The organism is Micromonospora sp. NPDC049645 (genome assembly GCF_040675155.1).
In the GTDB taxonomy this organism is placed as follows: domain Bacteria; phylum Actinomycetota; class Actinomycetes; order Mycobacteriales; family Micromonosporaceae; genus Micromonospora.
In genome coordinates this window covers 56,668-112,650 of sequence record NZ_JBFAOI010000011.1, presented here as the reverse complement: position 1 = coordinate 112,650, position 55,983 = coordinate 56,668, and the positions used below count along the sequence as shown (strand labels likewise).

Genomic DNA, 55,983 nt, shown 5'->3' with positions numbered 1-55,983 from the left:
GCGCGTTCGGCGGCTCGCCGCTGGTACTCCCACTCGACATCCCCGTGCAGGGTCACCCAGCCAGCCGAGACGGTGACCTGGAGTTTCTCGATGGGCACGAACGCGTCCCACTCCAGCGCGCGGCTTGCCGCCGCGGCCAGGTCGGTGTCGGCGCGCTCGGTCTCGTTGGTGAGCTGCACGGCCATGTCGTTGGCGACCGCCCGGACCGAGGCGACCCGGTGGGCGGCCCGTTCGGCGGCCCACTTCTTGGCGTAGCTGTCCACGCGGCCGGTCAGGGTGACGACGCCCTCGGCGACGGTCACGCCGATCTCGTGCGGCTGTACCCGCGGTTCCCAGGTCAGCTCGTCGAGAACGGCGGACTGGATGTCCTGGTCGGTGCTGCTGATCTCCGCGATGGCCATCTGTCCTCCTCCGCTGATCCGTTGGCGGACCGGGTGGTGGCTGTGGCCCGGGGTCCGCCGTGCTGCGATCCTGCCGCCGCTGCGGGTGAGCCGCCCTCGCCCGGACCGGGTGACGGCACGGCCGAACCTGGGCGGCTCGGGTGGAAGGTGTGAACGAACATCTATGGGAGCGCTTCCAAAGCGAGCTGCTTTCGGTTACGGTAATCGCGTTCCTCGATCGCGGGAGCCGTCGCGTCGGGTCGTGGGAGCCAGGGGCAGCTCCGTCCGTTCCCGTCGTCGTGCTCGTCCCCCGGGCCACGACGGCACCAGGCGATCGACCCCGTCCCCCGGGGCTGCATGCCGAGAGGAACCGCAGATGCGGAGACGCAGGCCGGCGTCCTCCACCAGTGCCGACGTTTACTTCGGCCGGCTCGTCGACCGACAGCTTCCGGCCACCGCGCCGGCGGCCACTCCGCTCTGGCCGCCAGCACCGGCGCGAGCCGCTGAGCTGGTGATCCGGGCGGGACCCCGGATCACCACCCAAACACCGGTCCGCCGGGTCGCCTGAGGGGTCCGGCACCCGGCGGACCGGCCCCCACCCACCCAACCCCCAACCCGACCCACCCCCCCCACCGCAAGCACCCCCCACCGCAAGCACCCCCCACCGCAAGCACCCCCCACCGCAAGCACCCCCCACCGCACGCACGCACCCCACCCCCGCACGCACGCGTCGATCATGGAGTTGTGGTGGGGGAAATAGTCGCGCCTGCCCCATTCCTCCACCACCACAACTCCATGATCGACCTAATGGAGCCTGACGGGCGGGGGCCTTGGGTGGGTGGGGTGACGGTTGGGCCCCGCTTGACCTGGGTCGAGCGGGGCCCGTAAGGGTGCTGGTGCTGTCGTTCAGACGGCGGGGGAGTTGGGCCGGTCGACGTCGACGAACTCCACGTCGTCGACGGCACGGTCGTCCCGGCTGCCGGCGGCCCGCGCGGCGGAACCGACGGCCCAGCCGACCGCCGCGCCGACGAGCGCGGCGCCGATCAGGAGCGTCCAGGGCAGTGCCGGCTGGCGTCCGGCGAGCGCGTCGAAGGCCAGCGAGGCGCGGCGTCGCGCCTCCTCGGCGGCGGATCCCACCAGGTCACCCGCCTCGTCGGCGAGGTCATTGCTGTTGCGACGGGCCGAGCGGGCGGTGTCCCGCACACTGTCTCCGGCGTAGTTGACCGCCGAGAGCAGGTGCTCCCAGGCCTGGTCCGCGATCCGCTCCGGCTTGCTGCGGCGGTCCAGCAGGTTGGTTCCGAACATCGTGGTTACCTCCTCGGGTGCCGAAGCCGCCGGCCACTTCGGACTTCGGCGTCTTTCCAGCGCGTCACGGTTTCGCCTATCCCGCAGTGCCCCACGGCGGTCGGGCGCAAACCCGACCGCCGCGGAGCACCCGGCACGTCGACGCGCCGCCGACTCGACGCGCCGCCGACTCAGCGCGCCACTGACGTCGACGCGCCGCGTCCCAGCGTGCCGCCGGTTCAGCGCGCCACGACTCAGCGCACCGCTGACACGGCGACGCCACGGGCGAAGTCGTCATCGTCGTCATCGTCGTCTCCGCCACCGAAACCGCAGGCCAGGACGAGGGCGAGCAGAACGCCGACGCCGGCCAGTCCGGCAAGTCGCTTGATCATCGAAGATCCTCTCCGTCACGGTGGGTGTCTCGGCCGATGCTAGGGCGCGCCGGCAACCGTGGGCGCGGATCGGGCCGGGCGGCTGCGGGCGACACGCCGGTGGCACACGGGGCAGGCGTAGGTGGCGGGCCGGTTGTCGGGTGCGCCGGGTGCGGACCGCTACCCTGGTTCGGCGGCGCGTCGGTCACGACCGATCGCCGACGGGTCAAATAACAAAAAGTCTTGAGTAATCAGATACTGAAAAGTGCGGATATGGGCGGCTTTGTGGGTCCGGATCCGCGAATTGCTCATCCCGAGGGGTGGCGACCGAGGCCGTCGGAGGAATACTCTCGGTCGCGGCCCGCGTACTGATGAGGCGCCCGGGGGACGGGCGGGTGGAGGTGCTCGCGTGAGCCTGTCGATCGTGAAGTCGGTTCTGTCCGGTGGTGTCGTGGAGATCGCCCCGCGGGGCGAGATCGACGTCGACACAGCGTACGAGGTGCGCGAAGCGATCGCAGAGGTGCTGGCCAAGGGCCGCCCGCTGCGCATCGAGCTCAACATGAGGCTGGTCACCTTCATCGACTCGGTCGGCATCAGCGCCATGGTTGCCGGCTTCCAGACCGCCGAGGTCAGCGACGTCAAGCTGGTGGTCACCGAGCCGAGCCGGTTCGTGCACCGGCAGCTCTGGGTGACCGGCCTGCTCGGCCTGTTCGGTGCCCCCGAGCCCTACTTCGCCGGCGCCGCCACCCCCGAGGTGCTGCCCGGCGCCTGACCGGGCCAGGCAATCCCGGTCAGGGCCGCTCGTCCAGCCCGGTCAGGTCGATGTCGGTCGCCTCGGTGACCGCTCGGATGGCCGTCACCGATGCGTACCCGGCGGCCAGCAGCGCCACGTCCGTGCCGGGCTGCGCGGCCTGCCCCGGCTCCTCGAGCGAGGTGCGGACGAAGCCGTGGCCGGACTCGGCCACCGTCATCTGCACCTGACCGAAGCTGGCCAGAGTGCCCCGACGCACCCCGCGCAGCTGCCCGTGTGGCAGGTCCGGGGCGTTCACGTTGAGCACGCTCTCTGGCGGCGCGGAGGTCAGCCGGGGGAGCAGGTCCAGGGCGACCCGCGCCGCGGTGCCCCAGTGCCGCTCGGCGTCGCGTACCCGGGCGGCGGCATCCACCGCCGCGCCACCGCTCGCGGCCGTGGCCTCGCCGGCCGAGAGCACGTCGAGTGAGACCGCCATCGCCCGGCAGCCGTTCGTGGCGGCGGTGAACGCGGCGCCCACCGTCCCGGAGTGCAGCACCGCCCGGCCGGCGTTGGCACCCCGGTTGACACCGGAGAGCACCACCGACGGCGGCGGGCCGAACGCCCCGTGCAGGGCGATCAGCGTGATGAAGCCGGGGGAACCGGCGACCGCGTACGCCGGCACGCCGGCCAGGTCCGGCAGCGGGTGGTCGTTCACCACGACTCGCCCGTCGCGCTCCACGGCACTCATCGCGGCGCTGGTGCCGCTAGCCTCCTCCATCGGCGCGGCGACCACCACGTCCAGGCCCCGCCGCGCGGCAGCCGAGGCCAGCGCCTGGATGCCCGGTGCGGCGATCCCGTCGTCGTTGGTGATCAGCACCCGGAGGGTCATCGCTCGACCACCCGGTCGGCCAACTCGTCCGGGGTGGTCCGCTCCTGTTGTCGGGTGTCCGCCGGGACCAACCGGACCCGGTCGACCAGCCCGGTGATCGAGTCCAGTCGTCCGGTGCCCAGGCCGTGCCGGGTCACGTTCAGCGCACCAGCGGCGGCGCCGGTGCGGATGGCGGTTCGGATGTCTCCGCCCCTGGCCACGACGGCGGCCACCCCGGCGGTCATCGAGTCGCCCGCGCCGCGCGGGTCGGCGGCCTCCAGCCGGGGCATCTCGACCTCGAACAACTCCCCGTCGATGAGCGCCAACGCCGGCTGGTCGGCGCGGCTCACCACCACCGTCTCGGCGCCACACTCGTGCAGCTCGTACATGGCCCGGGTCAGCTCCAGGCTGTCGTCGCTGCGGGCGCGGCCGTCGCGAATCAACTCCTCGTGACTCACCTTGAGGAAGAACACCCCGCTCTCCAGCACCGAACCGAGGTGGTCGCCGGAGAGGTCGACCACCACCCGGCCGCCGTTCGCGCCGAGGTCGGCGGCGAAGCGGCGGTACAGGTCGGCCGGGACGAGCCACGGCTCGTTCGGCCCACTGAGGATGCTCACCGGGGCCCGCAGTCCCTCGCCGAGGGCGAGGTTGTACAGCTCGTCGATCTCATGCCGGCTCAGCGGTTGCCCAGGCACGTCGACGATCTCCTGCCGGGAGCCCTCCCGGCGATCGTGCACGTACCCGCCGCTGCCGGAGTCGCGGACCACCACCTTGAGATCCACCCCCTCGCTGACCAGCAGCGGCTCCAGCACCTGGCCGATCTCACCGCCGAGGGCGGCGCAGAGCACCACGTCGACCCCGAGGGACAGCACCATCCGGGCCTGCCAGACGCCCTGCCCGCCAGGGTGCAGGTGCAGCTCAGGTTGGTCGTTCGGCTGATCGACGGTCACCGTCAGCTGTGGAGTGGGCGCGAAGACCATCACGTGCCCGCTCACCGATCGTCGCCGCTCATGCTGTCCGCCTCCGCCACCGTTGGGTGAATTGCTCCCAATCGACCCTAATCGGACAGGCGGTGGCAGGGTCTCCTATCGGCCCGGCCCGTCGCGATGTCGCGGGCCGTCGGGCGTTGCCAGCCAGACACCGGTACGGGACGATCGTGCGACCAGCGACGGCGGGAGACGGTGTGCTCAGCAGCGATACCTTCAGCTACACCGTCCAGGCCCGGTGCGCACCCACCGACGCGGCAGCGCTGCTCAGCGACCTGACCCGACAGGGCGAGCTGCACCCACTGATCGTCCGGGTTCGTCGGGTGCCGCCCCGGGCCGGCGCTCAGGCCAGCTACACGATCAACGATCGGCTGGCCGCCGGCCCGCTGCGCTTCCGGACTACCTATTGCGCGGACGTGCTGGTCAGCGAGGCCGACGAGATCGTCATGGTGGCTCGCCAGTGGCCAGCCACCACGGTGCGCAACCACACCCGACTGCGGGCCGAGCCGGACGGGCTGGTTCGCATCGACGTCGAGATCACCCTGACCGCGCCGAGCCCGCTGTTCCGGTACGCGTTCCGCCAGGCCCGGGCCGCCCACCTCGCACTCGCCACCCGGCTCGGCGCGGCCCTCGACAACCCCCAACCCCCGGGCTGACCCACCCCACTCCGCCGATCTTGCAGTTTCGGTTGTCGGTATCAGGGGGATAGCCCGTTATGCCGGGACAGTAAGTGCAAGATCGCGGGGCAGTGGGGCGTGTCCTGGGCATCAGGGAGCTGTCGCGGTGGGGCGGGAGGGGCGGGTGGTGGGGCGGGTGGTGGGGCGTCGGCCCCACGGCTTGTAGGTCGACAGCACCGTCGCGACGATCATCAGGCTGGTCGACACCGCCGGCGCGATCACCAGATCGGCGCGGTCCCGAACGGGCAGGGCGGCACCCATCGCCGCGGCGTGGCGCAGGTTCGGGGTGAGCAGGAACAGCACCAGCCCGACCATCACCGTGGTGAGGACGAGCTTGACCAGCACCCAGCGGTGGCGCAGCAGGCCCCACGGGGTGAGCAGCGAGCTGGCCACACCGATCAGCCAGACCAGGACGCTCAGCGGCGCGAACAGCACCGTGCCGACCAGCGCGGTGACCGGGTAGACCACCGCCGGGTCGGCTCCGCGCTGCACGGCGATGCCGAGGGTGAGCAGCACCAGGTCGGTGCCGAGCCAGCCGAGCGAGGTGACCAGGTGCAGGGTGAGCAGCGCCTTGCGGGCGGTGGGTCGTATCCGAGGCATACCGCGATGCTGCCCGCCGACCCCGGCCGGGTCGTCCGACCGCCGACGACATCCGGGGTACGTCCGGCGACGTAGCCGGGTCGACTGCGCATGATCGAGACGACATCGCTGCCGTCGGGGTGTCCCGTCGCGCGGACACCCCGACAGCGGCGACGGCGGTTCTAGTAGACCGACAGGTGCACGTGGTTGGTGTGGTCGGTGGACGGGGTGCCGTTGGCCCCGCTGTACGACTTCCACCCGCTGCTGGGCAGCCAGATCTGCTTGAACCAGATCACGTAGAGCACGGCCAGCCGGTCCGCGTTGCGGATGAAGTACGCGGCCAGGTTGTTGCCGTACGTCTTGTCACCGCCGGTGGCGACGCCGCCGAAGCCGCCCTTCTGTGCGGCGAAGTCGCAGGCCCGGCCCTTCGGGTGTTCACCGGAGCCGCTGGGGCGGTGGCAGGAGACGTACCGGGTGAAGCCGGCGGCCTTGGCCTGGTTGAGCGCGTGCAGGGTGCGCGGGGTGATGCAGCCGCTGGCCGGTGTGGGGTCGTCGACGCTGCACGACTCCGACGGCCAGGAGCCGTCGGAGTTACGCGGCGCCGCCGTGGCGTTGGCGCTGGAGGTGCCCCGGTTGGAGCCGGTGTCGGCGGCGGTCTGCGGCTTGGGCGCGGTGGCCACGGTCAGGGCCCGTTCGGCCTGCTCCTTGCGCTTGGCCATCACCGCCACCTGCTTGCGCTGTTCGTTGATCTCGCCGTTCAGGGCGACCCGGGTGCGGTTGGCCTGGTCCTTGCTGCTCAGGAGGTCGCGCAGCACCCGGTCCTCGTTGGCGGCGACCGCGTCCAGCGCGGCGGCCCGGTCCATGAAGCCTTCCGGGGTGTTGCTGTTGAGCAGCGCCGACATCGTGCCGAGTCGACCGGTGCGGTACGCCACTTCGGCGATCTCGCCGACCTTGCCGTTGCGCTGGTCGAGCTCGACCTCAATGGCCTTGAGTCGGGTGGTGAGCTGCTGCTGCCGTTGTACGGAGGTGTCCAGGGCGCGTTTCGCGTCCAGGTAGCCCTTGCTGGCCGCCTCGAGTTGGGCGCGCAACGACGGGGTGCCGCCCTCTTCGTCGGAGTCGGGTGCGGCGGCCCGCAGGCCGGTCGGGGGAGCGGCGGAGGCGGTGCCTGCCGGGAGCGCGACGCCGAGGGTGAACATCGCGACGATCAGGGCCGCCAGTCGGGCGGCGGGTGGTCGTGCTGGTGCCACTGCGCATGTCCTTCCGTCAGCCGCCGACCGGGTTAGCTGACGGGTTCGGGACGGAAGATCCCTACCGCTGACGCGGATGCACCCCAGGAACGTGGTTCCCCGGTTCGCCCATTCGAACGATTAGGCGGCGGCCGCCACCGGCGCCGGGAGGGCGCCGCCTGGTGGTGGCCGGGACCGAGCCTACCGGTGCCACTGGGGTGGCTGCAGCCAATGTGACGGACGGTGCGTGCGGCACCACGGAAAACTACCGCGCCGTCACCACTCGATCGAGCCGCAGGCCCCGGAGGCGGCACCGGGCTCGATCTGCAACGTCGCGTGCTCGATGCGGAAGTCGTCGTGCAGGGCCGTACGCGCCGCGGTGAGCACCGCGCCGACCTCCGCGCCGGGCGCCATGGTCAGGTGGGCGGAGGCCACCTCCATGCCCGAGGTGAGCGTCCAGACGTGCAGGTCGTGCACCTCGACAACACCGGGCACCGCGGCCAGCCGGTCGTGCACGGCGGTCACCTGGAGGTGCTCCGGGGCGGCCTGCACCAGGATGCGGAGGGCGGCGCGGGCCAGCCGCCAGGTGCGCGGCAGGATGAACACACCGATGGCGACCGCGACCAGGGGGTCGGCCCACCACCAGTCGGTGACGGCGATGAGCAGCGCCGCGCCGATGACGCCGAGTGAGCCGAGCAGGTCGCCGAGCACCTCCAGGTAGGCGCCCTGGAGGTTGATGCTCTCCCGGGCCCCGGCGCGCAGCAGGGCGAAGGCGGCGATGTTCGCGAGCAGGCCGAGCACGGCCACCACGAGCACCGGGCCGGCGATGACCTGGTGCGGGTCGCCGAAACGGCGGATCGCCTCGATCACCACGTAGATCGCGACGCCGGAGAGCAGGACGGCGTTGGCAAGCGCGGCGAGCACCTCGAGTCGGTAGAGCCCGAAGGTGCGCTGCGGGTCGCCGGTGGCCCGCCGGGTCGCCGTGATCGCGGCGAGCGCCATCCCGATGCCGAGCACGTCGGTGAACATGTGCCCGGCGTCGGAGAGCAGGGCCAGCGAGCCGGTGTGCAGGGCGACCACCGCCTCGACCACCATGAGGGTGGCGAGCAGCCCGAACGCCGCCCAGAGTCGACCCTTGTGCTGCTGTGCGGCATTGGCGACGGACCCATGGTGGTGGTCATGACCTGCGCCCACGAGAACCACCTTCCGCCGCTGGTCGGGACCCGGTCAAATGTATGCTCACATCGCTATGTGTGCAAGTGTACGGGCCGACGCCGCTGGTCGGCGGCAGCTCGCAGACATCAGCCGGTCGGGTCGATGGTGGTGAGTCGCTGGGTGGCCCGGGAGAGCGCCACGTACAGCGTGCGTACCCCGGCACCCGGATCCGCCCGGATCTCGCTCGGGGCGACCAGCACCACACCGTCGTACTCCATGCCCTTGGCCTCCAGGCTGGTCACCACCTGCAACCTCGGCGCGCCGAGCGCGCCGAGCCAGCCGGCGACCTCGTCGCGGCGGGGGACCGGCGTGATCACCCCGACCGTGCCCTCCACCTCGGCCAGCAGCCCGGCGGCCGCCTCCACGGTCGCGGTCTCCAACCCGGTCGGGGGCACCACCAGCTCGACCGGCTCGACCCCGGTGGAGCGGACGGCGGTCGGCAGCGGCAGGTCGGGGTAGAGCCGCCGGATCTCCGCCGCCGCCACCGCGAAGATCTCCGCCGAGTTGCGGTAGTTGGTGGTGAGCGTGAAATCGTGGCGCTTGCGCCGGCCCAGCGCGTGGTCGCGGGCCCGGGTCAGCTCCTCCGGGTCGCCGGTCCACGCGGTCTGCGCGGGGTCGCCCACCACGGTCCAGGAGGCCAGCCGACCACGTCGACCGATCATCCGCCACTGCATCGGCGAGACGTCCTGCGCCTCGTCCACCACCACGTGCGCGTACTCCCGGTAGTCCTCCGGGCGCTCCCGGGCCGCCGCGCGGGCGGCCCGCTGGCGGTCGCCGAGGGTGCTCAGCTCACGGACGCCGCCCGCGAGCTGGAACGGGTCGCGTCGCGCGCGGGCCGGCTGCACGGGCTTACCGAGCAGCGCGTCCAACTCGTCGAGCAGCGCCACGTCGGCGATGGTCAGCCCGGCCGAGTCCAGGTTGCGGTACGCGGCGTTGAGCAGCCGGATCTCCGCCGAGGAGAGGATTCCTCCGGCGTACCGGCGCAGCCGGTCCGGCTGGGCCAACCAGCCGAGCACGTGCCGGGGGTGCAGCCGAGGCCACCACGCCTTGAGGAACTCCCGGAACTCCGACCGCTCGGCGATCTCCGCCTCGAAGGCCGGCTGCTCCGGCAGTCGACCGGGGGCCACCTCGCGGGCCTGCGCCCACAGCGCGGCGAACACCCCGTCGAAACCGGCCCGCCGGACCTCGTTGCGCCGCGCGCCGCGGTGCAGCGCGCGGTCGCGGATGCGGTCCAGCGCGGCCCGATCCAGCCGCAGCAACGTGCCCCGGTAGAGCAGCCGCAGCTCACCCGGACCGCCCGGCACCGCGTCGCGGGCCGCCCGCTCCAGCACCCGACGCATCCGCAGCGAGCCCTTCACCGCCGCCACCTCCGGCGGGTCGGTGCGGGTGGCGGTCATCCCCGGAAAGAGCGTGCCCAGCGAGTGCAGGGTCGCGGTGTCCTCGCCGAGCGACGGCAGCACCGAACCGATGTACTCCACGAAGACCGCCGACGGGCCGACCACCAGGATGCCGCCGCCCGCGTAGCGGCTGCGGTCGGAGTAGAGCAGGAAGGCGGCCCGGTGCAGGGCGACCGCGGTCTTGCCGGTGCCGGGCCCGCCCGCGACGATCGTCACCCCGGAGCCGGGCGAGCGGATCGCCTCGTCCTGCTCCCGTTGGATGGTCGCCACGATGTCCCGCATGCCCCGGCCGGTGGCCTTGGACAGGGTGGCCAGCAACGCGCCGTCGCCGACGACCGTCATCCCCTCCGGGGCGGCGGCCGGGTCCAGCAGGTCGTCCTCGATCCGGGTGACCCGCTCGGCGCGGGACTGGATCGTGCGGCGCCGCACCACGTCCAGCGGCTGCGCCGGGGTGGCCTGGTAGAAGGCGGCGGCGGCCGGCGCGCGCCAGTCGACGACCAGCGTGCTGGCGTCCTCGTCGCGGATCCCGAGCCGGCCCACGTGCAGCACCTGACGGTCGCGCAGATCGAGCCGCCCGAAGACCAGCCCCTCGTGCTCGGCGTCCAGGGTGTGCCGTCGTTGCGCCGCGTGGAAGACCATCGCGTCACGCTCGACCAGCGCACCGAAGGTGCCCACCCGGGCCATCCGGTAGCCGTCACGCTCGGCGCGGACGGCCGACCGTCGCAGTTCGGCCAGTCGGGCGTACACCCGGTCGAGGTGTCGTTGCTCGACGGCGATCTCCTGCTCCAGGCCGGTCTGGTCGGTCAACGCACGCTCCTTCGAGGGTCGCCGGCAGGCGGCGGGAACCGCGCGGGCCAACCGCAGAAGGGTACGGCCCCGGGCCCGACCCGCCGCGCCCGAGGTGCGGGAACGTGCTCAGGCACTCGTCCCGGCCGGGGCGGCGCCCCGCTGCGCCGGCGGTGATTCGGCGAGCACCCGCCGCAGTACGCCGGTGAGCGCGGCGTTGACCTCCTCCGGGCGCTCCATCATCAACATGTGCCCGGCACCCGGGCAGACGGTCAGCTCGGTGGCCGGCAGGGCCGCCGCGATCGACTCGGCGCACGGCGGTGGGGTCAGCCGGTCCCGGTCGCCGACCAGTGCGGCGGCCGGCAGGTGGGCCAACGCGGCCAGGGTGTCCAGTCGGTGCTGGGTGCCGATGGAGGCGCGGAACCCGCCGATCGAGCGCAGCGAGGCACGCGCCACCGCGGACGTCACCAGTCGGATGTCCGCCGGATCGCAACGGTCACCGAAGAGCATCCACCGGATGCTGGGTCGCAGCGCGGTCAGCAGCGCGCGGGGAGCCCGCCACGAGCCGCACCGGGCCAGCACGCCCGCTCCGGTCGTCTCGGCCAGCCGGATCAACCGGGCGATCCGCGGCGAGAGCCCGTAGACGGTGTGCGTGTGCCCCTCGGCGGTGGTCGAGACGAAGACCAGTCCGGCGGTACGAGCGGCGAAATGGGTGGGGTGGCGGTGGGCGTACTCCATGATCGTCATGCCGCCCATCGAGTGCCCGACCAGCACCACCGGGCCGGTCGGCGCGACGGCGTCGAGCACCGCGGCCAGGTCGTCGCCCAGCTGGGCCAGGGTGGCCGTGGGCAACGCCATGCAACTGGACCGGCCGTGGCCACGCGCGTCGTAGGCGACCACCCGCACCGCCCCGCCGAACGTCGCGGTGAGCCCGTCGACCTGGCGGTGCCAGGCGCGCCGATCCAGTGTCCAGCCGTGCAGCAGGATGGCGGTGACCTGGGCGTCCGTCGGACCCGTCATCTCGACGTCGAGCCGTACGCCGTCCGGCAGACTCACCTCGAACCGCTCCGGCATCGCCACCTCCCCAGGGCCGCTCCGCACCACCAGCACCGGGATACCCGGCGGTAACACCGGCTACCCGCCATGACACCACGCCAATCGCCCCGTGGCGAACATTCCCGACCGCGCCCGTGCGCATCGGCGGCGGGCCAAGCTGAACGACATGGGGTCGTCGGGATTGCCCATGGGCGGGACGTCGGGGCAGGGACGCCAGGCCGGCGGTACGCCCCGCGCCGCGCTCGCCGATCTGCTCGCCGGCAATCGGCGGTTCGTCAGCGGCCAGCCGATCCACGGGCACGACGTCACGGCCGCCGCGGCGGCGGCCTCCGGGGACCAGCAGCCGTACGCCGTGGTGCTCGGCTGCATCGACTCCCGGGTGCCGTTGGAGGCGATCTTCGACCAGACCTTCGGTGCGATCTGCGTGATCCGTACCGGGGGGCACGTGCTCGATCGCGCGGTCTGCGGCTCGATCGAGTACGTGGTCGGTCAGCTCGGCGTACCCCTGGTGATGGTCCTCGGCCACGAGCGGTGCGGCGCGGTCGGCGCCACGGTGGACGCGCTGCGCGCCGGGGAGCGCCCCGGGGGGTCGCTGGCGCACCTGGTCGACGAGATCGCCCCGGCGGTGATCGAGGCGGGGCTCGACGATCCGGCGGTGCAAGCGCTGGCGATCCGGCGGCACGTCCGGCGTACGGTGCGCATCCTGCGCGAGGACGACCTGCTGGCCGGGCCGGTGGCCACCGGCCGGGTGGGCGTGGTCGGCGGCCTCTACGACCTGGCCACCGGCGAGGTCGCCCTGCTCGATCCGGGGTGAAGCCCTGTTCGATCCGGGGTGAAGCCCTGTTCGATCCGGGGTGAACCAGCCGTGGACGCGCGAAACCGCCCGTCGGGAAGTCCCGGCGGGCGGTTTCGGCTGATGCGGTGGGGGAGAGCTCAGCCCTCGAAGACGCCGGCCGCGACCAGGCGCTTCTCGGTGGCCTCCCAGCCGTCGCCCGGGTGGCTGGCGGCCAGGTTGTTGATCTCCGCCCGGATCTTGGCGGCGTGGCCGGCGGCGGCCAGCACGCGGATCTCCTCGACGAAGGCGTCGGAGTCCGTGCGCAGGTGCGCGGTCTTGCCGTTGGTCAGGTTCCGCACGTAGGCGTGCTTGCCGCCGTTGAGCGGGATGAGGTACTTGAACTCGCCCAGCACGCTGAGGGCGCCACCCTGGCCAGCCTGGCCGGCCCGGACGGACGCGCGCGCGGTCTTAGAGGTGTTGCTCGCCACGGAGGTACTCCTTGCAAGACGTACGGGAGGACTGGACGTCCGGGGGCTGTGTGCGGGTCGTACGTGACTCGGCCCGCGAAGGTGTAACGCGGCAGAAGCCGCCGGTGGAACTGTACAGGACCACGACATCATGCTGGTCGTCGCGGTGTCCTGAGAGGCAACGGCGACCACCCGTCCGGCTATTCCACCCGGCGTTTTTTCCGATTCCCTGGCGCACCACGCGTCACAGGAGTCATCATGTGTTGCAGCAACCACCTGGGTGGACGAGGTCGTAGGGGAAGACGCACCTCGCTCTCCGGGAGGTCACCGTGCCAACGCGTGGCGTCGTATACGTCCACTCGACCCCGCTCGCCGTGTGCTCGCACGTCGAGTGGGCGATCGCGCGCGTCCTAGCCGCGCCGGTCAACCTGCAGTGGACGGCTCAGCCCGTCGACCCCGGCGCACGTCGGGCCGAGTGCGGGTGGACCGGTCGTCCGGGGACGGGCGCCGAGCTGGCTGCTGCCCTACGGCAGTGGCCCATGATCCGTTTCGAGGTCACCGAGGAGCCGAGTTCCGGTGCCGACGGTGAGCGCTTCATGTACGTGCCGGCCCGTGGCCTGTTCCGGGCCACCGTCGGCGTGGCCGGCGACATCCAGCTCGGCGAGGACCGGCTACGGGCACTGATGGCGGCCTCGCGGGCCCCGGAGGCGCTGGCGCACGCCCTCGACAAGGCGCTCGGCACGGCGTGGGACGCTGATCTCGAGCCGTACCGCTACGCCGGCGACGGTGCTCCGGTGACCTTGCTCACCCGGGTCGGCTGACCCGACCGCCGGCGAGGCGGGCGACGTGCACGCGCGCCGCCGGTGGAGCGTGCGGGCGGTAAGGTCAAGTTGCCCCGATAAGGTGGAACTGGTGGGATAGGCGGCGTGTCGAATCGCCCGTGGCGCGCCCGTGTCGCTGTCGCCGCCCTGACCGCCCTGCTCGTCTCCGGCTGCTCGGGCGGCTCGCCCCGTCCCGCCCCGACGCCCAGCGCGACCGCCCCGTCCGCCGACCCGAGCGTCCCCGCCGCGCCGCCGGCCGGCGACCCCGCCGGCCGTGCCGCCGCGCTGGTGGCCACGCTGTCCGACGAGGACCTGGTGGGCCAGGTGCTGATGCCGTACGCCTACGGCGACTCGGCGACCAAGGTCTCCGCCGGCTCGGCGGCCGGTAACCAGGCCCTCGCCGGGGTCGACACCCCGGCCGAGATGATCGCCAAGTACCGGCTGGGCGGCCTGATCCTGGTCGGCTTCAGCGCCGACGACCCGACCAAGGGCAACCAGGAGACCACGAACGTCGACAACCCCGAGCAGGTGCACGAGCTCACCACCGGGCTGCGTACCGCCGCCGGCCGGCTCGCCGCCGGTCCCGCGCCGTTGCTGATCGGCACCGACCAGGAGTACGGGGTCGTCACCCGCGTGACCGACGGGGTCACCGTGCTGCCCAGCGCCCTCGCGGCGGGCGCGGCCGGTGACCCGAAGCTCACCGAGGCCGCCTGGCGGGCCGCCGGCACCGAGCTGGCCGCGATGGGGATCAACATCGACTTCGCCCCGGTGGCCGACGTGCTGGCCACCCGCAGCACCGTGATCGGCTCCCGGTCCTACGGCGCCGACCCGAAGCAGGCCGCCGCGCAGGTGGGTGGGGCCGTCCGTGGCCTCCAGGCGGTCGGCGTCGCGGCCACCCTGAAGCACTTCCCCGGGCACGGCCACAGCGCCGACGACTCGCACCAGGACCTGCCGGTGCTCACCCAGTCCGTCGCGGCGTTGCAGAGCGGCGCGTGGCCGCCGTTCACCGCCGGGATGGAGGCCGGCGCGATGGCGGTGATGTCCGGTCACCTGGACGCGCGCGCGATCGACCCGGGGACCCCGGCGACGTTCTCGCACAAGCTGCTCACCGACGTGCTGCGCGGCCAGCTCGGCTTCAAGGGCGTGGTGATCACCGACGGGATGAACATGCCGCCCGCGAAGCGCTGGGCTCCCGGCGAGGCGGCCGTCCGGGCGCTCAACGCCGGTAACGACCTCATCCTGATGACCCCGAACGTCGGTCAGGCGTACGACGGGCTGCTCGCCGCGCTGCGCGGCGGGTCGCTGCCCCGAACCCGGCTGGTCGAGGCGGTCACCCGGGTGCTGACCATGAAGTTCCGGCTCGCCGAACTGCCGGCGGCGCAGATGTCCACGCTCGACACCCCGGCGCACCGGGCTGCGGCCGACGCGCTGGCCGCCGCCGCCGTCACCGTGCTGCGGGGCACCTGCGGGGCAGCGGTACGGACGCCGGTGACCGTCACCTCGTCCGGCGGTCGGGACGGCACCCGGGCCGCGCTCACCGCCGCGTTGACCGCCGCCGGGGTGCCGGTCAAGCCCAGCGGCGGCACGATCGTGCACCTGGTGGGCTACGGCGACGGCGCCAAGGACCTGCGCCCCGACGCGGCGGTCACGGTCGCCATGGACACCCCGTACGTGCTGGCCGACGCCAAGTCACCGACGCTGCTGGCCACGTACTCCTCCAGCCGGGCGTCGATGACCGCCCTGGCCGCCGTGCTCGCCGGGAAGGCCCGGCCGGACGGCCGGTCCCCGGTGGCGGTGCCCGGCCTGCCGGCGACGACCTGTCCCCGCAGCTGACCGCGCCCGGGGCTCGCCGGCCTCCCCGACCCGGCACGCGCGCCCCGGAAATCCGGTCGCCCGCACCCGGCCGGTCTGCCAACCTCGCCCCATGGGAGTGGCAGAAGGATTCCGGCACGTGCGGCGGGCGGACGGCACGGTGGTGATCACCCACCACGGGCGGGTGGCCGGCACGCTGCGCGGCGCTCGGGCCGCCGAGTTCCTCGCCGAGGTCGACGACGACCCGCAGCTGGTGATGGCCCGCTGGACCGGCAACTACCGGCACGGCAACGAACGCACCGCGAAGCAGCACCCGCGCAACCGGGCCTGAAACGAGCAGGGCCCTCCTCGATGAGGAGGGCCCTGCTGGCGTCAAGCGGGATCGTGCGGGTCTTCGCCCACCCTCACGGCCGGGTGAAGACGAGAGCCACGTTGTGACCGCCGAAGCCGAACGCGTTGTTCAACGCGGCCGGGATCTCCATGTGGCGGGCCTTGTGCGCGGCGACATCCAGGGTGAGGCCGGGCTCCGGGTCGTCGAGGTTGATCGTCGGAGGGACGACACTGTCGCGGATCGCCAGGATGGTGGCGATCGACTCCAGCGCGCCGGCCGCACCGAGCAGGTGACCCGTCATCGACTTCGTCGCGGACAGCACCGGGTGGTCGCCGAGGGCCTTGTGCAGCCCGCCGATCTCCAGCATGTCCCCGACCGGGGTCGAGGTGGCGTGCGCGTTGACGTGCACGATGTCCTGCTTGGCCACGTCCGCGTCGGCGATCGCCTTGGCGATGGCCCGGATGGCGCCCTCGCCCTCGGCGTGCGGCTGCACGATGTCGTACGCGTCGGAGGTGATGCCGGCGCCGGCGAGGCGCGCGTACACCCGGGCGCCCCGGGCTGCGGCGTGCTCGGCCCGCTCCAGCACCAGGATGCCGGCGCCCTCACCGAGGACGAACCCGTCCCGGGCCCGGTCCCACGGGCGGGAGGCCCGCTCCGGGTCGTCGTTGCGGGTCGACATGGCCCGCATCGAGCTGAAACCGGCGATCGGCAGCGCGTGGATGACCGCCTCGGTGCCACCGGCAACGACCACGTCGGCCCGGCCGGAACGGATGATGTCCAGACCGAGGGCGATCGCCTCGGCACCGGTGGCGCAGGCGCTGGCCACCGAGTGCACGCCGGCCTTCGCGCCCACCTCCAGCCCCACCCAGGCGGCGGGACCGTTCGGCATCAGCATCGGAATGGTGTGCGGGGACACCCGCCGCGGCCCCGACGCCTCCAGGATGTCGTCCTGGGCGAGCAGGGTGGTGGCACCGCCGATGCCGGAGCCGACGCTGACGGCCAACCGCTCCCCGTCGAGGTCGGAGCCGGCGAGGCCGGCGTCCGCCCAGGCCTGCTGCGCCGCGATGAGCGCGATCGCCTCGGAGCGGTCCAGGCGGCGCAGGCGGACCCGGTCCAGCACCTCGGACGGCTCCACGGCCAGCTGGGCCGCGATCCGGACCGGCAGTTGCTCGGCCCACTCCTGGGTGAGGGCACTCACCCCGGAGCGGCCGGCGAGCATGGCGTCCCAGGTCGACGCGACGTCCCCGCCAAGCGGGGTCGTCGCGCCGAGCCCGGTGACGACGACGTCGGGACGACTCATGATCAGGACTGCGCCGCGATGTAGCTGACAGCGTCACCGACGGTCTTGAGGTTCTGCACCTCGTTGTCCGGGATCTTGACGCCGAACTTCTCCTCGGCGGCCACCACGACCTCGACCATGGAGAGCGAGTCGACGTCGAGGTCGTCGGTGAAGGACTTCCCCTCGGCCACGTCGTCCGGGTTCACCCCGGCAACCTCTTCGAGGATCTCGGCGAGGCCGGTGGTGATCTCGTCACGGGTCATTGCGGTTGGTTCCTTTCATCGGGGTTCTCCGGCGGACGGCGTCGCCGACCGCCACTCCTCGACGCGTACGCGCCCGAGGGGGTCATCAGGGGCAGCGGACGACCTGACCGGCGTAGGTCAGGCCACCGCCGAAGCCGAACAGCAGCACCGGCGCGCCCGAGGGCACCTCCCGGCGCTCGACCAGCTTGGACAGGGCCAGCGGCACGCTCGCCGCGGAGGTGTTGCCGGACTCGACGATGTCCTTCGCGATGATCGCGTCGGGGATGTTGAGCCGCTTGGCGATGCCGTCGATGATCCGGGCGTTGGCCTGGTGCGGCACGAACGCCGCCAGCTCCGACGGGTCGACCCCGGCCCGCTCGCAGGCCTGTAGCGCGAGCGGCGCCAGCGCGGTGGTGGCCCAGCGGAACACCGCCTGCCCCTCCTGCTGGATGTACGGGCGCCAGCCCTCGATGCGGACCGCGTCGCTCTTGTCCGGCACCGAACCCCAGACCACCGGGCCGATCCCGGCCGGCTCGTCGTCGGCGGTGGCGGAGACCACTGCGGCGCCCGCCCCGTCGGCGAAGATGATGCAGGTCGAGCGGTCGGTCCAGTCGGTGAAGTCGGACAGCTTCTCCGCGCCGATGACGATCGCGTTGCGCGACGCCCCGGCCCGAATGGCGTGGTCGACGGTGCCCAGCGCGTACGCGAAGCCCGAGCAGGCGGTGTTGAGGTCGTACGCGCCGGGAGCGGTGATGCCCAGCTTGGCGGCGACCCGGCAGGCCACGTTGGGGCTGCGGTCGATGGAGGAGCAGGTGGCGACCACGACCAGGTCGATGTCGGCGGCGGTCAGGCCCGAGTTGGCAAGCGCCTTGTCGGCGGCGGCGGCGGCCATGTCGGCCACCGTCTCGCTGTCGGCGATCCGCCGGCTGACGATGCCGACCCGGTCGCGGATCCACTCGTCGTTGGTGTCGACGAGCTGGGCGATGTCGTCGTTGGTCACCACCCGGGAGGGCTGGTAGTGCCCCATCGAGACGATGCGACTGCCAGTCATGAACGACCTCCGATGCGGGCGATCAGGTCCCGTGCGGCCGGCAGGTCGTCCGGGGTGTTCAGGGTGACGATCTCCGGGGCGCCGTCGCCCTTGAGCTCTCGCTTGATAAGCCCGGCGAGGGAGCCGGCCGGCGGCAGCTCGATCACGCCGGTGACCCCGAGGTCGGCCAGCGTGCGCATGCACAGGTCCCAGCGCACCGGGGCGGTGACCTGACGGACGAGGCGCTGCACCATGGCCGGGCCGTTGTCGACGGCGGTGCCGTCCAGGTTCGACAGTAGGGTTCGGGCCGGGTCGGCGGGGGTGATCTGCGCGGCCGCCGCGGCGAGCGCGGTCTCGGCCGGAGCCATGTACGGGGTGTGGAACGCGCCGGCCACCTTCAGTCGGACGACCCGGGCCCGGGTGGGCGGCGCGGCGGCGAGCTTGTCGAGGCCGGGCAGGGCGCCCGCGGCGACGATCTGCCCGGCGCCGTTGCGGTTGGCCGCGTACAGGTCGTTGGCCTCGATCGCGGCGATCACCTCGTCGGGGTCACCGCCGAGCACCGCGGCCATTCCGGTCGGCTCCAGCGCGCACGCCGCGGCCATCTCCCGGCCGCGTACGCCGGCCAGGGTGATCGCGGCGTCGGCCGACAGCACACCGGCCACGGCGGCGGCACCCAGCTCGCCCACGCTGTGCCCGACCGCGAGCGCGACGCCGTCCAGGGGCAGCTGCTCGGCCGCGAGCAACGCCGCGGCGACCAGCAACGGCTGGGTGCGGGCGGTGTCCTTGATCTCGTCGGCATCGGCGTCGGTGCCCAGGTGCAGCAGGTCGACCCCGGCCAGCGCCGACCACTCGCGCAGTCGCGCCGCAGTGCCGGTCAGGTCGAGCCAGGGGGTCAGGAAGCCGGGTTTCTGAGAACCCTGGCCGGGACTAAGTACGGCGAGCACCCCTATGACTCTCCCGGATAAAGGCGGGTAACGCTGTGCCGCCTTCGACCAAACCGCACTAGGGCCTTTGGAGGTTTCCTACAAAGATCGGCGGGGATCATCCTCGGTTTGGGGGGATTTCCGGCTGCCCGGGGTCATTGTCTGAGTCGGGACCTGCGAGGCGAGCGGGACAACCGGATCCAACCGACCCACGGTCAGCGCCACCTGAAGGGCGAACGCGTCGCGCGGAGACAGCGGCGAGAACCCGGTCACCTCGGCGATCCGACGCAAACGGTAACGCACCGTGTTCGGGTGCACGAACAGTGCCCGAGCCGCGCTCTCCAGCGTGCCACCGGCGGCCAGGAAGGCGTCCAGGGTCGCCAGCAGTTCGCCGCCCGCGCGCACCAGCGTCGCGTACACATCGTGACGCAGCCGGCGACGGGCCTCCGCGTCGCCGGCGAGGGCCCGCTCCGGCAACAGGTCCGCGGCCGGCACCGGCCGGGGCGCGCTGGGCCAGGCCGGCGCGGCCCGAAAGCCGGACAGGGCCGCGCGCGCCGACTCGGTGGCCTCGTCCAGGCTCGGTACGGCCGGACCGACCACCACCGGGCCGTCGCCGAACGCGCTGAGCAGCTTCGCGGTGGCGGTCAACGGGTCCGGTGCGCCACCCAACACGATCACCAGCCGGTCGCCGTGGACGCCGCCGATCACCTCCACACCGATCCGGCGGGCCTGTCGGTAGACCACGTGCAGCACCGCGGAGACCTCCCCACCGGGTGATCGACCGACCGCCACCGCCACCGGCGGCGCGTCCGCCCAGCCGAGCGCGGCGGCCCGACTGGCCAGGACGTCCGGCGAGTCACCCCGCAACAGCGCGTCCACCAGCAGCGCCTGCAACCGGGCGTCCCAGGCGCCGCGCGACTCGGCGGCCCGCGCGTACACCCGGGCGGCGGAGAACGCGATCTCCCGGGAGAAGCGCAGCACCGCCTCGCGTAGCTGCTGCTCCTCGCCCTCGGCGGCCAGGTGCGACACCTGCTCCTCGACCACGTCGATCGTCACCTTGATCAACGCCACGGTCTGCTGAAGGGTGATCGAGCGAGCCAGCGCCTGCGGGGCGGCGGCGAAGACCTCGTCCGAGACCTCCTGGGTGCTGTCCGCCGTGCCACCGCCGTCGCGCAACCACTGCACCAGCGACCGGGCGCCCGCCTGGGCGACCAGCATCACCCACGAGCGCTGATCGGCCGGCAGTGCCCGGAACCAGGGCAGAGTCTCGTCCATCCGGGCCACGCTGGAGGTGGCCAACGCCCCCGCCGATCGTTCGATCCGGCGCAGCGTGGCCGACAGCTCTCCACCGCCTGGCGTGCTCACCGCCCTAGCCTGACACGTCGTGAGCAGGCCATCCACGTCGGCACCGGTCAGCGCGGCGGGCCCGGCGGCGCTTGGCGGCGCTTGGCGGCAGCTGCGGCGCGTTTGGCGGCAGCGGCGGCGCCTTGCAGCGGCGGCGCCTGGCGGCACCGGTGGGCCCGGGTCACGGCTGCGGGGGAGTGGGCAGGCCCAACTCCTGGGCCAGGATCGCGGCCTGCACCCGGTTGCGCAGGCCCAGCTTCGCGAGGATCCGACTCACGTGGGTCTTGGTGGTGCTCTCCGCCAGCACCAGCCGATCCGCGATCTGCTGATTGGACAGGCCCAGCCCGAGGCAGGCCAACACGTCCCGCTCGCGCGGGGTGAGGGTGCCCAGCGCGGCCCGGGTGTCCGCCGAGGCGCCCGGCGCGGTGGCCGCGAACGCGGTGATCAACCGGCGGGTCACCGCGGGGGCGATGAACCCGTCGCCCCGCGCCACCGTACGCACCGCGCTCACCAGACCGTCCGCGTCGGTGTCCTTGAGCAGGAACCCGGCCGCCCCGGCCCGCAGCGCCCCGAAGACATACTCGTCGAGGTCGAAGGTGGTGAGCACCAGCACGTCGGCGAGCCCGTCGGTGACGATCGCCCGGGTCGCGGAGATCCCGTCCCGGCGGGGCATCCGTACGTCCAGCACCGCCACGTCCGGGCGCAACTCCCGACACAGTCGGACCGCCTCGTCGCCGTCGGCCGCCTCGCCGACCACCTCGACGTCCGGTGAGCCGTTCAGGATCAGGGCCAGTCCGGCGCGTACCGCCGGTTGGTCGTCGGCGAGCAGCACCCGGACCGACGCCGCGCCCGCGTCGCCCGCTGCCCAGCGCGGCCCGGTCACCCGCCCTCCCCGGTGGGTAGGGCGGCCCGCACCTGCCACCGGCCGTCGCGCGGCCCGGCGGTGAACCGGCCGGCCAGCAGGGTGGCCCGCTCCCGCATCCCGATCAGCCCGGCCCCGGCGCCCGGCAACCCGGCCTCGCCCCGACGCACCGGATTCTCCACCGTCAGCACGACCTCGGCCGGCCGGTACGCGATCGTCAGCTCCGCCTCACCCGTGCCGTGCTTCAACGCGTTGGTCAGCGACTCCTGCACGATCCGGTACGCGGCGAGGTCCACCCCCACCGGCAGCGTGCCCGGCGTGCCATCGGTCCGGACCCTGACCGCGAGGCCGGCCGCCCGGATTCGCTCGACCAGCCCGTCCGCCTCGGCGAGGCGCGCGGTGACCACCTCCGCACCGACCGACCCGCCGCCGGGTCCGGGCTCGCGCAGCACCTCGATCATCTGGCGCATCTCCGCCAGGCCCTGCACGCTGCTCTCCCGGATCACCCGCAACGCCGACTCCACCTGACCGCGATCCAACCCGGGTACGGAGAGCACGGCGGTGGCGTGGATGGCCACCGCGCTGAGATGGTTCGCGACCACGTCGTGCAGCTCGCGGGCCATCCGGGCCCGTTCGGCGCTGACCGCCTGCCGGCGGTCCAACTCGACCAGCCGGGCGGTCTGCTCGGCCCGCGCCCGCTCGGCGGCGGCCTGGTCGCGGTACTGCCGGACACTGATGCCGGTCAGGACCGGCAGCAGCCCGACGAGCACCACCAGGACCCCGAGCGCCGCACCGCGCCACTGGCCGTACCCGAGCACGCCGACGACCGCCCCGATCAGGCTCAGCGCGATGGTGACCCGCAGCAGCCACCGCCACAGCCGGGGCGGGCCGTACACGCAGGCGTCGTAGAGCACCTGCGTGTAGACCAGCACCGTGCCCAACGAACTGCCCAGCACCGTGTCGACCACAAGCGCGCCCGTCCCCACGGCCAGGCTGGCGCGCGGTGCGACCCGCCGCAGGCCGACGGCGACGCAGACCGCCACCAGCGGCGGCAGGAACAACGCCGACGGCACCTGCGCGCCCGGACGGGCCTGTGGCTGCCAACCCAGGGCGTACAGCACCAGGCCGCCGGCCAGCGACGCACCGGCGAGCACGAGGTCACGGCCGAAGGTGCCGGAGTCGAGCCACGGTGGCGGACGCATGACCCGATCCCACCACAGCCGTCGCCCGCCCAACTCCGACCGGGGACGGACCTCTCCGGCACCGACATGCGCCGAAAGAGGTACCGCACTGTCGACCACCGCCGGTGCGCCCCGCGAATGAACGGTGCGGAAAGAAGCTGTGAACTGCGCAACCAGGTCCCACACTCGGCGGCGTCCGGCGGAACCGGCCGGCCCGGACCCCGGGTACGCTGCGCGCGGCCCGTCGGTCCCGGCCAGTACGGTGACAGGGCACGTCGGGGGACACCCGCGGGTGAGGCGAGCGTGAGGAGACCGGGGATGGCGCACGGGGAGGCCGAGCACGGCTGCGCCCAGGGCGAGCCCTGTCGGCCGGGGCACCACGACCCGCAGCCGGCAACCGGCAAGCACCGCCGGTCGGTCGGCGGCGCGCCCGCACACCCGATGGAGCCGCTCGCCGGGCGGGCCGACGACGAGCCCGTGTTGCCCCGGCAGCGTTCCAACGAGCCCGCCGGCCTCGCCGAGCCCGACACTGACGTTCCGGGTGGTTGCCTCAGCGAACTTCCCGGCTGGGCCGGGGCGCACCGGCACGGCCCGGTCCGGCCACGTCCGCGAGCCACCCGCAGGGAACGCCCACCGCGCCGCTGGTGCTGAACCTCACCACCATCGGGCGGCGGTTCAGCGTGTGCGGCGGCGGTTCAGCTCGCGCGGTGCAGCTCCGCGTGTGCGGCGCGGTTCAGCGCGCGCGGTGCAGCTCCGCGTGTGCGGCGCGGTTCAGCTCGCGCGGTGCAGCTCCGCGTGTGCGGCGCGGTTCAGCTCGCGCGGTGCAGCTCCGCGTGTGCGGCGCGGTTCAGCGCGTGCGGCGGCGGATCAGCAGGGCGATCCCGGCGAGGCCGACCGTGATGGTCACCATCACGCCGACGTTGAGCAACAGTAGGCGTTGCAGGTCGCCGAGCGCCTCGTCGAGGTCCTTCGCCGGGTCGAGCGTGTCCTCCGGGAGCACCCGCTCGCCGCCGCCGACACCACCGCTGACCGTGTCGAACTGCCGCTCCAGCGGCACACCGGCGGTGCGCAGCGTCTCGGACATGTTGAGCCGACCCAGGAACCACCCGGCGGTGGTCTTGCGGCCGTCCGGCTGCTTCGCCGGCCGGTAGACCCGGGGGCCGCCGACCGCCCTGGGGTAGAGGTCGTACGTCTGCTTCGCCGTCTCCCCCGAGAGCACCACGACCGTGTACTTCGGACCGAGGTCGGCCGCCTTCGGGCCGGCCGGCATGCCGGTGCGGGCGAGGAAGTTGATCTGGTCGATGACCGCGCCCACGAGGGCGGGCTCCGTGTCCGCGTGCATCCGCAGCGGCGCGGACAGGCCCACGCCGGTGATGTCCACTCCGGCGGGTGCCGGCGGCTTCGGCGCCGCCGAGGCCGAGCCGGCGGTGCCGAGCGACAGCAGCGCCGCCGCCAGCGTGCCCGCCAACACGGCGGCCAACCGCCTCATGTGTCGGACCATCCCGCCTCCTCGCCCCGTTCGATGGATGGCTTCGTCGTGACGTCTGGACCGAGCTGCCGGTGCGGCACCGACCGGATGGTCGCACCCACTCCTACAGACTCCGCAGAACATCGATGAGTTGCAGCTTTCGGAACAGTAATTGGAACTATCTGCGATCTCTGCTCGACTAATGAGGAGCCGTTTGATCAGCGGGCGGATCGTACCCTTACGGAGGGGTTCATGGGGGGCAGGGTTACACGTACGGTGCGGGTCGTGCCAGTGGTGCTCGGCGTGGCGTTCGGTGTGTCGTTTTTGGTGCCACCGACACCGGCTGCCGCTCACAACGAGCTGACCGGGAGCAACCCGCGCGACGGCGCCCGCGTGGCGACGGCACCGGCCCGGATCGAGCTTCGGTTCCTCGCCAAGCCGTCGCCGGCGACGACGAAGATCACAATAACCGGACCGGACAATGTGGTCGCTGGGGGCCCACCGGTTTTCGACGGCAGTCGCGTGCGGGTGCCGTTCAAGCCGGCCGCCGCGGGTCTCTACATCGTTGGCTACCAGCTCGCGTCCAACGACGGGCATCCGGTGAAGGGCGAGGTGCGGTTCACGATGACCACCGGCACCGCAGCCGACCCGTCCGCCTCTCCGTCGACCGCTGCTCCCATTGCTCCGTCGGCCGGGTCGCCCTCGGCTGGCGCACCCTCTGCCGGGCCGGTGTCGGCCAGCCCCGGCAGCTCGACGGCGTCCACGGTGCCGGCGGCGTCGGAGCAGTCCGACTCCGGCGGTCGCTGGTGGCTCTGGGCGCTGGGCGGCCTGGTGGTGCTAGTCGCCCTAACCGCCGGCCTGCTGTTCCGCCGCCGGCGCCGCCGCGTCTAGTCGATCATGGAGTTGTGGTGGGTGACAAATCCCCCGGCAGGCGCCAGATCGGGCACCACAACTCCATGATCGACGGGGCGGTGGGGTGACGGGGCGGTGGGGCGGCGGGGCGGGGGTGGGGGTTAGACCAGGCGCAGGCGGGCCGCGCGGATTCGGGTCAGGGTGCGCTCGCGGCCGAGGACCTCCAGCGACTCGAACAGCGGTAGACCCACGGTGCGCCCGGTGACGGCGACCCGTACCGGTGCCTGCGTCTTGCCGAGCTTGAGGCCCCGCTCGGCGCCGACCGCCTCCAGCGTCGACTTCAGCGACTCGGCATCCCAGGACTCCAGCGCCTCGAACGCCGCGACGGCGTCGTCAAGCAACTCGGCGGAGCCGTCCTTCATGGTCTTGGTCCAGGCTGCCTCGTCGATCAGCGGTGTGGCCAGGAAGAGGAAGTCGACGTTCGGCACGATCTCGCTGAGCAGCGCGATCCGCGTCTGGGCCAGCGGCGCCACGGCGGCGAACGCCTCCGCGTCGAACTCCTCCGGCTGCCACGGCGGCGGCGCGATGGTCCCGGTGCCGGTCAGCCACGGCTGACAGGCGTCGATGAACTCGGCCACCGGCAGCGCGCGAATGTACTCACCGTTGAAGGCGCGCAGCTTCTTCTCGTCGAAGAACGCCGGGGAGGGGTTGACCTCGTCCAGCCGGAACTCGTCCTCGATCACCGACCAGGGAACGATCTCGCGGTCGCCGGAGGGGGCCCAGCCGAGCAGCATGAGGTAGTTGCGCATCGCCCCGGCGAGGTAGCCCTCCTCGCGGTACGCCTCCAGGGCGACCTTGTCCCGTCGCTTGGAGAGCTTCTGCCGCTTCTCGTTGACCACCACCGGCACGTGCGCCCAGACCGGCGGCTTGACCCCGAGGGCGTCCCAGAGCAGCTGCTGCTTGGGCGTGTTGGGCAGGTGCTCCTCGGCCCGGATCACGTGGGTGATCCCCATGGTCATGTCGTCGACGACGTTGGCCAGCAGGAAGACCGGCGAGCCGTCGCCCCGGGCGATGACGAAGTCCTCGATGAGCCTGTTCTCGAAGGTGGGCTCGCCACGGATCAGGTCGACCACCACGGTCGCGCCCTCGTCCGGGGTGCGGAAGCGCAGCGCGTGCCCCGGGCCCGGGCCGAGGCCACGGTCGCGGTGGTAGCCGTCGTAGCCCTGGTACTGGGAGCCGGTGCGGGCCTGCACGTCCTCGCGGGTGCAGTCGCAGTAGTAGGCGCGGCCCGACTCGTACAGGCGGGCGGCGGCGGCCCGGTGCTCGCCAGCGTTCTCGGACTGGAAGTACGGGCCCTCGTAGCTGCCCCGGGAGATGCCGATCCAGTCCAGCGCGGAGAGGATGCCCTCGGTCCACTCGGGCTTGTTGCGCGCCGCGTCGGTGTCCTCGATGCGCAGCACGAACACCCCGCCCTGCTGCTTGGCGTAGATCCAGTTCTGCAGCGCCGAGCGGGCGCCGCCGACGTGGAACATACCGGTCGGGGAGGGGGCGAAGCGCACACGTACTGTCACGTCCCCCAGCCTACGGCGCTGCGCGACTGCTTTCCGCCACGCCCCCCAGGGCGTGTGTCAAGCCCCGGGCCGGCCGGTGACGGGCCCGGACGACGCCCGGCTCACGCGACCGAGCGGATCTTGACGACCAGGGCGCTGCCGACCAGGGTGACCACGGCGGTGACCGCGTAGAGCGTGGGATAGCCGCCCAGGTGCACCACGAGCGGGGCGGAGAGCGCGGGGCCGAGCACCTGCGGCGCCGAGTTGGCGATGTTGATGACGCCCAGGTCCTTGGCCCGGTCGGTGGCCCGGGGCAGCACCTCGGTGATCAACGCGGCGTCCACCGAGAGGTAGACGCCGTAGCCGGCGCCGAGCAGCAGCGCCGCCACGATGGCCATCGGCCAGACCGGCGCGACGGCGAGCAGCAGCGCCGCCACCGCCATGGTCAACCCGGAGGCGATCACGTAGACCTTGCGGCGGCCGGAGCGGTCCGACAGGCGTCCGGCGATCACCGCGGTCAGCATCATCCCGAGCGTGTAGAGCAGGATCAGCACCAGCAGCCCAGCTTCGGGGTCGGGGTAACGCACCCCGTCGCTGAGGAAGTACAGCAGGTAGAGGGTGCCCAGCGCGTTGCCCAACTGGACCAGGAACCGGGTGATCCAGGCCCAGGCGAAGTCCGGGTGTCGACGGGGGCTAATCCACATCGAGGCCAGCAGCGCCCGGGTCCGGAGCACCGGCCGGTGCGTACGCGGCAGCGGTTCGTCGGGCGTGAGCAGCGCGAACGGCAGCGACAGCAGCAGGATCGCCACGGCGATGGCCAGATAGCCCGCGCCGTTGCCGGTGACCACGGCGGTGACCAGCACCGCGCCGAGCACCAACCCGAGCGACTGCGGGATGCCCACCCAACCCGAAACCGCTCCGCGTTGGCGCACCGGAACGCGGTCCGGGATGGCGGCGGTGAGGCTGGCCAGCATCGCGTTGAAGCAGACCTGCGCGGCGACCCAGCCGAGGGCGACCCCGAGGATGGTCCGTTGCTGGGCCAGCAGCAGCAGGGCCACCGCGCCGAGCACCGCCCCACCCGCCGTCCAGACGTGCCGACGACCGAGTTCCCGGCCGGCGATCCGCAGGCAGGTCCGGTCGGAGAGCGCGCCCGCGAGCGGGTTGGCCAGCACCGCCGCCAGCGCACCGAGGCCGGTGACCACGGCCAGCATGTTCTCCTTGTCGCCGGGCGCGATCTGCTCGATCTGCTGCGGCAGCAGCACCTGGATCGGCGTGAAGAACGCCATCCAGACGCCGAGGTTGGCGGCGAAGATCAGACCGATCCAGCCGCGCCGCACCGGCACCGTCGGCTCGGCGAGCGCCGCCGGCAGCGAGGTCGGGGTCGGGTCGAGGGTGGTCACCGCGCCGACCCCGGCCGGCTGGCCGCGATCACGTCCCGCAACCAGGTGTACGACGACTTCGGCGTCCGGGTCTGGGTGGCGTAGTCGACGTGCACCAGACCGAAGCGCTTGGTGAACCCCTCGGCCCACTCCCAGTTGTCCAGCAGCGACCAGACGAAGTACCCGCGGACGTCGACGCCGTCGTCGATGGCGTCCCGGACGGCCCGCAGGTGCCCGTCGAGGTACCCGATCCGCTCCGGGTCGGCCACCTGCCCGTCCGCTCCCGGCGCGTCGTCGTACGCGCAGCCGCCCTCGGTGATCTCGATGGGCGGCAGCGCGTCGCCGTAGGTGTCGCGTAGCCAGCCGAGCAGTTCGCGTAGCCCGTCGGGGGCCACCGGCCAGTCGAAGGCGGTACGCGGGTAGCCGTCGAGCGGCACGAGGTCGAACGGCAGGGGTGAGTCCGCGTCGGCGGCGCGTACCCCGGTGGGGTTGTAGTAGTTGACCCCGAGCACGTCGATCGGTGCGGCGATGGTGTCGAGGTCGCCGGGGTGGATGACGCTTCCGTCGAAGCCGGGCAGCTCCGGGTAGCCGCGGCCGAGCAGCGGGTCGGTGAAGAGCCGGTTGTGCAAAGCCTGGTACGCCGCCCCGGCGGCACGGTCGGCGTCGCGGTCACCGAGCACCCGCACGGGGGAGTAGTTGTTGGCGATCGCCACCGGGCTGGCGGTGCGGGCCCGTAGCGCGCTGACCGCGAGCCCGTGCCCGAGTAGTTGGTGGTGGGCGACCGGAAAGGCGTCGAACAGCAGCGCCCGGCCGGGGGCGTGCACGCCCATCCCGTACCCGAGGCTCATCTGGATGAACGGCTCGTTGAGGGTGATCCAGAGCCGGACCCGGTCGCCGAGGCGGGCGCCGGTCAGGTCGGCGTATTCGGCGAACCGGGCGGCGGTGTCGCGGTGCAGCCAGCCGCCGGCGTCTTCGAGGGGTTGCGGCAGGTCCCAGTGGTAGAGGGTGGCCACCGGGTCGACGCCGACGGCCAACAACTCGTCCACCAGGCGGTCGTAGAAGTCCAGGCCGGCTGCGTTGGCCGGGCCGGCACCGGTGGGTTGGATCCGGGACCAGGCGATGGAGAACCGGTACGCGGAGACGCCGAGCCCGGCCAGCAGCGCGACGTCCTCGGTGTGCCGGTGGTAGTGGTCGCAGGCCACCTCGCCGGTGCTGCCGTCACTGATCCGCCCGGGAGAGCGCGCGAAGGTGTCCCAGATGGACGGACCGCGCCCGTCGGCGGTGCTGGCGCCCTCGATCTGGTGCGCCGAGGTGGAGACACCCCAGCGGAAGCCGGTGGGGAACCGGGGCATCGGTGCGGTCGACATGCGCCCTCCCGATCAACGTGAAATGTGTTCGGGACTTTAAAGCGCTCTCGGTGAATGCGCCATAGGCCGCCCCGGGGTAATCCGCAATGGTTGATCGGCGTGTCTTTTTCCGAACCCGTCCGGGTAAGTCCGATTTAGCGCATAGAGTGCCGATATCGTGGGATGTCCTCACCGGAGGAAAGACGGAAATGATCCTCGTGGAACGCAGTGCGCACGTGGCGGCGCCAATTGAAGTGGTCTGGGATGTCGTGCAGCGGGCCGAGCAGTTGCCGGCCTGGCTGGCCGGGGTCCGCGCGGCCGAAGTGCTCTCGGGAGAGGGCTTCGGCCGGCGACAACTGGTCCAGGCGGGGCGCGGCTCGGCGCATGAGGCCGAGGTGATCGCCTACCAGGAGCCGACGCTGATCGGCTGGCGGGAACGGGCCAGGGGCGCCGGTGCTCGTGCGGAGGCGCGCACCGAGATCTACGTCCAACTCACCGGAGACGAGGAGGAGGGCGGGACCATCGTGCGACTCATCGTGGTCCGCTGGCCGGCCGGTCCGGTCAAGGCCGCCCTGCTGCGCCTCGGATTGCGTCGGGTTGGCGCCGACCTGGAGGACTCGCTGGCCCGGCTCACCGACCTGGCCGCCGTCGGCTGACGAGCGCCCATCCTCCCGGCGTCACCCGCGACGGCGGTGGTCCGGGTCCCCGCCAGGGCCCCGGAACCACCGCCGCTCCGTACACCGAGAAGGGCCCGGCGCGGGTGCGCCGGGCCCTTCCTTCGGTCGTACCGGGTCTAGCTGTCGCCGCCGGTCTCGCCGACCGGGGCGGCGTTGACGTCGTCGATCGCGTACTTCTTGGCGGCCTCGGCCGGCACCGTGGCCGGGACCGCGCCGCTGCGGGCGAGCTGCCGCAGCGTGGCCACCACGATCGACTCGGCGTCGACGTGGAAGTGCCGACGCAGCGCGTGCCGGGTGTCCGACATGCCGAAGCCGTCGGTGCCGAGCGACGTGTAGTCGCCGGGCACCCAGCGGGCGATCAGATCCGGCACCGCGCGCATGAAGTCGCTGACCGCGATCTTCGGCCCGTCCGCGTCGGCCAGCTTCCGCTGGATGTACGGGACCTTCGCCTCGGCGCCCGGGTTGAGGAGGTTGTACTCCTCGGTCTCCACCGCGTCGCGACGCAGCTCGGTCCAGGAGGTCACCGACCAGACGTCGGCACCCACCCCCCAGTCCTGGGCGAGCAGCTGCTGGGCCTTGAGCGCCCACTGCATGCCGGTGCCCGACGCGAGCAGGTTGGCCTTCGGGCCGTCGACCTGCGGTGCCGGCGCGTAGCGGTAGATGCCCTTGAGTAGGCCCTCCACGTCCACGTCGGCCGGCTCGGCCGGCTGGAGCGTCGGCTCGTTGTAGACCGTCAGGTAGTAGAAGACGTTCTCCTGCGCGTCCCCGTACATCCGGTGCAGACCCTGCTCCAGGATGTGCGCGATCTCGTACGCGAACGCCGGGTCGTACGCGACCACCGCCGGGTTGGTGGCGGCGATCAGCAGCGAGTGCCCGTCCTCGTGCTGGAGACCCTCACCGTTGAGCGTGGTCCGACCCGCGGTGGCGCCGAGCAGGAAGCCCCGGGCCATCTGGTCGGCCGCTGCCCACAGCCCGTCGGCGGTCCGCTGGAACCCGAACATCGAGTAGAAGATGTACATCGGGATCATCGGCTCGTCGTGGGTGGCGTACGCCGAGCCGGCCGCGGTGAACGAGGCCACCGAACCGGCCTCGTTGATCCCCTCGTGCAGGATCTGCCCGGTCGTCGACTCCTTGTACGACAGGAACAGCTCGCGGTCGACCGAGGTGTAGCGCTGGCCGTGCGGCGAGTAGATCTTCGCGGTCGGGAAGATCGAGTCGAGACCGAAGGTGCGGGCCTCGTCCGGGATGATCGGCACCCAGCGCTTGCCGAACTCCTTGTCCTTCATCACGTCCTTGAGCAGACGGACGAAGGCCTGCGTGGTGGCGACCTTCTGCTTGCCCGAGCCGCGCTTGATGTCGGCGAACCGCTCCGGGCCGGGGATGGCCAGCCGCTTCGTGCTGGTCCGCCGGGACGGCAGGTACCCGCCGAGCTGCTCGCGCCGCTCCTTCAGGTACGCCAGCTCCTCGGACTTCTCGCCCGGGTGGTAGTACGGCGGCAGGTAGGGGTTGTCCTCCAGCGCCGAGTCGGGGATGTCCAGGTAGAGCCGGTCGCGGAAGGTCTTCAGGTCCTCCAGCGTCAACTTCTTCATCTGGTGGGTCGCGTTGCGGCCCTCGAAGTGCGAGCCGAGCGTCCAGCCCTTGATCGTCTTCGCCAGGATGACGGTGGGCTGACCGGTGTGCTCGGTGGCCGCCTTGTAGGCCGCGTAGAGCTTGCGGTAGTCGTGCCCACCCCGCTTGAGGTTCCAGATCTCGTCGTCGCTGAGCGGTTCGACCATCTTGCGGGTCCGTGCGTCACGGCCGAAGAAGTGCTCCCGCACGTACGCGCCGGACTCCGCCTTGTAGGTCTGGTAGTCGCCGTCGGTCGTGGTGTTCATCAGGTTGACCAGCGCGCCGTCGGTGTCCGCGGCGAGCAGCGGGTCCCACTCGCGACCCCAGACGACCTTGATGACGTTCCAGCCGGCGCCCCGGAAGAACGCCTCCAGCTCCTGCATGACCTTGCCGTTGCCCCGGACCGGGCCGTCCAGCCGCTGCAGGTTGCAGTTGATCACGAAGGTGAGGTTGTCCAGCTCCTCGCGGGCGGCCACGCCGATGGCGCCGAGCGTCTCCGGCTCGTCCATCTCGCCGTCGCCGAGGAACGCCCACACGTGCTGCTGGGAGGTGTCCTTGATGCCCCGGTGCTGGAGGTACCGGTTGAACCGGGCCTGGTAGATCGCGTTCAGACCGCCGAGGCCCATCGAGACGGTGGGGAACTCCCAGAAGTCCGGCATCAGCCGAGGGTGCGGGTACGAGGGCAGCCCACCGCCGGGGTGCGACAGCTCCTGGCGGAAGCCGTCGAGCTGGTGCTCGCTGAGTCGCCCCTCCAGGAACGCCCGCGCGTACATGCCGGGGGAGGCGTGGCCCTGGTAGAAGATCTGGTCGCCACCGCCCGGGTGGTTCTTGCCCCGGAAGAAGTGGTTGAAGCCCACCTCGTAGAGCGACGCCGAGCTGGCGAAGGTGGAGATGTGCCCGCCGACGCCGATCTCCGGGCGCTGCGCCCGGTGCACCAGCATCGCGGCGTTCCACCGGACGTACGCCCGGATCCGCCGCTCGACGTGCTCGTCACCTGGGAACCAGGGCTCGCGCTCGGACGGGATGGTGTTGATGTAATCGGTGGTGGTCAGGGGCGGAACCCCGACCTGGCGCTCACGGGCCCGCTCCAGCAGGCGCAGCATGACGTAGCGGGCGCGTTTGGCACCGCGTTCGTCGATGACACCGTCAAGCGACTCGACCCATTCGCTGGTCTCTTCAGGGTCGATGTCCGGAAGCTGGCTCGGTAGGCCGTCGCTGATCACCGGGCGCTTGCGTTCCGTAGCCACAGGCGTTCCCTCGGTTGTGTGTGGGATAGGTCTCTAGCGTCATCCTGCCCCCTGGTGGCACCCGTCGTCACGTCTAGGTCCCCCCGACGCGATGCTGAACACAGGTACTCGCCGGTAACTTAGCGCGACGACCGCAGGAAATCTGAGCGGTTTGCCCGGGACTTCCACCGCCACCACCATGAACGGAGGACATGTCGCGGTCGCCGCGAGCATGCTCGTTGGCGGGTCGCGAGCCTGGTCGCCGGCGTGGTCGCCGTCACCTCGGCCGACTCCGGTGGCGGCTGGCCGGGCGGCGGCGACTCCGGTGGTGGCGGCAGCCACCGACCACTCCCTGCGGCAGAATGCGACGTATGCGCAGCGACGTGATCACCGTCCAGACCGGGTCGAGGCCGACCGTCCGGGACATCACCGCGGAGGCCCAGGCATTCGTCGCCAGCGAGGGCGACGGCCTGCTGCACGTCTTCGTGCCGCACGCCACCGCCGGCCTGGCGATCATCGAGACCGGCTCCGGCTCGGACGACGACCTGCTCACCGCCGTCGACGCGCTGCTGCCCACCGACGACCGCTGGCGGCACCGGCACGGCTCGCGCGGGCACGGCCGCGACCACGTGCTGCCGGCGTTCGTCCCGCCGTACGCCACACTCCCGGTGCTCGGCGGCCGGCTGGCGCTCGGCACCTGGCAGTCGATCTGCCTCGTCGACACCAACGGCGACAACCCGACCCGCCAGGTCCGGTTCTCCTTCCTCCCCGGCTGACAGCCGCGCTGGCGCCGCCCCGCGTCACGACCCGCGCGGCGTCCCCGCAACTGCCGCCTGGACAAAGTTGACGGCGGCGCCGTGCGCGGATCGTGACGCGTAGGGCCGGTTACGGGCGGGCGGTCTCCTGGTCCACGGTCCGCTGACCGGCGTCGACGGACGACGTGGCGCTGCGGGCCGCCGACGGGATCGGGTTGTCCGCCGTCTGGTGCAGACCGGGCACCCGGTCCTCGATCACGAACGAGGCCCGGGTGTACGCGGGCGCGCCCGGCCGGCTGACGTACGGCAGCACGTCGAAGTCGGCGGTGAGCTGCCCCGGGGTGATCGTGGTGCGCACGTACCCCCGCAGGTTGTTCTGGAAGCGCAGATGCGGGTTGAACGCGAACCACGGGTGCGAGCCGGACGGCGAGTCCGCGCCGTCACCGGTCGAGGTGATCGAGGAACAGACCAGTTCGGTGCCGACGGTGCGCGAGGTCGGGTCGGCGTAGTCCACCTTCAGATCGCTGGCCCAGTGCGCGTGCACGTCGCCGGTCAGCACCACCGGGTTGCGTACCCCGGCGGCCAGCCAACCCCGGGTGATGCGGTCCCGGGAGGCGACGTAGCCGTCCCAGGAGTCCATGCTCGTGACGGTGAGCGGGCCGGAGTTGTTGTCCCGCTGAGCGAAGAAGACCTGCTGGCCGAGGATGTCCCACTGGGCGTCCGAGCGGCGGAAGCCGTCCAGCAGCCACGCCTCCTGCTCGGCCCCGGTGATCGACCGGGCCGGGTCGGATGCCGCCGCGCAGTCCCGGTAGCCGTCGCCGCATGCCTGGTCGTCGCGGTACTGCCGGGTGTCGAGCAGGTGGAAGGTGGCCAGCCGGCCCCAGCGCACCCGCCGGTAGAGCTGCATGTCGATGCCGCGGGGGATTGAGGTGCGCCGCAGCGGCATGTTCTCGTAGTACGCCTGGAACGCCGCCGCCCGCCGTGCGGGAAACTCCGGGTCCGGCGCCTCGGGCACCTCGTCGGCCCAGTTGTTCTCCACCTCGTGGTCGTCGAAGACCACCGCCCACGGCGCCACCGCGTGCGCGGCCTGGAGGTCGGCGTCGGTCTTGTACTGGGCGTGCCGCTGCCGGTAGTTGGCCAGCGTCCGGGTCTCCGGTCCCTCGTGGTCACGCGGGTTGCCACCCGGGACGTTGTACGTGTCCGGGGCGTACTCGTACTGGTAGTCGCCCAGGTGCAGGATCAGCTCCGGCTCGGTCTCGGCGAGCCGCCGGTAGGCGGTGAAGTAGCCGTGCTCGTACTGGGAGCAGGAGGCGAAACCCATCGCCAGGGCGGCCGGCATGGTCCACGGCGCCGGTGCGGTGCGGGTGCGCCCGGTCGGCGAGACGTGGCGCTCGGCCCGGAACCGGTAGAAGTACTCGCGCCCGGGCAGCAGGCCGGCCAACTCCACGTGCACGCTGTGCGCCGAGCGGGGGCGGGCGACCGCGACCCCGCGGCGCACCACGTGCCGGAACCGCTCGTCGGCGGCCAACTCCCAGTGCACCGGCACGTCGCGGTCCGGCATGCCGCCGAGGCCGTCCTCGGCCAGTGGCTGCGGGGCCAGGCGGGTCCACAACACGAACCCGTCGTGGTCGGGGTCGCCGGAGGCCACACCGAGGGTGAACGGGTAGGCAAGCGGCCGGCCCGCCGCCGCGCCGGCCGCCGCCGGCAGCCCGGTGACCGCGCCCGCGGCGCCGATCGTGGCGCCGGACAGCAGGATGGTACGTCGGGACAGTGACACGAATCCTCCCCAGAGTCCGATCTGCGTGACTCCGGGAGCCTCGCGAGCCCCGATGGCCGACAGGTGACAGTGAGTGGCCCTGCTCGTCGCCGACAATCGAACACCGATGACCGCTGTCGATCCGCGCCGACCGCCGTCGGGCGGGCTGCTGGTGACCGGGGAGGGTCGGGTCGTACGAGCCCGGGTCGCCGACAGGTGATGTCCGACTCCCGACTCCTGTCCGCGCTGACCGACGAGGAGCTGAGCACCCCTCGTGACCTGGTCTGGAAGGCGTCCGACGGTGGTTGCCCGGTGTCCTTCGGGCCGGAGTGAGCGCACCGCCGACGGCCGTGTCCCACTGGGCGAGCAGGCCATCCGTCGGTAATGCTGTCCGACGTGACCACCCCGCAAGATCTCGACGACCGGTTCCGGGAGACGCTGGCGGCGCTGCCCGCCGCCGAGCGGCGGCGTGACCCCGCCGACCCGGTCACCGACGACGCTCCGCTGACCGGCGCGCAGGTGCTGGACCTGTTCGACGCGCAGGTGACCAGCCGGCAGCTCGACCTGGCCGGCCGCTGGTTGCGCAGCTTCGGGGAGGGTTTCTACACGATCGGCTCGGCCGGGCACGAGGGCAACGCCGCGCTCGCCGCCGCGCTGCGCCCCACCGACCCGGCGTTGCTGCACTACCGCTCCGGCGCCTTCTACTGCCTCCGCGCCGCCCAGGCCGCCGCCGACCCGGCGGTGACCCCCGCACCCGGGTCGGTCGCCGACCCCGAGCCGTCCGCCGCCGGGTCGACCGTCGACGACGAGTCGACCCGCGACGCCGACCCGCCCGACGACCGGGAGCTGCCCGAACCGGCGCGGAACCCGGCCGCCAGCGGGTTCCCGGCGTACGCGGACGCGGCCCGGGACGTGCTGCGCGGGATGGTCGCGTCCAGCCTCGAACCTATCGCCGGCGGTCGGCACAAGGTGTTCGGCCGGGCCGACCTGGCCATCGTGCCGACCACCTCCACCATCGCCTCGCACCTGCCCCGCGCGGTCGGGATGGGACTGGCCGTGGAACGGCTGCGCCGGCTCGACACCGCCGGACGGCGTACCGGGGCCGGGGTGCGGGTCGGCAGCGGCGCGGGCGCGGCACACGCCCCCTGGCCACCCGACGCGATCGTGGTCTGCTCCTTCGGCGACGCCTCGGTCAACCACGCCAGCGCCACCGCCGCCTTCAACACCGCCGGCTGGTACGACCACGCCGGGCTGCGGATCCCGGTGCTCTTCGTCTGCGAGGACAACGGGCTGGGCATCAGCGTCCGCTCGCCGGAGGGTTGGGTCGAGTCGACCCTGCGGGCCAAGCCGGGCGTTCGCTACTTCAGCGCGGACGGGGCCGATCCGGTGCGGACGTACGCGGTGGCGGCGGAGGCCGCGGCGTGGGTGCGCCGTACCCGGCGGCCGGCCGTGCTGCACCTGCGCACGGTACGGCTGATGGGGCACGCCGGGGCGGACGCGGAGTCGGCGTACCGGAGCCCGGCCGAGCTGGCCGAGGACCTGGACCGGGACCCGGTGGCCGCCACCGCGCGGCTGCTGGCCGACGCCGGGGTGGCGACCGGCGCGGAGTTGCTGGCCCGGTACGACGAGACCGGTTGGCAGATCCGCCGGCTGGCCGAGGAGGTGCTGGGCGAGCCGAAGCTGGCGTCAGCGGCCGACGTGGTGTCGGCACTGGCACCCCGGCGTCCGGTGCGGGTGGCGCGGGCGGTGGCCGACGCGGCGGCGCGGGCCAGCGGGCCGGGCGCGGGCGTCCGGGCGGAGGCGTTCGGCGGCAAGCCGCCGGAGCTGGCCGGGCCGATGACCCTGGCACAGAGCATCAACGCGGCTCTCGCCGACGGGATGCTCGACCACCCGCAGATGGCGGTCTTCGGTGAGGACGTGGCCGCCAAGGGCGGCGTGTACGGGGTGACGAAGGGGCTGCGCGACCGGTTCGGGGCGGCCCGGGTCTTCGACACCCTGCTCGACGAGACGTCGGTGCTCGGGTTGGGCCTCGGCGCCGGGTTGGCCGGGATGCTGCCGGTGCCGGAGATCCAGTACCTGGCGTACCTGCACAACGCCGAGGACCAGCTGCGGGGGGAGGCGGCCACCATGCGGTTCTTCTCCCAGGGTGCGTTCCGCAACCCGATGGTGGTGCGGGTGGCGGGGCTTGCGTACCAGGAGGGGTTCGGCGGGCACTTCCACAACGACAACTCGGTGGCCGTACTCCGGGATGTGCCGGGTCTGGTGGTCGCGGTGCCGGCGCGGCCGGACGATGCCGCTCCCATGTTGCGGACCTGTCTGGCGAGCGCGGCGGTGGACGGCAGTGTCTGCGTCTTCCTGGAGCCGATCGCGCTCTACCACACCCGCGATCTGTACGCGGAGGGTGACGGTGAGTGGTTGGCCGGCTACCCGGAGCCGGGCGGGTGGGTGGCCGGTCACGTGCCGATCGGACGGGCCCGGGTCTACCGGGTCGGCTCGGCCGACGACCTCACCATCATCACTTTCGGTAACGGAGTGCGGATGTCACTGCGGGCCGCGGCCGTCCTCGCCGAGGAGGGGGTGGGCACCCGTGTGGTGGACCTGCGCTGGCTTGCCCCGCTGCCGGTGGCCGACATCATCCGGGAGTCCTCGGCGACCGGCCGGGTGCTGGTCGTGGACGAGACGCGCCGCTCCGGCGGGGTGGGCGAGGGCGTGATCGCCGCACTGGTCGACGCCGGATATGTCGGAGCCGCGCGACGAGTGGCGGGAGTTGACTCGTTTGTACCATTAGGTCCGGCAGCACGGCAGGTTCTGGTCTCCACGGAAGCCATTACCGAGGGTGCCCGTACGCTGCTGGCACGGTAAATTCCGTTGCACCCGGTGCGCCACTTGCGCGCGGACGCACAACTGTGTGGACTTTGCCTGACGGCGTCGCACCGACGCCGCGAGCAGGGACGAGATGAGGAGGCACGCGACAGTGAGCGCGACCGCTGGTCAGGCCGCCGACGGGGTACGCAGCCTGGCGGACCGGTTCGGAATCGAACCGGGGATGGTCGTCATGGAGATGGGGTACGACGACGACGTCGACCAGGATCTCCGAGACGCCCTGACCGACCGCTGTGGAGATCTGGTCGACGAGGACACCGATGAGGTGGTCGACGCGGTGCTGGTCTGGTACCGCGACGGCGACGGTGACCTCTTCGAGCTGCTCGTCGACGCCCTCGGCCCGCTGGCCGACAACGGGGTCGTGTGGCTGCTCACCCCGAAGGCGGGGCGTGCGGGGCACGTCGAGCCGAGCGAGGTCGCGGAGTCCGCGCCCACCGCCGGCCTTCAGCAGACCTCGACCGTCAACGCCGGCCGGGACTGGAGCGGCGCACGCCTGGTGCTACGCCGAGGGGCCAAGGCCAAGAAGTAGCGAGCGCCGCTTCGCTCGCCCGGCGGCCCGCCCCCGCCGGGTGACAGGTTGCTGCACTCACCCCCGACTCGACCCGAGGAGAGTTCGCATGCCCGTCAAGGTTGGTGCCGAGGCTCCCGACTTCGTGCTGAAGGACCAGAACAACCAGGAGGTCCGACTCTCGGACTTTCGGGGCAAACGCACCGTCCTGCTGGTCTTCTACCCGCTCGCCTTCACCGGCACCTGCCAGGGCGAGCTGACCGAGGTGCGCGACAACCTCGGCGAGTACGTGAACGACGACGTCCAGGTGCTGACCGTCAGCGTCGACTCGGCCTACAGCCACAAGGTGTGGGCCGACCGTGAGGGCTACCAGTTCCCCATGCTGGCCGACTTCTGGCCGCACGGCGCCGTCGCCCAGGCGTACGGGGTCTTCAACGACGTGGCCGGCTTCGCCAACCGGGGCACCTTCGTCATCGACAAGACCGGCGTGGTCCGCTTCGCCGAGATGAACGGCCCGGGCGAGGCCCGCGACCAGCAGGGCTGGCGCAAGGCCATCGCCGAAGCGGCGGTCTGACCGGGGTACGCCGTGCGCCCGGGCCGGTGGCGAGCAAGGTAAGCTTGCCAGCCACCGGCCCGCCGCACGGGCGATCCGGGCGCGTAGCTCAGTGGGAGAGCACCCGCCTTACAAGCGGGGGGTCGCAGGTTCGAAACCTGCCGCGCCCACCCTGCACCTCGACCCGCACCGTTCGGCTCGCTACCCTCGATCGATGGTCGACGCGGACGAGCACGGTCACCCCGAACCGCCGATCGCGGGCGACGAGACGGCCACCCTGCTGGGTTCCCTGGACCGTCAGCGCGCCACCCTGGCTTGGAAGACCGGCGGGCTGGACGCCGCCGGCCTGCGGGCGACGCTCGGGCCGTCGTCGATCACCCTGGGCGGGCTACTCAAGCACCTCGCCTTCGTCGAGGACTTCTACTTCTCACTGAAGCTGTCCGGGCGCTCGCCCGGACAGCCGTGGGAGACGGTCGACTGGGACGCGAATCCCGGCTGGGACTGGCAGTCGGCCGCCGAGGACACCCCGGAGCAGCTCTACACGCTCTGGCGGGAGGCCGTGGCCCGCTCCCGGGCCACCGTGGCCGAGTTGCTGGCCGACGCCGGGCCGGAGCAGTTGGCCCGGGGTGAGTGGCCCGACGGGCAGGTGCCGAGCCTGCGCCGCATCCTGGTCGACCTGATCGAGGAGTACGCCCGGCACGTCGGCCACGCCGACCTGATCAGGGAGTCAGTGGACGGGCTCACCGGCGAGGACCCGCCGCGCTGATCACGCGCACCGTGTTTCCGAAAAGCCGTGTCGAGTTGCTGAACCGCCACCGACCGAGGTGCCACCGGCGATGGCCCCGGTCTCCGGCACCGCCATGATGGGCGGGTGCAGGACACCGTCGCCGTCGCGCTGATCACCTCACTGTCCACGTTGGCCGCCGCCGCCCTGACCGGGCTGGTCGGTGCGCTCAGCACCCGCCGGCAACTGGCCCACCACCTCACCGTCGCCCGGCAGGAGAGCGTCGAGCGGCGCGCGACCCGCCGGGACGAGCTGCGGCGAAACGCGTACGTCGGGTTCCTGAGCGCCTGCGACCAGGCGTACCGGCAGTTGGACCGGCGGTGGCTGGACGCCGGCGGGGGTCAGCCGGTGCCCGGCTACGACGAGGCGTACGCGGCGATGCGCGCCGTGGACGAGGCGTACAACCTGGTGTTGTTGGAGGGCCCGACGGAGGTCGCGGCGGGCGGCCGGGCCGTGTTGACGAGTCTCACCACGGAGTACGCCGACCAGCGCCGGCTCGGCGACGAGCCGGGTGACGCGAGTACGCCGCTGCGCGACCGGCACCGGGAGCGCTGGCTCGCGGCGATCGAGGTGCGGACGAATCGTCGGATCTCGTTCGTCGACACCGTACGTCAGGTGCTCGACCACGCCTGACGCCGACCGGTCTGGCGGCTGTCAGACCCCTCGCTCCCACTCCGGGGTCCGATACCCGAGACCCTCAAGACCCTTCCCTCAGGATCCGCGCACTTGCCCGGATCCTGCTGCCTCGGCGGGCGACGGGGCAGCAGGATCACCGAAGTTGCGCGGATCTTGAGAGGTGGGGGAGGGTGGGCGCGTGATGGTGGGAGCGGCACACATCGGCGCGGTGTTGTTCGACATGGACGGCACCCTGGTCGACTCCGACGCGGCCGTGGAGCGGGCGTGGGAGCGGTGGGCCGCCGAGTACGCCGTCGACCCGGCGGCGGCGCTGGCGATCGCGCACGGCAGCCCGGCCGACCGGACCATTCGCCGGCTGCTGCCCGCGCTCGACGACGACGCGGTCGCCGTCGCGGCGGCCCGGCAGCTCGCGGTGCAGTACGACGACCTGTCCGACGTGACGGCCACCTCCGGAGCGCACGAACTGCTGGGCACCCTGGCCCGGCTGGGACTGCCCTGGGCGGTGGTGACCAGCGCCGACGCGCGGCTGGCACAGGCCCGGCTCGGTGCCGCCGGCATCAAGGCACCGGTGCTCGTCACGGTCGAGGACGTCAGCGTCGGCAAGCCGGACCCGGAGGGCTACCTGCGGGCGGCCACGCTGCTGGGCGTACCCGTGGCGCGGTGCCTGGTCGTCGAGGACGCCGAGGTCGGGTTGCGGGCCGGGAGGGCGGCCGGCGCGCTGACCGCCGCGCTGAAGGGCCTCGACGGCGACCTGCGTCTCGACGACCTGGCGCAGCTGGCGCGTCAGCTCACGTCGGCCTCCGCGACGCCCTGACCCACCGGATGATCCGCTCACCGGGCGGCCCGCCCACGGGATCGGACAACCCATTTCCCCGCCGGGGAGGCTCTACCGTTTCCGGGTCCGGTCTGCTGCACTACCGGCCGGGAACGACGACGAGGGAGACGCGGTGGAGTTGACGCTGACGCCGATGACGGCAGACGAGCTGGACCGGTTGTTGGGGGCGTTGGAGCAGGGGTACGCCGAGGACCTGGTGGCGCACCGGGGGATGACCCCGGAGGCGGCTCTCGAGCGGTCGGTCAGCCAGATCCGGGAGTCGCTACCGCTGGGCGTGGCCAGCGAGGGGGTGCTGCTGCGGCTGGGCCGGGTCGGTGACACCGAGGTCGGCTGGATCTGGGTGACCCTGCCGACGGCCGCCGCCCCGAACCAGGCGTGGATCCACAACATCGAGGTGCACGAGGAACACCGGGGACGCGGGTACGCACGCCGGATGATCCAGCTCATCGAGGCCGAACTCGCCCAGGTCGGGGTGCCCGAGCTGGGTCTGAACGTCTTCGGTACGAACACCGTGGCGATCGGGCTCTACCGCAGTCTGGGCTTCGAGGTCACCTCGCAGCAGATGGCGAAACGCATCACCGGGCCCGCGTCGGCGCCACCGCACAGCCCCCGGTGAGCTGAGCGGGGCGGCGACCGGGCGACTGGTCCCCTCGGCAGGACTGTTCACCTGCCCAACGGGAAACCGGCGCGGACCGCACCTGGGGAGGAGCGACGGATGACGCACGGCGCCGGACTGACCATCGGTGTGCTGGGCTCGTACGGCGGGCGAAACCTCGGCGACGAGGCGATCCTCACCGGCCTTCTCACCGATCTGCGCACGCAGGAACCGAACGCCCGGATCATCGTCTTCTCCCGAAACCCGGAGCACACCCGGGCCGCCCACCCGGACGTCGAAGCGGTGCCCTGGGAGGGCGTCAGCCGTACCGACTCGGCCCTGGTCCTGGCCCAGCTCGACCTGCTCATCCTGGGCGGCGGCGGCATCCTCTACGACCGGGAGGCCCGCCGTTACCTGCGGGTGGTCCGGGTCGCCCAGGAGCGCGGGCTGCCCCTGATCACGTACGCGGTGGGGGTGGGCCCCCTCAGCGACGGGGTGGACACCGGCATGGTGCGGGAAACGCTCTCCAGCGCGACCCAGGTGACCGTCCGGGACCAGGAGTCCCGGATGGTGCTGGAGGAGGCCGGCCTGCTCAACCCGATCACGGTCACCGCCGACCCGGCGTTCCTCCTGCAACCGGAGGAGTTCCCGGCCCACCTGCTGGCCGAGGAGGGTGTGCCGGTCGGCAAGCGGTTGGTCGGGATCAGCGTGCGGGAACCGGGGCGGGCCGCGGAACGCCTCGACGTGGACGGTTACCACCGGCTGCTGGCCCAGATCGGTGACTTCCTGGTGCACCGGATCGACGCGTACGTGCTGTTCGTGCCGATGGAGCGCGACGACATCCGGCACGCCCACGGGGTGCTGTCGCACATGGTCGCCGCCGAGCGGGGCCGGATCCTGCACGGCACCTACTCACCCCAGCAGGTGCTGGGGCTGATGCGCCACTTCGACCTGGCCGTGGGCATGCGCCTGCACTTCCTGATCTTCGCGGCGATGGTCGGTACGCCGTTCCTGCCCCTGCCGTACGCCGGCAAGGTGTTCGACCTGGCCCAACGGCTCGGTGTGCCGGCGCTGCGTGGTGTGGAGCGGGAGGTCGAGGGGCCGCTGCTGGCCGAGGTAGACCGACTCTGGGACGAACGGGAGCAACGAGCCGAGGCCACCGCACGACGGGTGGCAGAGGTGTGTGACCAGGCGCGGGGCACCTCGGAGGTCACCCGCGGCGTGCTGGAGAGCCTGCGCAGTCAGACCCTCACCCGGGTCTGAGCGGGGCGGTCACACCGCCGGGCCGGTCCACCGGTAGCGCCACTCACGGGCTTCCTCGCGGGCGGTCTCCAACTCGTAGATCTGCGCATCGGCCAGCCCACCGGAGCCGATGTGGTGGTGGGTGAGCGGCGGGCGGCCGTTGCTGTCCAGTTCGACGGTGATGGTCTGCCCGTCCGCCGCGCCGCCGACGAGAAGGATCTGCACGGATGAAGCCATGCGCCCATCCTGCCCGTCGCACCGCCGGCCCGCAGCGGATAAGCGGGGCAGCGGCGGACCGGGCCCGTGGCTAGGGTCGGTCGATGGAGCAGACGATAGATCCCACGCTCGGTCCGGTGCTCGCCCGCACCGGCGACGAGCGCGCCGTCCTGACCTCGTTCCTCGACTTCCACCGTGGCGTGCTGCTGCGCAAACTGCGCGGTCTCTCCGACGCCGACGCCCGCCGCCGGTTGGTGCCCTCGGCGACCACGCTCGCCGGGCTGGTCAAGCATCTGACCCTGGTCGAACGGAACTGGTTCCCGACCCTGCTGGCCCCTGAGCCCGGCGACGTCTACCTCACCTCCGAGCAGGACGCGCTTGCCAGTTTCACGCTCGGCGACCAGGAGACCGTCGTGGAGCTGGTGGCGGCGTACGAGCGGGCCTGCGCCCGCTCCCGGGCGGTCGCCGCGAGCCTCGACCTCGACCACGTGGTGCCGCACCCGCAGCTCGGTGAGGTGTCGCTGCGCTGGATCCTGGTGCACATGATCGAGGAGACGGCCCGGCACGCGGGTCACGCCGACATCCTGCGCGAACTGACCGACGGCGAGTCCGGCGCGATCTGAGAGCCCAGGTCGCCGCACGGCAGCGGCGCGCCGTCAACCAATGGGCAGCAGGCCCGGCGGATATTCCATCCCGTCGTGGGTGCAGGCCGCGGCGGCGACCCGCGCCGCGTACCGGGCCGCCTCCGCCAGCGGCTCGCCACGCAGCCGGCCGGCGATCAGGCCGGCCGCGAAGGCGTCGCCCGCCCCGTTGCTGTCGATCACCGGCCCCGGTGGGGTGGCGGGTGGCACCGGCACCAGCGTGCCGTCGCCCGGGAACAGCTCGGCGCCGTCGGCGCCCCGGGTCACCAGCACCGCTCGGGGGGCCAGTGGGCCAGCGAGAGATGCGCCCCGGTCGCCCAGCCGCACCCCGCTCAGCAGAACCAGGTCGGCGACCTCGGCGAACGGCTGGTGGTAGGTGTTCTCGCCGTCCCAGTCGTGCAGGTCGGTGGAGAGCGCCACACCCGTCGCGACGGCGGCCCGCACGGTGGGCAGCAGCGGCACCACCCAATCCATGATCGAAAGGTGTACGTGCCGGGCGTCGCGAACCAGCGCGGCCAACTCCGGTGCGGGAAACGGTGGAGCGCCCCGCCACGGGCGCGGGTCGTACAGCGAGGTGCGTCGCCCGCCCGGGTCCACCAGGTTCACCGACCGACGGGTGCCGTCCCGGCTCTCGGCCAGCACCGCGGGAACTCCGGCCCGGGTCAGCGCGGCCCGGACGAGGTCGCCGGCCGGGTCCGCGCCGACGGTGTCGACCACCAGGACCCGCAGGCCGAGCGCTCGGGCGGCCAGCGCCACCCCGGCACCGGTGTTGCCCACCCGCAGCTCGATCGGCTCGACGGTGTGCGAATCGGCAGCCGGCAGCGGCAGCGCGGGCACCCGGACCCGCACGTCCACCCCGAGCCCGCCAAGAACCAGCAGATCGACCACGGCACCGACGCTAACCCGTCGCCGCTCCCACCTCCAGCGCCCCGCGATCTTGCGTTTTCTGCGGCGACGAAACGTGCATTCTTTGCAGAACGTCGACACAAACTGCAAGATCGCGCAGGGTGGGCCGGTGGGTGCGGACGCCGGGGCGGGCAGGCCGCCTATTCTGGGCGCGGGCGGCGACTAGGGGGAGCAGGTGCTGGTCATCCACGGGCTGTGGTTGCCCGGCGACAGCTCGATGGGCGGCCTCGCCGTCTGGGCCGAGGACAGCGCCGCGCCGATCCCCGTCGCGCGCTCGGGCCGGCCGGCCCGGGAACGCCCGCACCCCTTCGCCGCCGGGCACACCGACCTGGCCGCCCTCCTCGCCGACGCCGCCGAGCCAACCCGGCTGGACACCGCGCTGCTCACCCTCCCCACCCTGGCGGGCGCGCCGACCGACTCACCCGAGCTGATCCGGACCACCGTCGCGCCCGCGGCTCGCGGCCGGCTCACGCTGGCCGCGTGGCGGGTCCCCATCCTGGTGTACGCCCCGGACGACGCCCTGTCGCTGCTCCGCGCCCTGGACGACCTCCCGGCGGTCCCCGGGGCCACCCTGCGGCACCTCGCCGAGTTGGCCGACTTCGCCGCCGACCTGGTGACCCGTGGCCGCGTCCTTCCCGGCGTCCGCACCACGACCGTCGACCAGACGCCCGGCGCTGGCGTGACGACGCCGTCGGGCGCCGGCGTGACGGCACGGGCCGGCGCTGGCGTGACGACGCCGTCGGGCGCCGGCGCGTCGGCACGGGCCGGCGCTGGTGTGACGACACCGGCCGGTGTTGGGGCGCAGGTGCCCGCGCAGGCGGTCTGGCGCCCGCTGCTGACCGGCACGGACGCCGCCTGGGCGCGGTCACTGGCGCTGGCCCTGCCACCCGCCGCCCGAGCCGTCGTGCAACCCACCGCCGAGCTGACCACTGCGAAACTGACCACCGCCGAGCTGACCGCGGCGGAGCTGGTCGCGGACGCGCTCGACGCGTTGGCCGACGCCGCCGCGCGGGCTGCCCTGGCGACCACCACGCTGGCCCGGGGGCTGCGCCCGGGTGGGCCGGCGCCGGCCTGGTTGGCCGCGCTCGCCGGCCCTCGGCGGGACTTCACCATCGACCCGGCCGGGTTGGCCACCCTGCACGCCGAGCTGGACACCTGGCAGCGCGACGCCGCCGGGGGTCCGGTGCGGGCCAGTTTCCGGCTGGTGGAGCCGGCCCCCGACGAGGTCACCGAACCGATCCTGGCCACCCGGCCACCGCCCACCGCCGCGCCGCCGCCCGCCGACGGCGCGCCGGTGTCGGACGAGTCGACCGGTGCCGGGCGCTGGCGGCTGGAGTTCGGGTTGCAGGCCGCGGACGAGCCCGGCCTGCACGTCGACGCCGGGGAGGTCTGGCGGGCACCGCACACACTCGGCGGCCTGGCCGGCCGTACCACCAACCCCCAGGAGACGCTGCTCGCGGAGCTGGGCCGGGCCAGCCGGCTCTGGCCGGACCTGGACGCCGCGTTGCGTACCGCCGCGCCGGAGGCGATGGAACTCGACGTCGACGGTGCCCACCGGTTCCTCAGCGCGGGTGCCCCGGTGCTGCACGCGGCCGGTTTCGGGGTGCTGCTGCCGTCCTGGTGGCAGCGTCCGTCGGCGCGACTGGGCGCCCGGTTGCGGGCGCGCAGCCGCACCGCGCCGGGCACGGTGGGTGGCACCGACGGCGGTGTCGGACTGGACGCCCTGGTCGACTACCGCTGGGAGATCGCGCTCGGCGACCAGCCGCTGTCCGCCGAGGAGTTGGCGACACTGGCCGAGCTGAAGACCCCGCTGGTACGGCTCCGCGGCCGGTGGGTGGAGCTGGACCCGGGGCGGCTCGCCGCCGGCCTGCGCCTGCTCCGCTCCGCCGGTGAGTTGACCGTCGCCGACCTGCTCCGCCTCGGGCTGGCCGACGGCGAGGCCACCGGGGCGCTGCCGGTGCTGGAGGTGACCGCCGACGGGGCGCTCGGCGATCTGCTCGCCGGGGCGGTCGAGCGACGGCTCACCCCGCTGGAGCCGCCGCCGAGCTTCCAGGGCACGCTGCGGCCGTACCAGCAGCGTGGGCTGGCCTGGCTGGCGTTCCTGCGTTCGCTCGGCCTGGGTGGCGTGCTCGCCGACGACATGGGGCTGGGCAAGACGGTCCAACTGCTCGCCCTGCTCGCCGGCGACCCACCGGAGGCCGGCCCGACCCTGCTGGTCTGTCCGATGTCGCTGGTCGGCAACTGGCAGCGGGAGGCGGCACGGTTCACCCCGGAGCTGCGGGTGCACGTACACCATGGTGCCGAGCGGGCGCGCGGGGCGGAGTTCACCGCGGCGGCGCACGGCGCGGACCTGGTTCTCACCACCTACTCGGTGGCCGCCCGAGACGCCGGCGACCTGGCCGGCATCGACTGGCACCGGGTGGTGGTGGACGAGGCGCAGGCGATCAAGAACGCGTCGACCCGGCAGGCCGAGGCGGTTCGCGCGCTGCCGGCCCGGCAACGGGTGGCGGTGACCGGTACGCCGGTGGAGAACCGTCTCGCCGACCTCTGGTCGATCATGCAGTTCGCCAACCCGGGCCTGCTCGGGCCGGCCGCGACGTTCCGCAAGCGGTTCGCCGAGCCGATCGAGCGGCACGGCGACGCGGAGGCCGCCGAGCGGCTGCGCCGGATCACCGGCCCGTTCGTGTTGCGCCGGCTCAAGACCGACTCGTCGATCATCTCGGATCTGCCGGAGAAGCTGGAGATGGAGGTGCTCTGCAACCTCACCGCCGAGCAGGCCGCGCTGTACCGGGTGGTGGTCGACGACATGCTCGCCCGGATCGAGACCAGCGACGGCATCGAGCGACGCGGCCTGGTGCTGGCCACCATGACCCGACTCAAGCAGGTCTGCAACCACCCCGCCCAGCTGCTGCGCGACGGTTCGCCGCTGGAGGGCCGCTCCGGCAAGCTGGCCCGGCTGACCGAGATCCTGGAGGAGGTGCTGGCGGCGGGGGAGCGGGCGCTGCTGTTCACCCAGTACGCCGAGTTCGGTGCGATGTTGCGCGGCCACCTGTCGGCGCGCTTCGGCCGGGAGGTGCTGTTCCTGCACGGTGGCCTCGGCAAGGCCGAGCGGGACGCCCTGGTGCAGCGCTTCCAGTCGGCGGAGGGTCCGCCGCTGTTCGTGCTCTCCCTCAAGGCCGGCGGCACCGGGCTGACCCTGACCGCCGCGAACCACGTGGTGCATGTGGACCGGTGGTGGAACCCGGCGGTCGAGGACCAGGCCACCGACCGGGCGTTCCGGATCGGGCAGCGCCGGCGGGTGCAGGTTCGTAAGTTCGTCTGCGCCGGCACGGTCGAGGAGAAGGTGGCCGCGATGATCGCCGACAAGCGCAGCCTCGCCGAACGGGTCGTCGGGACCGGCGAGCAGTGGATCACCGAGTTGTCCACCGGTCAGTTGCGGGACCTGTTCGCGCTGGAGGCCGGGGCGGTGGTGGAGTAGTGGGCGAGCCGAGCGCCGGCGTGAGCAGCGACCGGTTCGCCGACTACGGTCGCCCCCGTCGGGTCGACGGAGGTCTGCGGGCGCGAAGTGCCCGGGGCGCGATCGGCCGGTCCTGGTGGTCGCGGCGTTTCCTGGAGGTGCTGGAGTCGTTCGCGCTGGGCACCCGGTTGACCCGGGGCCGGTCGTACGCGCGGGCCGGGCAGGTGCTCACGCTCGACATCACGCCCGGTCGGGTCAGCGCGGTGGTGCAGGGCTCCCGGCCGCAGCCGTACCAGGTGTCGATCGCGCTGGAGCCGTTCCCGGCCGCGCTCTGGTCCCGGATCGAGGACGAGCTGGCCGGGCAGGCGTTCTTCAGCGCCCGGCTGCTCGCCGGGGACCTCCCCGACGAGTTGGAGGAGCTGTTCGCCGCCGCCGGCGCACCGCTCTTCCCGCGCGCTGTGGACGAGTTGACCCAGCGCTGCAACTGCCCCGACTTCGCGGTGCCGTGCAAACACCTCGCGGCGACGTTCTACCTGCTGGCCGAGGCGTTCGACGCGGACCCGTTCGAGCTGCTGCACTGGCGCGGTCGTTCCCGCGCGGAACTGCTCGACGAACTGCGCAACCGGCGGGCCGCGGCGACCGGCGTCACCCCGCCGCCGGTCGACCCACCGTCCGAACCGGACGGTACGGCCTCGACAGTGGAGGTCGGCGCGCCGGTCGGCGCCGCACGGGCGCTCGCCGGTCTGTCGACCACCCCGTTGGCGGAGGCGGCGGACCGGTTCTGGTCCGCGCCGGTGCCGCTGCCGGATCGGCCACCTCGACTGGTGACCGGCACCGACCTGCTGCTGCGTCAGCTCGGAGCGCCGGCCCCCGCCATCGGTGGGCCGGGCCTGCTCGAACGGTTGCGCCGCGCGTACCGGGCCTTCGGCCCGGCCGACCGGTGAGCCGTCCGAGGCAGTGGTCGAGCCGTTCCATCGAGCGGTGGGGCCGTCAGGTCCATCGACGGCGGAACCGCCACATGATCGCGGCGTTGGCCACCAGCACCACCGCGCAGATCGCACCGGTCAGTCGACCGGCGAACACGGCTATCGCCGGTAGTGACGCCCACAGCAGAATGGTCAACAACATCAGGTAGCGGCCCCTGCGGGCCCGAACCCGGTGGTCCAACCGGGCGAAGAACGCCGGGTCACTCTCCCGGAGCTGACGGGTGATCTGGTCGAATCTGCGCTGATCCTCTTTGCTGAGCATGGCGCTGCCTTCCCCTCACGCGTTCAGCGGTTCGGCGGCATACCCGCTGCGGTGGTGGCTCACGCTCGCCTGTTCCCGCTACTTTTGCTGCACGCGAGGTCGCCTCATGTCCGGCTTACCTGAACCTTAAGTTTGCCTTTGGTGGTGAACGAGGCCGAAAGTGGCGCGTACGGCGAGGTGGTCCGATCCGTGCTCCGCTGCGGTGCGTACGCCCTGCTGGGAAGGTCCGCACCCCCCTCCGCCCCACCGGCCCCGGCCGATGTCGCACTGAGCGCTGTCTTAAGTGCCCTCACGAGTGGGTTCCGGCCACCTTGAAGGGCCCTGGGGCCTTGGTTACCTTGCCGTAGCAACCCCCTCAGGCAACAGTCGCCGCACCTGCCGCACCTGCCCGGTCGCAGCTTCCGGCGCTCATCAGAAATCGGGATTGGTACATGGCCGACCAGAATGTGCCACCACGTCGACCGCGGGACGACCGCGGTTGGGACGGACACCAGCACCACAGCGCTGACGGCTACGGCGACCCCCACCCGCCCGCGCCCTACGGCTACGACTCGAACCACCCCTACCAGGGCGGCTACGCCGCGCAGGCCGACCCGCGTGAGCAGTACGCCGACGGGTACGCGCATGCCGGGCAGCCCGCCCCCGCCCCGCGCGGCCCGCAGTGGGTCGGCCCGGAGGGCCTCGGCCGCCCGGCACGCCCGGCCGGCACCGGACTGCCCACTCTCGACGATGACGACGAGTCCGGCCGCAAGGTCGGTCGGCGCAAGGCGATGGTGGCCCTCGGCGGCACCGCCGCTGTCGTCGCCGGTGGCGCGGCGCTCGCCATGACCCCGCAGATCCGTGGCCTCTTCGGCGACGAGGCGGCGGCCGGCGACGCGACCGGCAGCACGGTGACCGACGGCACCGCGGCGCGGCCCAGTGGCCAGCAGCCCAGCACGGTGCGCACCTACACCGAGCAGAACGAGAGCTACATGGGCTCCCGGGCCGGTGAGGCGCTGAAGAAGAACGCGCCGACCGGTGGACGGACCTTCTCCGGCCCGGCCGCCGCCGCGGCGGCGACCCAGGTGACCGTGAAGACGGTGCTGGCCAAGGACCCGATCCTGCACCTGGCCCGGCGCGCCACCTTCGGGGTGACCCCCGGGGTGGTCGCCGACATCAAGCGCGACGGCATCGACTCCTGGATCCGGGCCCAACTGGACCCGGACAAGCTGGAGCCGAGCAAGGCCGAGCTGAAGCTCGCCGAGCTGCCCACCCAGAAGCTCTCCGTGCAGCAGCTGCGCGACCAGCGGGACAAGCTCAACGAGCAGGACGCCCAGCCGGAGCGGGAGATGGTCGACGCCACCATCGCCCGGCAGATCTGGTCCAAGCGCCAGCTGTTCGAGGTGATGGTCGACTTCTGGAACGACTTCCTGCACGTCGCCGCGGACTTCGACGGCGGCGAGGTGTTCCGCAACTCGTTCGACCAGGACGTCGTGCGCAAGCACGCGCTGGGCAGCTACCCGGAGATGCTGGTCGCCGCGAACAAGCACCCCGCGCTGCTGATCTACCTGAACCAGAAGGACTCCCGCAAGGACGCCATCAACGAGAACCTCGCCCGGGAGAACCTCGAGCTGTACTCGGTCGGCGTCGACGGCGGCTACAAGGAGCCGGACGTCCGGCAGGCCGCCATGCTGCAGACCGGCCGGGGTGTCGACGACAAGGGCAAGTACGTCTTCCGCCCCGAGCAGCACTACGTCGGCAAGGTGAAGATCCTCGGTTTCACCCACGCGAACAACTCGGCCGACCCGAAGAAGGCCGAAGCGGCGATCGACGCGTACATCACCTACATCGCGCTGCACCCGTCGACCGCGAAGTACGTGGCACAGAGCCTGGCGACCCGGTTCGTCTCGGACACCCCGCCGAAGTCCCTGGTGGACCGGCTGGCCAAGACGTACACCACCAACAAGGGCATGATCAAGCCGGTCCTGATGACGCTGTTCTGCTCGTCGGAGTTCTGGGCCGCCGTGGGCCAGAAGGTGCGTCGGCCGATGGAGTACCTGGCCGCCACGTACCGCACCCTGGGCGTCTCGCCGGAGGCGTCGCCGAAGCACAACAACGGCGACAGCAAGCGCACCCCGTACGCCCGGGGCCTGCGCCAGATCCAGGACAAGCTGCGCGAGCTGGGCCAGTCCCCGATGGGTCACCCGACCCCGGACGGCTACCCGGACGTCTACGTCGCCTGGACCTCGGCCGGCACCATGGTCAACGGTTGGAACGAGGCGGGCGAGATCCTCGCCGGCTACCGCACCACCTTCACGTACACGGCGCCGGAGAAGTTGGTCGCCAAGGCACCGGCGACGGCCGGGGCGTACGTGGACGCCCTCTCCCTGCGGCTGGTGGGCCAGAAGTTGAGCACGCGGGAGAAGAACCTCATCCTCGGCGTGGCCGGTGTGCCGGCGACCGCCAAGGTCGACGCCACGTTCAACGGGGCCATCACCGCCGTCGCGCGGGCGATCCTCGCTTCCCCCCAGCACCACCTCCGGTGAGGCACCCGATGGAGAAGACTGTGTACAACTCTTTCCCCCTGCACCCCGAATGCCCCGACGTGCGCCGGCTGGCCGACAACCCGGCCGAGGCGTTGCTGCGCGCCGAGGCGGACATCGTCGCCGCCGAGAACGCCGCCGAGTTCGACCGGTACCGCACGCTGGAGAACCTGGAGGAGGCCCAGCAGGACGGTCGGGGCGTCACCCGGCGGACCTTCGTCGCCGGTGCCGCGGCCACCGCCACCGCGCTGGCCACCGCCCAGTTCGTCACCACCTCGGCGTCGTTCGCGGCGACCAAGACCGGCACCCTGATCCACGTCTTCCTCTACGGCGGGCTGGACGGGCTGAGCCTCGTCGCGCCGGACAACGACGCGGTGCTCAACAAGGCACGGCCCGACCTGCTGCTCGGCAACGACTCGCTGGCCCTGGGCCGCGGCTTCAAGCTGACCAGCGCGTTCAAGCCGCTGGAGAAGTGGCTCACGGCCGGTCAACTGGGCTTCATCCCGGCGGTCTCCGACGAGCGGCTGTCCCGCAGCCACTTCCAGGCCGCGGACGCCTGCAACCTGGGCGGCCTGCCGAACGAGACCGGCGGCCGGGGTTGGCTCGACGGTCTGGTCGACAACCTGGGCAAGGGCACCGCGTTCCGCAGCGTCGGCGTCGGCAGCACGCTGCCCCGCTCGCTGGTCGGCAACAACGGCGCGCTCTCACTGAACAGCGTCGGCTCGCTGCGCCTCAACGGTGACGAGAAGTTCCGGGCCGCCACCGAGAAGGCCATCAAGGGGCTCTTCACCGGGATCAACCACCCGGTCGAGGAGGCCGTCCAGGAGGGCATGGGCGCGCTGGCCACCGCGCAGAAGCTCGCCGCCAAGCCGTACCAGCCCGTCGAGGGCGTCAAGTACGAGGGCGTCGGCAACGCGTTCCAGCAACTCGCCCAGCTGATCAAGGGCGGCGCCAACGTGCGGGTCGCCACCGTCGGCATGGGTGGCTACGACACCCACGAGAACCAGGGCACCCGCGAGGGCGGCCAGCTGTACCGCCGGCTGAACGAGCTGGCCAGCGCGATGGCCGCCTTCTTCACCGACCTCGGCCCGCAGGCCGCCGACGTGACGATCATGGTGTCCAGCGAGTTCGGCCGTCGGGTCGGCTCCAACACCGGCGGCACCGACCACGGCCACGGCGGGGTGGTCACCCTGCTGTCCGGCAAGAAGCTGGCCGGTTCGCTGCTCGGCACCTGGAACGGCCTGGACAAGCTGGACTCCGGCGACGTGCCCGAGTACAACAACATGTTCAACGTCTACGGCGCGGTGGCGCAGGGCCGGTTCGGGCTCACCAACGCGGAGGTCGACAAGGTCTTCCCCCGCCAGAAGTACGCCCCGATGAAGCTGTACGCGTGACGCATTCGCACACCCACGCCACCGGCCGTCGTACCGGGACCTCGTCCCGGCACGGCGGCCGGTCGGCTGCACCCGTACCCCCGCAGATCCCGGCCCGGCGCGGACCCGGCGGCCGACGGCTGCTGGGCGTGCTGCTCCTGGTCGGCCTGCTCGCCAGCGTGCTTCCGTGGTGGCTGGGCACCCCCGCCGGTTCGCTGCGCAGCGCCGCGACCACCGTCACCGCGGCCGGCCGGATCAGCGGCCTGATCGCCGGCTACCTGCTGCTGGTGCAGGTGCTGATGATGAGCCGACTGCCCGTGCTGGAACGGTGGATCGGCGGCGAGCACCTGGCCCGCTGGCACCGGGACATCGGTGCCACCCTGCTGGTCAGCGTGCTGGCGCACATGTCGCTGATCCTCGTCGGCTACGCCGACCTGCGTAACCAGTCGATCCTCGCCGAGGTCGGCACGCTGCTCGGCGACTACGAGGACATGGTTTCGGCGTTCGTCGCCACCGGCATCATGATGCTCGTCGGGTTCAGCAGCGTCCGGGCCATCCGGCGGGCGTTGCCCTACGAGCTGTGGCACCTGCTGCACCTGTCCAGCTACCTGATCCTGCTGCTCGGCTTCGGCCACCAGTTCGCCCACGGCGCGCAGCTGTACAAGCCCGGCCCGGTGCGCACCGGCTGGATCGCGCTCTACCTGCTGGTGGTCGCCGCCCTGCTCTGGGGCCGCGTGATCACGCCGCTGGCGTTCAACCTGCGCTACCGGCTGCGGGTCGCCGACGTGGTCGCCGAGAGCACCGACACCATCTCCATCTACCTCACCGGCGAGCGCCTCGGCCGGCTGGCGATGCTCGGCGGCCAGCACTTCCGCTGGCGGTTCCTCACCCGGGGCTGCTGGTGGCAGTCGCACCCGTTCTCCGTCTCCGCCGCCGCCAACGGTCGCTGGCTGCGGGTCACCGTCAAGGTGGTCGGCACGCACACCGCGGACCTGCGCGACCTGGAACCGGGCACCCGGGTCTGGGCCGAGGGCCCGTCCGGCACCTTCACCGCCGCGCACCGGCTTCGCGAACGGGCGCTGCTGATCGCCGGCGGCAGTGGCATCACGCCGATCCGGGCGATGCTGGAGGAGCTGCCGCCGGGCGCCGCGCTGATCTACCGGGCCCGCACCCCGGCGGACGTGCTGCTCAGCCGCGAGTTGGACTGGCTGGCCCAGGAGCGCGACACCTCCGTCTGGTACGTCATCGGCTCCCGCGACGACCCCGGCCCCCGGCAGCTGATGAGCCCGGACGGGTTGCGTCAACTGGTGCCCGACGTGGCCCGGCGCGACGTCTACCTGTGCGGGCCGCCCGGGTTGGTGGAACAGTCGGTGCGTGCGCTGCGGCGGGCCGGCGTGCCCCGACGGCAGATCCACCTGGCCACGTTCGAGCTGTAGGAAGGGCATCCCCCATGCGTCGCGCGTTCCTCGCGATCACCGGCCTGGCCGCCAGCACCACCGCGCTGGTGGTGCTCAAGGGCTCCCCGGCCACCAACCAGGTCGCCCAGAACCTGCCGACCGCCCAGCCGGTCAACCCCAGCGCGCCGGGTGTCGACCCGACCGCCGACCCGGCCGCGCCGGTCACCGATTCGACGGGCGAGGCGCCCACGGCGTCGAAGACCGCCGACGCGCCGGTGTCGCCCAAGCCCGGCAAGACCACCGCCCGCCCGTCCGGCACCCGCACCACCACGAAAGCGCCGTCCGCACCCCGGACCACCAAGGCGGCGCAGCCGACCACGCGCCGGGTCACCGGCAACGGCTTCGAGAACGAGTACGGGTACGTGCAGGTGCAGATCGTGGTCTCGGGTAACCGGATCGTCGAGGCGGTCGCGCTGTCACTGCCCAGCGGCGGCGAATCCGACATCCACAGCGGCGACGTCCGCAACAGCTACGACGGCAGCGGCGGCGAGGTGGTGAAGAAGCAGAACGCCAACCTCAACACCGTCTCCGGGGCCACCGAGACCAGCAACTCCTACAAGCAGTCGCTGCGGTCCGCCATCGAGCAGGCGTTCTGACGTGCGGGCCACGCTGACCCGACCCGGGCTGTGCCGGGTCGAACAGATCATGGGTACGACGATCACCCTGGACCTCGCCGACGATCTGCCACTGGCGACGCTGCGCGAGTTGGCGGATGAGGTCTTCGCCTGGATGCACGAGGTGGACGGGCGGTTCAGCACGTACCGGCCGGACAGCGAGGTGTGCCGTTTCGACCGGGGTGAGGTGCTGCTCTCCGAGGCGTCCGCGGACCTGCGGTACGTGCTGGAGACCTGCGCCGACCTGTGGGGGGCCACCGACGGGTTCTTCGAC

Annotated in this window: 54 protein-coding genes, 1 tRNA gene, 1 pseudogene and 1 riboswitch (2 of these 57 cut by a window edge); of the genes and pseudogenes, 29 read left to right on the top strand and 27 right to left on the bottom strand. The window is 72.5% G+C overall.

Annotated features, from left to right (window positions below):
* Positions 1–401, bottom strand: the 5' portion of a protein-coding gene (locus tag AB0J33_RS23335) for a BON domain-containing protein (protein ID WP_363616130.1). It extends 286 nt beyond the left edge of the window; the window shows 401 of its 687 coding nt (coding positions 1–401); its start codon is at positions 399–401; the stop codon falls past the left edge of the window.
* A gap of 355 nt (positions 402–756) precedes the next feature.
* On the opposite strand from AB0J33_RS23335, the gene AB0J33_RS23330 reads away from it, so the two are divergent.
* The gene (locus AB0J33_RS23330) at positions 757–948 is read left to right on the top strand and encodes a hypothetical protein (RefSeq protein ID WP_363616129.1); all 192 of its coding nucleotides are present in this window, start codon (positions 757–759) and stop codon (positions 946–948) included.
* Positions 949–1,286: 338 nt separating this feature from the next.
* Here AB0J33_RS23330 and AB0J33_RS23325 read toward each other — a convergent pair whose 3' ends face one another.
* Positions 1,287–1,685, bottom strand: a complete 399-nt coding sequence (locus tag AB0J33_RS23325) for a hypothetical protein (protein ID WP_363616128.1) — start codon at positions 1,683–1,685, stop codon at positions 1,287–1,289.
* 233 nt (positions 1,686–1,918) lie between these two features.
* A complete protein-coding gene (locus AB0J33_RS23320; RefSeq protein WP_363616127.1) occupies positions 1,919–2,056 on the bottom strand; it encodes a hypothetical protein in 138 nt (45 codons plus the stop codon).
* A gap of 388 nt (positions 2,057–2,444) precedes the next feature.
* Between AB0J33_RS23320 and AB0J33_RS23315 the strand changes: the two genes are divergently transcribed.
* Complete coding sequence (locus AB0J33_RS23315; protein WP_030330302.1) at positions 2,445–2,807, top strand: STAS domain-containing protein; 363 nt, start codon at positions 2,445–2,447, stop codon at positions 2,805–2,807.
* Between the two features lie 19 nt (positions 2,808–2,826).
* On the opposite strand, the gene AB0J33_RS23310 is transcribed toward AB0J33_RS23315, so the two are convergent.
* Positions 2,827–3,654 carry a 5'/3'-nucleotidase SurE gene (locus AB0J33_RS23310; protein WP_363616126.1) on the bottom strand — a complete coding sequence of 276 codons (828 nt, stop codon included), beginning with the start codon at positions 3,652–3,654 and terminating at the stop codon, positions 2,827–2,829.
* Positions 3,651–4,628, bottom strand: coding sequence for a PfkB family carbohydrate kinase (locus tag AB0J33_RS23305; protein WP_363616125.1), 978 nt, complete (start codon positions 4,626–4,628; stop codon positions 3,651–3,653). The genes AB0J33_RS23310 and AB0J33_RS23305 overlap by 4 nt, the downstream gene beginning before the upstream one ends.
* A gap of 188 nt (positions 4,629–4,816) precedes the next feature.
* On the opposite strand from AB0J33_RS23305, the gene AB0J33_RS23300 reads away from it, so the two are divergent.
* Positions 4,817–5,275, top strand: a complete 459-nt coding sequence (locus AB0J33_RS23300; RefSeq protein ID WP_363616124.1) for an SRPBCC family protein — start codon at positions 4,817–4,819, stop codon at positions 5,273–5,275.
* A 111-nt stretch (positions 5,276–5,386) separates the two neighbouring features.
* Here AB0J33_RS23300 and AB0J33_RS23295 read toward each other — a convergent pair whose 3' ends face one another.
* From AB0J33_RS23295 to AB0J33_RS23275, 5 genes are all read right to left on the bottom strand, one after another.
* A complete protein-coding gene (locus AB0J33_RS23295; protein WP_363616123.1) occupies positions 5,387–5,896 on the bottom strand; it encodes a hypothetical protein in 510 nt (169 codons plus the stop codon).
* A 161-nt stretch (positions 5,897–6,057) separates the two neighbouring features.
* On the bottom strand, positions 6,058–7,071 hold the full coding sequence (locus AB0J33_RS23290; RefSeq protein ID WP_363616236.1) for a hypothetical protein: 1,014 nt from the start codon (positions 7,069–7,071) through the stop codon (positions 6,058–6,060).
* Between the two features lie 56 nt (positions 7,072–7,127).
* A riboswitch (cyclic di-AMP (ydaO/yuaA leader) is annotated at positions 7,128–7,259 on the bottom strand.
* A gap of 118 nt (positions 7,260–7,377) precedes the next feature.
* Entirely contained in the window at positions 7,378–8,295 is a 918-nt protein-coding gene (locus AB0J33_RS23285) for a cation diffusion facilitator family transporter (protein WP_363616122.1), read from the bottom strand.
* Positions 8,296–8,402: 107 nt separating this feature from the next.
* A complete protein-coding gene (locus tag AB0J33_RS23280) occupies positions 8,403–10,520 on the bottom strand; it encodes an AAA family ATPase (protein WP_363616121.1) in 2,118 nt (705 codons plus the stop codon).
* Positions 10,521–10,628: 108 nt separating this feature from the next.
* A complete protein-coding gene (locus AB0J33_RS23275; protein ID WP_363616120.1) occupies positions 10,629–11,573 on the bottom strand; it encodes an alpha/beta hydrolase in 945 nt (314 codons plus the stop codon).
* A 169-nt stretch (positions 11,574–11,742) separates the two neighbouring features.
* Here AB0J33_RS23275 and AB0J33_RS23270 point away from each other — a divergent pair, with 169 nt between their 5' ends.
* A complete protein-coding gene (locus AB0J33_RS23270; protein WP_363616119.1) occupies positions 11,743–12,369 on the top strand; it encodes a carbonic anhydrase in 627 nt (208 codons plus the stop codon).
* A 119-nt stretch (positions 12,370–12,488) separates the two neighbouring features.
* Here the strand turns inward: AB0J33_RS23270 and AB0J33_RS23265 are convergent, their stop codons facing one another.
* On the bottom strand, positions 12,489–12,818 hold the full coding sequence (locus AB0J33_RS23265; protein WP_279519077.1) for a hypothetical protein: 330 nt from the start codon (positions 12,816–12,818) through the stop codon (positions 12,489–12,491).
* Positions 12,819–13,126: 308 nt separating this feature from the next.
* Between AB0J33_RS23265 and AB0J33_RS23260 the strand changes: the two genes are divergently transcribed.
* The 3 genes from AB0J33_RS23260 (at position 13,127) to AB0J33_RS23250 (ending at position 15,761) form a co-directional block, all read left to right on the top strand.
* Positions 13,127–13,618, top strand: a complete 492-nt coding sequence (locus tag AB0J33_RS23260; RefSeq protein ID WP_363616118.1) for a DUF3145 domain-containing protein — start codon at positions 13,127–13,129, stop codon at positions 13,616–13,618.
* A gap of 105 nt (positions 13,619–13,723) precedes the next feature.
* The gene (locus AB0J33_RS23255) at positions 13,724–15,451 is read left to right on the top strand and encodes a glycoside hydrolase family 3 N-terminal domain-containing protein (RefSeq protein ID WP_363616117.1); all 1,728 of its coding nucleotides are present in this window, start codon (positions 13,724–13,726) and stop codon (positions 15,449–15,451) included.
* A gap of 91 nt (positions 15,452–15,542) precedes the next feature.
* Positions 15,543–15,761 (top strand): hypothetical protein, encoded by a 219-nt coding sequence (locus tag AB0J33_RS23250; protein WP_363616116.1) that lies wholly within the window; start codon positions 15,543–15,545, stop codon positions 15,759–15,761.
* Positions 15,762–15,834: 73 nt separating this feature from the next.
* On the opposite strand, the gene fabF is transcribed toward AB0J33_RS23250, so the two are convergent.
* From fabF to AB0J33_RS23215, 7 genes are all read right to left on the bottom strand, one after another.
* Positions 15,835–17,061, bottom strand: coding sequence for a beta-ketoacyl-ACP synthase II (gene fabF / locus AB0J33_RS23245; RefSeq protein ID WP_363616115.1), 1,227 nt, complete (start codon positions 17,059–17,061; stop codon positions 15,835–15,837).
* Between the two features lie 2 nt (positions 17,062–17,063).
* Positions 17,064–17,303, bottom strand: coding sequence for an acyl carrier protein (locus tag AB0J33_RS23240; RefSeq protein ID WP_030330276.1), 240 nt, complete (start codon positions 17,301–17,303; stop codon positions 17,064–17,066).
* Positions 17,304–17,388: 85 nt separating this feature from the next.
* The gene (locus AB0J33_RS23235) at positions 17,389–18,333 is read right to left on the bottom strand and encodes a beta-ketoacyl-ACP synthase III (protein ID WP_363616114.1); all 945 of its coding nucleotides are present in this window, start codon (positions 18,331–18,333) and stop codon (positions 17,389–17,391) included.
* Positions 18,330–19,256 carry an ACP S-malonyltransferase gene (locus AB0J33_RS23230; protein ID WP_363616113.1) on the bottom strand — a complete coding sequence of 309 codons (927 nt, stop codon included), beginning with the start codon at positions 19,254–19,256 and terminating at the stop codon, positions 18,330–18,332. Before AB0J33_RS23230 ends, AB0J33_RS23235 begins: the two co-directional genes overlap by 4 nt.
* A 78-nt stretch (positions 19,257–19,334) precedes the next feature.
* Positions 19,335–20,636: a helix-turn-helix domain-containing protein gene (locus AB0J33_RS23225; protein ID WP_363616112.1), complete on the bottom strand. Its 1,302-nt coding sequence runs from the start codon at positions 20,634–20,636 to the stop codon at positions 19,335–19,337.
* 124 nt (positions 20,637–20,760) lie between these two features.
* Complete coding sequence (locus tag AB0J33_RS23220) at positions 20,761–21,462, bottom strand: response regulator transcription factor (protein WP_363616111.1); 702 nt, start codon at positions 21,460–21,462, stop codon at positions 20,761–20,763.
* A complete protein-coding gene (locus AB0J33_RS23215; RefSeq protein WP_363616110.1) occupies positions 21,459–22,643 on the bottom strand; it encodes a histidine kinase in 1,185 nt (394 codons plus the stop codon). Before AB0J33_RS23215 ends, AB0J33_RS23220 begins: the two co-directional genes overlap by 4 nt.
* Before the next feature lie 297 nt (positions 22,644–22,940).
* On the opposite strand from AB0J33_RS23215, the gene AB0J33_RS23210 reads away from it, so the two are divergent.
* Complete coding sequence (locus AB0J33_RS23210; protein ID WP_363616109.1) at positions 22,941–23,273, top strand: hypothetical protein; 333 nt, start codon at positions 22,941–22,943, stop codon at positions 23,271–23,273.
* A 196-nt stretch (positions 23,274–23,469) separates the two neighbouring features.
* Here the strand turns inward: AB0J33_RS23210 and AB0J33_RS23205 are convergent, their stop codons facing one another.
* A complete protein-coding gene (locus AB0J33_RS23205; RefSeq protein WP_363616108.1) occupies positions 23,470–24,123 on the bottom strand; it encodes a hypothetical protein in 654 nt (217 codons plus the stop codon).
* A gap of 252 nt (positions 24,124–24,375) precedes the next feature.
* Here AB0J33_RS23205 and AB0J33_RS23200 point away from each other — a divergent pair, with 252 nt between their 5' ends.
* Positions 24,376–24,981, top strand: a complete 606-nt coding sequence (locus AB0J33_RS23200) for a copper resistance protein CopC (protein WP_363616107.1) — start codon at positions 24,376–24,378, stop codon at positions 24,979–24,981.
* Between the two features lie 122 nt (positions 24,982–25,103).
* On the opposite strand, the gene gltX is transcribed toward AB0J33_RS23200, so the two are convergent.
* The 3 genes from gltX to AB0J33_RS23185 form a co-directional block, all read right to left on the bottom strand.
* Positions 25,104–26,513, bottom strand: a complete 1,410-nt coding sequence (gltX, locus tag AB0J33_RS23195; RefSeq protein ID WP_363616106.1) for a glutamate--tRNA ligase — start codon at positions 26,511–26,513, stop codon at positions 25,104–25,106.
* A gap of 101 nt (positions 26,514–26,614) precedes the next feature.
* On the bottom strand, positions 26,615–27,892 hold the full coding sequence (locus AB0J33_RS23190; protein WP_363616105.1) for an MFS transporter: 1,278 nt from the start codon (positions 27,890–27,892) through the stop codon (positions 26,615–26,617).
* Positions 27,889–29,238 carry a GH1 family beta-glucosidase gene (locus tag AB0J33_RS23185; protein ID WP_363616104.1) on the bottom strand — a complete coding sequence of 450 codons (1,350 nt, stop codon included), beginning with the start codon at positions 29,236–29,238 and terminating at the stop codon, positions 27,889–27,891. The genes AB0J33_RS23190 and AB0J33_RS23185 overlap by 4 nt, the downstream gene beginning before the upstream one ends.
* A 188-nt stretch (positions 29,239–29,426) precedes the next feature.
* Between AB0J33_RS23185 and AB0J33_RS23180 the strand changes: the two genes are divergently transcribed.
* Positions 29,427–29,873: an SRPBCC family protein gene (locus AB0J33_RS23180; RefSeq protein ID WP_363616103.1), complete on the top strand. Its 447-nt coding sequence runs from the start codon at positions 29,427–29,429 to the stop codon at positions 29,871–29,873.
* A 137-nt stretch (positions 29,874–30,010) separates the two neighbouring features.
* Here the strand turns inward: AB0J33_RS23180 and aceE are convergent, their stop codons facing one another.
* A complete protein-coding gene (gene aceE, locus AB0J33_RS23175) occupies positions 30,011–32,749 on the bottom strand; it encodes a pyruvate dehydrogenase (acetyl-transferring), homodimeric type (RefSeq protein ID WP_363616102.1) in 2,739 nt (912 codons plus the stop codon).
* Between the two features lie 350 nt (positions 32,750–33,099).
* Between aceE and AB0J33_RS23170 the strand changes: the two genes are divergently transcribed.
* Positions 33,100–33,504 (top strand): YjbQ family protein, encoded by a 405-nt coding sequence (locus AB0J33_RS23170; protein ID WP_363616101.1) that lies wholly within the window; start codon positions 33,100–33,102, stop codon positions 33,502–33,504.
* Between the two features lie 109 nt (positions 33,505–33,613).
* Here AB0J33_RS23170 and AB0J33_RS23165 read toward each other — a convergent pair whose 3' ends face one another.
* On the bottom strand, positions 33,614–35,260 hold the full coding sequence (locus AB0J33_RS23165) for an alkaline phosphatase D family protein (RefSeq protein WP_363616100.1): 1,647 nt from the start codon (positions 35,258–35,260) through the stop codon (positions 33,614–33,616).
* Between the two features lie 145 nt (positions 35,261–35,405).
* Here AB0J33_RS23165 and AB0J33_RS23160 point away from each other — a divergent pair.
* From AB0J33_RS23160 to AB0J33_RS23115, 10 genes and pseudogenes are all read left to right on the top strand, one after another.
* Positions 35,406–35,572, top strand: a pseudogene (locus AB0J33_RS23160) (MarR family transcriptional regulator); the annotation flags it as partial.
* Between the two features lie 51 nt (positions 35,573–35,623).
* Positions 35,624–38,101 (top strand): thiamine pyrophosphate-dependent enzyme, encoded by a 2,478-nt coding sequence (locus AB0J33_RS23155; RefSeq protein WP_363616099.1) that lies wholly within the window; start codon positions 35,624–35,626, stop codon positions 38,099–38,101.
* Positions 38,102–38,213: 112 nt separating this feature from the next.
* Positions 38,214–38,651, top strand: coding sequence for a DUF3052 domain-containing protein (locus AB0J33_RS23150; protein ID WP_203149179.1), 438 nt, complete (start codon positions 38,214–38,216; stop codon positions 38,649–38,651).
* An 88-nt stretch (positions 38,652–38,739) separates the two neighbouring features.
* A complete protein-coding gene (locus AB0J33_RS23145; RefSeq protein ID WP_363616098.1) occupies positions 38,740–39,204 on the top strand; it encodes a peroxiredoxin in 465 nt (154 codons plus the stop codon).
* Positions 39,205–39,281: 77 nt separating this feature from the next.
* Positions 39,282–39,353 (top strand) — tRNA-Val (locus AB0J33_RS23140).
* Positions 39,354–39,397: 44 nt separating this feature from the next.
* Entirely contained in the window at positions 39,398–39,949 is a 552-nt protein-coding gene (locus AB0J33_RS23135; protein WP_363616097.1) for a DinB family protein, read from the top strand.
* A gap of 105 nt (positions 39,950–40,054) precedes the next feature.
* Complete coding sequence (locus tag AB0J33_RS23130; RefSeq protein ID WP_363616096.1) at positions 40,055–40,600, top strand: hypothetical protein; 546 nt, start codon at positions 40,055–40,057, stop codon at positions 40,598–40,600.
* 184 nt (positions 40,601–40,784) lie between these two features.
* On the top strand, positions 40,785–41,417 hold the full coding sequence (locus AB0J33_RS23125) for an HAD-IA family hydrolase (protein ID WP_363616095.1): 633 nt from the start codon (positions 40,785–40,787) through the stop codon (positions 41,415–41,417).
* Positions 41,418–41,550: 133 nt separating this feature from the next.
* Positions 41,551–42,054, top strand: a complete 504-nt coding sequence (locus AB0J33_RS23120) for a GNAT family N-acetyltransferase (RefSeq protein WP_363616094.1) — start codon at positions 41,551–41,553, stop codon at positions 42,052–42,054.
* Between the two features lie 99 nt (positions 42,055–42,153).
* Positions 42,154–43,296 (top strand): polysaccharide pyruvyl transferase family protein, encoded by a 1,143-nt coding sequence (locus tag AB0J33_RS23115; protein WP_196925240.1) that lies wholly within the window; start codon positions 42,154–42,156, stop codon positions 43,294–43,296.
* Between the two features lie 9 nt (positions 43,297–43,305).
* Here the strand turns inward: AB0J33_RS23115 and AB0J33_RS23110 are convergent, their stop codons facing one another.
* Positions 43,306–43,512: a hypothetical protein gene (locus AB0J33_RS23110; RefSeq protein WP_363616093.1), complete on the bottom strand. Its 207-nt coding sequence runs from the start codon at positions 43,510–43,512 to the stop codon at positions 43,306–43,308.
* 83 nt (positions 43,513–43,595) lie between these two features.
* Between AB0J33_RS23110 and AB0J33_RS23105 the strand changes: the two genes are divergently transcribed.
* The gene (locus AB0J33_RS23105; RefSeq protein ID WP_363616092.1) at positions 43,596–44,114 is read left to right on the top strand and encodes a DinB family protein; all 519 of its coding nucleotides are present in this window, start codon (positions 43,596–43,598) and stop codon (positions 44,112–44,114) included.
* 33 nt (positions 44,115–44,147) lie between these two features.
* Here AB0J33_RS23105 and AB0J33_RS23100 read toward each other — a convergent pair whose 3' ends face one another.
* Positions 44,148–45,020, bottom strand: a complete 873-nt coding sequence (locus AB0J33_RS23100; protein ID WP_363616091.1) for a PfkB family carbohydrate kinase — start codon at positions 45,018–45,020, stop codon at positions 44,148–44,150.
* Between the two features lie 193 nt (positions 45,021–45,213).
* On the opposite strand from AB0J33_RS23100, the gene AB0J33_RS23095 reads away from it, so the two are divergent.
* Positions 45,214–48,516 carry a DEAD/DEAH box helicase gene (locus tag AB0J33_RS23095; protein ID WP_363616090.1) on the top strand — a complete coding sequence of 1,101 codons (3,303 nt, stop codon included), beginning with the start codon at positions 45,214–45,216 and terminating at the stop codon, positions 48,514–48,516.
* On the top strand, positions 48,516–49,439 hold the full coding sequence (locus AB0J33_RS23090) for an SWIM zinc finger family protein (protein ID WP_363616089.1): 924 nt from the start codon (positions 48,516–48,518) through the stop codon (positions 49,437–49,439). The genes AB0J33_RS23095 and AB0J33_RS23090 overlap by 1 nt, the downstream gene beginning before the upstream one ends.
* A gap of 46 nt (positions 49,440–49,485) precedes the next feature.
* On the opposite strand, the gene AB0J33_RS23085 is transcribed toward AB0J33_RS23090, so the two are convergent.
* On the bottom strand, positions 49,486–49,743 hold the full coding sequence (locus tag AB0J33_RS23085; protein ID WP_363616088.1) for a DUF3040 domain-containing protein: 258 nt from the start codon (positions 49,741–49,743) through the stop codon (positions 49,486–49,488).
* A gap of 431 nt (positions 49,744–50,174) precedes the next feature.
* Between AB0J33_RS23085 and AB0J33_RS23080 the strand changes: the two genes are divergently transcribed.
* The 5 genes in view from AB0J33_RS23080 to AB0J33_RS23060 are tightly spaced (at most 49 nt apart) and all read left to right on the top strand, a layout consistent with a single transcriptional unit that may run on beyond the window.
* Complete coding sequence (locus AB0J33_RS23080) at positions 50,175–52,268, top strand: DUF1800 domain-containing protein (RefSeq protein ID WP_363616087.1); 2,094 nt, start codon at positions 50,175–50,177, stop codon at positions 52,266–52,268.
* A gap of 8 nt (positions 52,269–52,276) precedes the next feature.
* Positions 52,277–53,659: a DUF1501 domain-containing protein gene (locus AB0J33_RS23075; RefSeq protein WP_363616086.1), complete on the top strand. Its 1,383-nt coding sequence runs from the start codon at positions 52,277–52,279 to the stop codon at positions 53,657–53,659.
* Positions 53,656–55,074 (top strand): ferredoxin reductase family protein, encoded by a 1,419-nt coding sequence (locus AB0J33_RS23070; RefSeq protein WP_363616085.1) that lies wholly within the window; start codon positions 53,656–53,658, stop codon positions 55,072–55,074. The genes AB0J33_RS23075 and AB0J33_RS23070 overlap by 4 nt, the downstream gene beginning before the upstream one ends.
* A 14-nt stretch (positions 55,075–55,088) precedes the next feature.
* Positions 55,089–55,691 (top strand): FMN-binding protein, encoded by a 603-nt coding sequence (locus AB0J33_RS23065; RefSeq protein ID WP_363616084.1) that lies wholly within the window; start codon positions 55,089–55,091, stop codon positions 55,689–55,691.
* A 49-nt stretch (positions 55,692–55,740) separates the two neighbouring features.
* Positions 55,741–55,983, top strand: partial view of an FAD:protein FMN transferase gene (locus tag AB0J33_RS23060; RefSeq protein WP_363616235.1) — the 5' portion only. Its footprint extends 480 nt past the window's final position; the window shows 243 of its 723 coding nt (coding positions 1–243); the start codon lies at positions 55,741–55,743; the stop codon falls past the right edge of the window.

Coding starts and splice junctions, on each gene's coding strand:
- AB0J33_RS23105 (WP_363616092.1), top strand. CDS start 43,596: ATGGAGCAGACGATAGATCCCACGCTCGGTCCGGTGCTCGCCCGCACC.
- AB0J33_RS23075 (WP_363616086.1), top strand. CDS start 52,277: ATGGAGAAGACTGTGTACAACTCTTTCCCCCTGCACCCCGAATGCCCC.
- AB0J33_RS23270 (WP_363616119.1), top strand. CDS start 11,743: ATGGGCGGGACGTCGGGGCAGGGACGCCAGGCCGGCGGTACGCCCCGC.
- AB0J33_RS23325 (WP_363616128.1), bottom strand. CDS start 1,685: ATGTTCGGAACCAACCTGCTGGACCGCCGCAGCAAGCCGGAGCGGATC.
- AB0J33_RS23295 (WP_363616123.1), bottom strand. CDS start 5,896: ATGCCTCGGATACGACCCACCGCCCGCAAGGCGCTGCTCACCCTGCAC.
- AB0J33_RS23080 (WP_363616087.1), top strand. CDS start 50,175: ATGGCCGACCAGAATGTGCCACCACGTCGACCGCGGGACGACCGCGGT.
- fabF (WP_363616115.1), bottom strand. CDS start 17,061: ATGAGTCGTCCCGACGTCGTCGTCACCGGGCTCGGCGCGACGACCCCG.
- AB0J33_RS23275 (WP_363616120.1), bottom strand. CDS start 11,573: ATGCCGGAGCGGTTCGAGGTGAGTCTGCCGGACGGCGTACGGCTCGAC.
- AB0J33_RS23170 (WP_363616101.1), top strand. CDS start 33,100: ATGCGCAGCGACGTGATCACCGTCCAGACCGGGTCGAGGCCGACCGTC.
- AB0J33_RS23180 (WP_363616103.1), top strand. CDS start 29,427: ATGATCCTCGTGGAACGCAGTGCGCACGTGGCGGCGCCAATTGAAGTG.
- AB0J33_RS23135 (WP_363616097.1), top strand. CDS start 39,398: ATGGTCGACGCGGACGAGCACGGTCACCCCGAACCGCCGATCGCGGGC.
- AB0J33_RS23115 (WP_196925240.1), top strand. CDS start 42,154: ATGACGCACGGCGCCGGACTGACCATCGGTGTGCTGGGCTCGTACGGC.
- AB0J33_RS23235 (WP_363616114.1), bottom strand. CDS start 18,333: ATGACTGGCAGTCGCATCGTCTCGATGGGGCACTACCAGCCCTCCCGG.
- AB0J33_RS23330 (WP_363616129.1), top strand. CDS start 757: ATGCGGAGACGCAGGCCGGCGTCCTCCACCAGTGCCGACGTTTACTTC.
- AB0J33_RS23250 (WP_363616116.1), top strand. CDS start 15,543: ATGGGAGTGGCAGAAGGATTCCGGCACGTGCGGCGGGCGGACGGCACG.
- AB0J33_RS23240 (WP_030330276.1), bottom strand. CDS start 17,303: ATGACCCGTGACGAGATCACCACCGGCCTCGCCGAGATCCTCGAAGAG.
- AB0J33_RS23310 (WP_363616126.1), bottom strand. CDS start 3,654: ATGACCCTCCGGGTGCTGATCACCAACGACGACGGGATCGCCGCACCG.
- AB0J33_RS23210 (WP_363616109.1), top strand. CDS start 22,941: ATGGCGCACGGGGAGGCCGAGCACGGCTGCGCCCAGGGCGAGCCCTGT.
- AB0J33_RS23215 (WP_363616110.1), bottom strand. CDS start 22,643: ATGCGTCCGCCACCGTGGCTCGACTCCGGCACCTTCGGCCGTGACCTC.
- AB0J33_RS23205 (WP_363616108.1), bottom strand. CDS start 24,123: ATGGTCCGACACATGAGGCGGTTGGCCGCCGTGTTGGCGGGCACGCTG.
- AB0J33_RS23155 (WP_363616099.1), top strand. CDS start 35,624: ATGCTGTCCGACGTGACCACCCCGCAAGATCTCGACGACCGGTTCCGG.
- AB0J33_RS23085 (WP_363616088.1), bottom strand. CDS start 49,743: ATGCTCAGCAAAGAGGATCAGCGCAGATTCGACCAGATCACCCGTCAG.
- AB0J33_RS23125 (WP_363616095.1), top strand. CDS start 40,785: ATGGTGGGAGCGGCACACATCGGCGCGGTGTTGTTCGACATGGACGGC.
- AB0J33_RS23145 (WP_363616098.1), top strand. CDS start 38,740: ATGCCCGTCAAGGTTGGTGCCGAGGCTCCCGACTTCGTGCTGAAGGAC.
- AB0J33_RS23290 (WP_363616236.1), bottom strand. CDS start 7,071: ATGTTCACCCTCGGCGTCGCGCTCCCGGCAGGCACCGCCTCCGCCGCT.
- AB0J33_RS23320 (WP_363616127.1), bottom strand. CDS start 2,056: ATGATCAAGCGACTTGCCGGACTGGCCGGCGTCGGCGTTCTGCTCGCC.
- AB0J33_RS23185 (WP_363616104.1), bottom strand. CDS start 29,238: ATGTCGACCGCACCGATGCCCCGGTTCCCCACCGGCTTCCGCTGGGGT.
- AB0J33_RS23110 (WP_363616093.1), bottom strand. CDS start 43,512: ATGGCTTCATCCGTGCAGATCCTTCTCGTCGGCGGCGCGGCGGACGGG.
- AB0J33_RS23065 (WP_363616084.1), top strand. CDS start 55,089: ATGCGTCGCGCGTTCCTCGCGATCACCGGCCTGGCCGCCAGCACCACC.